32 protein-coding genes (1 of these 32 only partly in view) are annotated in these 44687 nt (G+C 73.1%); 18 read left to right on the top strand and 14 right to left on the bottom strand.

Going from position 1 to position 44687, the window contains the following annotated elements; genetic code table 11:
• Positions 1-214: 214 nt before the first annotated feature.
• The 3 genes from ACFW6B_RS09815 (at position 215) to ACFW6B_RS09805 (ending at position 5492) form a co-directional block, all read left to right on the top strand.
• Complete coding sequence (locus ACFW6B_RS09815; RefSeq protein ID WP_386593885.1) at positions 215-1660, top strand: FGGY family carbohydrate kinase; 1446 nt, start codon at positions 215-217, stop codon at positions 1658-1660.
• Positions 1661-1830: 170 nt separating this feature from the next.
• Positions 1831-3564, top strand: a complete 1734-nt coding sequence (locus ACFW6B_RS09810; protein WP_386593883.1) for an ABC transporter ATP-binding protein — start codon at positions 1831-1833, stop codon at positions 3562-3564.
• Complete coding sequence (locus ACFW6B_RS09805; protein WP_386593882.1) at positions 3564-5492, top strand: ABC transporter ATP-binding protein; 1929 nt, start codon at positions 3564-3566, stop codon at positions 5490-5492. The genes ACFW6B_RS09810 and ACFW6B_RS09805 overlap by 1 nt, the downstream gene beginning before the upstream one ends.
• A 144-nt stretch (positions 5493-5636) precedes the next feature.
• Here ACFW6B_RS09805 and ACFW6B_RS09800 read toward each other — a convergent pair whose 3' ends face one another.
• The 5 genes from ACFW6B_RS09800 to ACFW6B_RS09780 form a co-directional block, all read right to left on the bottom strand.
• Positions 5637-6974, bottom strand: a complete 1338-nt coding sequence (locus ACFW6B_RS09800) for an RNA polymerase sigma factor (protein ID WP_386593880.1) — start codon at positions 6972-6974, stop codon at positions 5637-5639.
• Positions 6975-7183: 209 nt separating this feature from the next.
• Positions 7184-9091 (bottom strand): DNA primase, encoded by a 1908-nt coding sequence (dnaG, locus tag ACFW6B_RS09795; protein WP_386593879.1) that lies wholly within the window; start codon positions 9089-9091, stop codon positions 7184-7186.
• Positions 9092-9259: 168 nt separating this feature from the next.
• Positions 9260-10525, bottom strand: a complete 1266-nt coding sequence (locus ACFW6B_RS09790; RefSeq protein WP_386593877.1) for an NAD(P)/FAD-dependent oxidoreductase — start codon at positions 10523-10525, stop codon at positions 9260-9262.
• A 93-nt stretch (positions 10526-10618) separates the two neighbouring features.
• Positions 10619-12055 carry a deoxyguanosinetriphosphate triphosphohydrolase gene (locus ACFW6B_RS09785; protein ID WP_386593874.1) on the bottom strand — a complete coding sequence of 479 codons (1437 nt, stop codon included), beginning with the start codon at positions 12053-12055 and terminating at the stop codon, positions 10619-10621.
• An 85-nt stretch (positions 12056-12140) separates the two neighbouring features.
• A complete protein-coding gene (locus tag ACFW6B_RS09780; protein ID WP_386593872.1) occupies positions 12141-13043 on the bottom strand; it encodes a sirohydrochlorin chelatase in 903 nt (300 codons plus the stop codon).
• A 209-nt stretch (positions 13044-13252) separates the two neighbouring features.
• On the opposite strand from ACFW6B_RS09780, the gene ACFW6B_RS09775 reads away from it, so the two are divergent.
• The 3 genes from ACFW6B_RS09775 (at position 13253) to ACFW6B_RS09765 (ending at position 16646) form a co-directional block, all read left to right on the top strand.
• Positions 13253-14005 carry a vancomycin high temperature exclusion protein gene (locus ACFW6B_RS09775; protein ID WP_386593870.1) on the top strand — a complete coding sequence of 251 codons (753 nt, stop codon included), beginning with the start codon at positions 13253-13255 and terminating at the stop codon, positions 14003-14005.
• A 134-nt stretch (positions 14006-14139) separates the two neighbouring features.
• Complete coding sequence (locus ACFW6B_RS09770; protein WP_386593868.1) at positions 14140-16311, top strand: molybdopterin oxidoreductase family protein; 2172 nt, start codon at positions 14140-14142, stop codon at positions 16309-16311.
• A 143-nt stretch (positions 16312-16454) separates the two neighbouring features.
• The gene (locus ACFW6B_RS09765) at positions 16455-16646 is read left to right on the top strand and encodes a twin-arginine translocation signal domain-containing protein (RefSeq protein ID WP_386593866.1); all 192 of its coding nucleotides are present in this window, start codon (positions 16455-16457) and stop codon (positions 16644-16646) included.
• Here ACFW6B_RS09765 and ACFW6B_RS09760 read toward each other — a convergent pair.
• A complete protein-coding gene (locus tag ACFW6B_RS09760; RefSeq protein ID WP_386593864.1) occupies positions 16631-17089 on the bottom strand; it encodes a gamma-glutamylcyclotransferase family protein in 459 nt (152 codons plus the stop codon). The genes ACFW6B_RS09765 and ACFW6B_RS09760 overlap by 16 nt on opposite strands.
• Entirely contained in the window at positions 17086-17412 is a 327-nt protein-coding gene (cutA, locus tag ACFW6B_RS09755) for a divalent-cation tolerance protein CutA (RefSeq protein WP_386593863.1), read from the bottom strand. The genes ACFW6B_RS09760 and cutA overlap by 4 nt, the downstream gene beginning before the upstream one ends.
• A gap of 735 nt (positions 17413-18147) precedes the next feature.
• Here cutA and ACFW6B_RS09750 point away from each other — a divergent pair.
• Positions 18148-18660 (top strand): hypothetical protein, encoded by a 513-nt coding sequence (locus ACFW6B_RS09750; RefSeq protein ID WP_386593862.1) that lies wholly within the window; start codon positions 18148-18150, stop codon positions 18658-18660.
• Positions 18661-18827: 167 nt separating this feature from the next.
• Positions 18828-19448 (top strand): class F sortase, encoded by a 621-nt coding sequence (locus tag ACFW6B_RS09745; RefSeq protein WP_386593860.1) that lies wholly within the window; start codon positions 18828-18830, stop codon positions 19446-19448.
• Between the two features lie 68 nt (positions 19449-19516).
• On the opposite strand, the gene ACFW6B_RS09740 is transcribed toward ACFW6B_RS09745, so the two are convergent.
• Positions 19517-20299 (bottom strand): sulfite exporter TauE/SafE family protein, encoded by a 783-nt coding sequence (locus ACFW6B_RS09740; protein WP_386593858.1) that lies wholly within the window; start codon positions 20297-20299, stop codon positions 19517-19519.
• Positions 20300-20493: 194 nt separating this feature from the next.
• Here ACFW6B_RS09740 and ACFW6B_RS09735 point away from each other — a divergent pair, with 194 nt between their 5' ends.
• Genes ACFW6B_RS09735 through nirD form a run of 3 tightly spaced genes read left to right on the top strand, consistent with a single transcriptional unit; the run spans position 20494 to position 24751 of the window.
• On the top strand, positions 20494-21756 hold the full coding sequence (locus ACFW6B_RS09735) for an NAD(P)/FAD-dependent oxidoreductase (RefSeq protein WP_386593856.1): 1263 nt from the start codon (positions 20494-20496) through the stop codon (positions 21754-21756).
• Positions 21756-24392, top strand: coding sequence for a nitrite reductase large subunit NirB (nirB, locus tag ACFW6B_RS09730; RefSeq protein WP_386593853.1), 2637 nt, complete (start codon positions 21756-21758; stop codon positions 24390-24392). Before ACFW6B_RS09735 ends, nirB begins: the two co-directional genes overlap by 1 nt.
• Positions 24389-24751, top strand: a complete 363-nt coding sequence (gene nirD / locus ACFW6B_RS09725) for a nitrite reductase small subunit NirD (RefSeq protein WP_386593852.1) — start codon at positions 24389-24391, stop codon at positions 24749-24751. The genes nirB and nirD overlap by 4 nt, the downstream gene beginning before the upstream one ends.
• Positions 24752-24889: 138 nt before the next feature.
• Here nirD and ACFW6B_RS09720 read toward each other — a convergent pair whose 3' ends face one another.
• The 4 genes from ACFW6B_RS09720 to ACFW6B_RS09705 form a co-directional block, all read right to left on the bottom strand.
• A complete protein-coding gene (locus ACFW6B_RS09720) occupies positions 24890-26569 on the bottom strand; it encodes an LCP family protein (RefSeq protein WP_386593850.1) in 1680 nt (559 codons plus the stop codon).
• A 298-nt stretch (positions 26570-26867) separates the two neighbouring features.
• Positions 26868-28328, bottom strand: coding sequence for a hypothetical protein (locus ACFW6B_RS09715; RefSeq protein ID WP_386593849.1), 1461 nt, complete (start codon positions 28326-28328; stop codon positions 26868-26870).
• Positions 28329-28592: 264 nt separating this feature from the next.
• A complete protein-coding gene (gene ppdK, locus ACFW6B_RS09710) occupies positions 28593-31334 on the bottom strand; it encodes a pyruvate, phosphate dikinase (RefSeq protein WP_386593847.1) in 2742 nt (913 codons plus the stop codon).
• A gap of 483 nt (positions 31335-31817) precedes the next feature.
• Positions 31818-33044: an ROK family protein gene (locus ACFW6B_RS09705; RefSeq protein ID WP_386593845.1), complete on the bottom strand. Its 1227-nt coding sequence runs from the start codon at positions 33042-33044 to the stop codon at positions 31818-31820.
• A gap of 119 nt (positions 33045-33163) precedes the next feature.
• Here ACFW6B_RS09705 and ACFW6B_RS09700 point away from each other — a divergent pair, with 119 nt between their 5' ends.
• Positions 33164-34786: a hypothetical protein gene (locus ACFW6B_RS09700; protein WP_386593844.1), complete on the top strand. Its 1623-nt coding sequence runs from the start codon at positions 33164-33166 to the stop codon at positions 34784-34786.
• On the top strand, positions 34783-36720 hold the full coding sequence (locus ACFW6B_RS09695; protein ID WP_386593842.1) for a glycogen debranching N-terminal domain-containing protein: 1938 nt from the start codon (positions 34783-34785) through the stop codon (positions 36718-36720). Before ACFW6B_RS09700 ends, ACFW6B_RS09695 begins: the two co-directional genes overlap by 4 nt.
• 138 nt (positions 36721-36858) lie before the next feature.
• On the opposite strand, the gene dusB is transcribed toward ACFW6B_RS09695, so the two are convergent.
• Positions 36859-38013 (bottom strand): tRNA dihydrouridine synthase DusB, encoded by a 1155-nt coding sequence (dusB, locus tag ACFW6B_RS09690; RefSeq protein WP_386593840.1) that lies wholly within the window; start codon positions 38011-38013, stop codon positions 36859-36861.
• A 96-nt stretch (positions 38014-38109) separates the two neighbouring features.
• Between dusB and ACFW6B_RS09685 the strand changes: the two genes are divergently transcribed.
• The gene (locus ACFW6B_RS09685) at positions 38110-39573 is read left to right on the top strand and encodes an MFS transporter (protein WP_386593838.1); all 1464 of its coding nucleotides are present in this window, start codon (positions 38110-38112) and stop codon (positions 39571-39573) included.
• A gap of 22 nt (positions 39574-39595) precedes the next feature.
• On the opposite strand, the gene ACFW6B_RS09680 is transcribed toward ACFW6B_RS09685, so the two are convergent.
• On the bottom strand, positions 39596-40576 hold the full coding sequence (locus tag ACFW6B_RS09680) for a helix-turn-helix transcriptional regulator (protein ID WP_386593836.1): 981 nt from the start codon (positions 40574-40576) through the stop codon (positions 39596-39598).
• Between the two features lie 101 nt (positions 40577-40677).
• On the opposite strand from ACFW6B_RS09680, the gene ACFW6B_RS09675 reads away from it, so the two are divergent.
• The 4 genes from ACFW6B_RS09675 to ACFW6B_RS09660 all read left to right on the top strand — a co-directional run.
• The gene (locus tag ACFW6B_RS09675; protein WP_386593834.1) at positions 40678-42108 is read left to right on the top strand and encodes an MFS transporter; all 1431 of its coding nucleotides are present in this window, start codon (positions 40678-40680) and stop codon (positions 42106-42108) included.
• 454 nt (positions 42109-42562) lie between these two features.
• Positions 42563-43837: a M14 family zinc carboxypeptidase gene (locus ACFW6B_RS09670; protein WP_386593919.1), complete on the top strand. Its 1275-nt coding sequence runs from the start codon at positions 42563-42565 to the stop codon at positions 43835-43837.
• Between the two features lie 148 nt (positions 43838-43985).
• Positions 43986-44192, top strand: a complete 207-nt coding sequence (locus tag ACFW6B_RS09665) for a hypothetical protein (protein WP_386593832.1) — start codon at positions 43986-43988, stop codon at positions 44190-44192.
• Between the two features lie 171 nt (positions 44193-44363).
• A protein-coding gene (locus tag ACFW6B_RS09660) for a hypothetical protein (protein WP_386593830.1) crosses the window boundary here: on the top strand, positions 44364-44687 show its start. 396 nt of this gene lie beyond the right edge of the window; only the first 324 of its 720 coding nucleotides appear in the window; it begins with the start codon at positions 44364-44366; its stop codon lies off the right edge, out of view.

The raw sequence follows: 44687 nt of genomic DNA, 5'->3' as shown, positions 1-44687 counted from the left end.
TGGGTCGTGTACTTTTTTTTAAACCACACTGTTACCCCCGGGGGCCGTCCGGGCACCGGGGGGGGGGGGGGCCCGGGCCCCCGCCCCCCCCCGGCCCGTTCCCCCGTACGGCGGAGCCCTGCTCACCGGCCCCGCGCCGCGCCCCTGCCGCACGGCGGAACCCCGTGTACCGGCCCGGCGTCACCGGCTCGCGCCGTACGGCAGAATTTCCGCCATGGGGATAGTCGCCGGGCTGGACAGTGCGCCCGATTTCACTCGCATCGTCGTCTGCGACACGGACACGGGTGCCGTGCTGAGGCAGGGATACGCGCCGCATCCGGTCGACGGCGCCGGCCGTTCCCCCGACGTGGACCCGCAGGCCTGGCTGCTGTCCCTGGGCGAGGCCGCCGGCGGCGGACTGCTCGAAGGCGTCCAGGCCATCGGCGTGTCGGCCCAGCAGAACGGGCTCGTCCCGCTGGACCCGCAGGGCGGCACCGTGCGCCCCGCGATGGTCGGCGGCGACAAGCGGGCGCAGGTCGCGGCGGCCGACCTGATCGACGCGCTCGGCGGGCGCGAGGCATGGGCGCAGGCGGTGGGCAGTGTCCCGGGAGCCGCGCAGCCGGTGACCAAGCTGCGCTGGCTGAACAAGACCGAGCCCGACGCCGCGCGGCGCACCAGCATGCTGCTGCAGGCCCACGACTGGCTGGTGTGGCAGCTCCTCGGGCGTCCCGTGCGCAGGACCACGGACCGCGGCGGCGCCTCGGCGACCGGGTACTGGTCGGCGGCGACCGGCGCGTACCGGCAGGACCTCGTCGAGCTGGCGCTCGGACACCAGGCCGGGCTGCCGGACGTGCTCGGCCCCTCCGAGGCCGCGGGGACCACCCCCGAGGGACTGCTGATATCCGCCGGGACCGGCGAGACCATGGCGGCGGCGTTCGGGCTCGGCATCGGGCTCGGCGACGCGGTGGTGTCGCTGGGCGCCTCCGGCTCCGTGATGGCCGTCCACCCCGAGGCGCTGGCGGACTCCACCGGCATGATCACCTCGCTGGCGGACGCGACCGGCATGCACCTGCCGGTCGTCACCACGCTCAACGCCGTACGGGCCCTGCGCGGGACGGCGGAACTGCTCGGCGTGCCCGACCTGGAGGGCCTGTCCGAGCTGGCGATGAAGTCGACGCCCGGCTCGCACGGACTCGTCCTGCTGCCGTACCTGGAGGGCGAGCGCACCCCGAACCTGCCGCACACGGCGGGGACGCTGGCCGGTCTGCGCCGGGAGTCGATGAAGCCCGAGCACCTGGCGCGGGCGGCCTTCGAGGGCATGCTGTGCGGGCTCGCGGACGCGCTGGACGTGCTGCGCGGCCGGGGTGTCGACGTACGCCGGATCTTCCTGCTCGGCCAGGCCGCCGAGCTGCCCGCCGTCCAGGCCGTGGCGCCCGCACTGTTCGGCGCGCAGGTCGTCGTGCCGCAGCCCGCGGACTACGCGGCGCTCGGCGCGGCCCGCCAAGCCGCCTGGGCCCTCGGTGTCGCGCAGGGCACGCTCGACCCGCGGACCCCGCCCCTGTGGCAGGGTCCCGTCGCCCAGGTCCTGGAGCCCGGCGAGGAGCTCGCCGTGGGCCAGGCCGTACGGCAGCAGTACGTCACCGTGCGCGAACAGACGCACCCCGGGGCGTACCGGGCGTAGCGCCCTCACGGACGTACGTCCGAAGACGGAGACGTGGTCCGTTCTTGGACCGCACTTGGGTTATTCGGTTGAGGTAACGCGGGGGGAGTGCCCGACGATAGGGGGTGGTGCGTGCATCATGCACAGCCTGTCGGTCACCCCCGCCGTCCACGATTCCGAGAGACCCCCGCGTGCTCATACGACTCCTGCGGACCCACCTCAGTCCGTACAAGAAACCCATAGCCCTGCTGGTGCTGCTGCAGTTCCTGCAGACCTGCGCCACGCTCTATCTGCCCACCCTCAACGCGCACATCATCGACAACGGTGTCGTGAAGGGTGACACGGGTTACATCCTGACCTTCGGCGCCCTGATGATCGGCATCTCGATGGCCCAGGTCGTCTGCAACATCGGGGCCGTCTACTACGGAGCCCGCACGGCGTCCGCGGTGGGCCGGGACGTCAGGGGCGCCGTCTTCGACCGCGTGCAGTCCTTCTCGGCGCGTGAGATGGGCCACTTCGGAGCGCCGTCGCTGATCACCCGCACCACCAACGACGTCCAGCAGGTGCAGATGCTCGCGCTGATGACGTTCACCCTGCTGGTGTCGGCGCCGATCATGTGTGTGGGCGGCATCGTCCTGGCCCTCGGCCTGGACGTTCCGCTGTCCGCGGTGCTCGTCGCCGTGGTGCCGACGCTCGGCGTCTGCGTGATGCTCATCGTGCGCCGGCTGCGCCCGCTGTTCCGCACCATGCAGGTGCGTCTGGACACCGTGAACCGGGTGCTGCGCGAGCAGATCACCGGCAACCGCGTGATCCGCGCGTTCGTGCGCGACGACTACGAGAAGGACCGCTTCAGGGCCGCCAACACCGACCTCACGGAGACGTCGCTGGCCACCGGCCGGATGCTGGCCCTGATGTTCCCGATCGTCATGACGGTGGTGAACCTGTCGTCCATCGCGGTGGTCTGGTTCGGCGCCCACCGCATCGACAGCGGCGGCATGCAGATCGGCGACCTGACCGCGTTCCTGGCCTATCTGATGCAGATCGTGATGTCGGTCATGATGGCCACCTTCATGTTCATGATGGTGCCGCGCGCGGAGGTCTGCGCCGAGCGCATCCAGGAGGTCCTGGACACCGAGAGCAGCGTGGTCCCGCCCGCCGCGCCGGTCGTGGAGCTGCGCCGGCACGGCCACCTGGAGATCCGTGGGGCCGGGTTCCGCTACCCGGGCGCCGAGGAGCCGGTCCTGAAGGCCGTCGACCTCCTCGCCCGCCCCGGTGAGGTCACCGCGGTCATCGGTTCGACGGGCAGCGGCAAGTCGACGCTGCTCGGCATGATCCCCCGCCTGTTCGACGCCACCGACGGCCAGGTGCTCGTCGACGGCGTGGACGTCGCGACCATCGACCCGAAGCTGCTGGCCAGGACGGTCGGGCTGGTCCCGCAGAAGCCCTACCTGTTCGCGGGTACGGTCGCCACGAACCTGCGGTACGGCAACCCGGAGGCGAGTGACGAGGAGCTGTGGCACGCGCTGGAGGTGGCGCAGGCCAAGGGCTTCGTGGAGCAGCTGGAGAACGGCCTCGACTCGCCGATCGCGCAGGGCGGGACGAACGTGTCCGGCGGCCAGCGCCAGCGCCTGGCGATCGCCCGCACCCTCGTGCAGCGCCCCGAGATCTACCTGTTCGACGACTCCTTCTCGGCCCTGGACTACGCGACCGACGCGGCGCTGCGCGCGGCGCTCACCGAGGAGACCGCGGAGGCGACCGTGGTGATCGTCGCCCAGCGGGTGTCGACCATCCGGGAGGCCGACCGGATCGTGGTCCTCGACGAGGGCCGGGTCGTCGGCACCGGACGGCACCACGAACTGATGGCGGACAACGAGACCTACCGGGAGATCGTGCTCTCCCAGCTGACGGAAGCGGAGGCCGCCTGATGGCCGGGCCCATGGGACGCATGATGGCCGGGGGCGGCCCCGACCAGCGCTCGATGGATTTCAAGGGGTCGAGCCGCCGGCTCCTCGCCCAGTTCAAGCCCGAGCGCGCCACGCTGTACGTGATGCTGGTCGCCGTCGTGCTGAGCGTGGGGCTCTCGGTGGTCGGTCCGAAGATCCTCGGCAGGGCCACCGACCTGGTCTTCGCGGGGATCGTCGGGCGGCAGATGCCGGACGGGGCCACCAAGGAGCAGGCCCTCGACTCGCTGCGCGCGAGCGGCAAGGGCGGCGTCGCCGACATGCTCTCGGGCACGGACTTCACCCCCGGTCAGGGCATCGACTTCGACGCCGTCGGGCAGGTCCTGCTGTTCGCGCTCGGTACGTTCCTGCTGGCCGGCCTGCTGATGGCGGTGGCGACGCGGCTCGTGAACCGGGCCGTCAACAACACCGTCTACCGCATGCGCGAGGACCTGCAGGCGAAGCTGTCGCGACTGCCGCTGTCGTACTTCGACAAGCGCCAGCGCGGTGAGGTGCTCAGCCGCGCGACGAACGACATGGACAACATCCAGCAGACCCTCCAGCAGTCGATGGGCCAGCTCGTCAACTCGCTGCTGACCATCGTGGGCGTGCTCGCGATGATGTTCTGGGTGTCGCCGCTGCTCGCGCTCGTCGCGCTGGTCACGGTGCCGCTGTCGTTCGTCGTGGCCACCCGGGTCGGCAAGCGCTCGCAGCCGCACTTCGTGCAGCAGTGGCGCACCACCGGCAAGCTCAACGCCCACATCGAGGAGATGTACACCGGCCACACCCTGGTGAAGGTGTTCGGGCGGGCGGACGAGTCGGCGGCGCAGTTCGCCGAGCAGAACGAGAAGCTGTACGAGGCCGGTTTCCGGGCGCAGTTCAACAGCGGCGTCATGCAGCCGCTGATGATGTTCGTGTCGAACCTGAACTACGTGCTGGTCGCGGTGGTCGGCGGTCTGCGGGTCGCCTCGGGCTCGCTGTCGATCGGTGACGTACAGGCCTTCATCCAGTACTCCCGCCAGTTCTCGATGCCGCTGACGCAGGTCGCCTCGATGGCGAACCTGGTGCAGTCGGGCGTCGCGTCGGCGGAGCGGGTCTTCGAGGTCCTGGACGCGGACGAGCAGGAGGCGGACCCGGCGGTGTCGGCCCGTCCCGAGGAGCTGCGCGGACGGGTCGCGCTGGAGAACGTCTCCTTCCGGTACGACCCGGAGAAGCCGCTCATCGAGGACCTCTCGCTGAAGGTGGAGCCGGGTCACACGGTGGCCATCGTCGGCCCGACCGGCGCCGGCAAGACGACCCTGGTGAACCTGCTCATGCGGTTCTACGACGTCACGGGCGGCCGGATCACCCTCGACGGGGTGGACGTGAAGTCCATGTCCCGTGACGAGCTGAGGTCGGGGATCGGCATGGTGCTCCAGGACACCTGGCTGTTCGGGGGCACGATCGCCGACAACATCGCGTACGGGGCCTCGCGGGAGGTCACGCGGGGGGACATCGAGGAGGCGGCGCGCGCGGCGCACGCCGACCGGTTCATCCGCACCCTGCCCGACGGCTACGACACGGTGATCGACGACGACGGGACGGGGGTCAGCGCGGGCGAGAAGCAGCTCATCACCATCGCGCGGGCGTTCCTGTCGGACCCGGTCATCCTGGTGCTCGACGAGGCGACCAGCTCCGTGGACACCCGTACCGAGGTGCTGATCCAGAAGGCGATGGCGAAGCTGGCGCACGGGCGGACGTCGTTCGTGATCGCCCACCGTCTGTCGACCATCCGGGACGCGGACACCATCCTCGTGATGGAGGACGGGTCCATCGTGGAACAGGGCGCCCACGCGGACCTGCTGGAGTCCGGCGGCGCCTACGCCCGCCTCTACCGGGCCCAGTTCGCCCAGGCGGTCGCCGAGGTCGACTGAGCCGCCCTCCCCGGCCCCCGCTGAGATCGCCCGAGGATTCAGCCCCTCCGGCGTTCGAGGAGCGGGGGTCCGGGGGCGGCGCCCCCGGGTACGGGAAGGGAAGGGGCGGAGGGGGCGAACAAAGGCCGTCGCCCACAGCGGACCTCAGTCGAGGTAACCCCGCAGCTGGTCGGCGAAGGCATGGTCCCGCAGCTTGTTGAGGGTCTTCGACTCGATCTGCCGGATGCGCTCCCGCGTGACCCCGAAGATCCGCCCGATCTCCTCCAGCGTCCGCGGACGCCCGTCCGCGAGCCCGTACCGCAGCTGGACGACCTTCCGCTCCCGCTCCCCGAGCGTGGACAGCACGGCCTCCAGATGCTGCCGGAGCAGCAGGAACGCGGCGGACTCCACCGGAGAGGTCGCGTCACCGTCCTCGATGAGGTCACCGAGGGCCACGTCGTCCTCCTCGCCCACGGGAGCGTGCAGCGACACCGGCTCCTGCGCCAGCCGCAGGACCTCGCTCACCCGCTCACCGGGCAGGTCGAGCTGCGCCGCGACCTCATCGGGCGTGGGCTCGTAGCCGCGCTCCTGGAGCATCCGCCGCTGGACGCGGACCACCCGGTTGATCAGCTCGACCACGTGCACGGGGACGCGGATGGTGCGCGCCTGGTCGGCGAGCGCCCGCGACATGGCCTGCCGGATCCACCAGGTGGCGTACGTGGAGAACTTGTAGCCGCGGGCGTAGTCGAACTTCTCGACGGCCCTGATCAGCCCGAGGTTGCCCTCCTGGACCAGGTCGAGCATGGTCAGGCCGCGGCCCACGTACCGCTTGGCCACGGAGACGACGAGCCGCAGGTTCGCCTCGATGAGCCGGCGCTTGGCCATCCGGCCCATGACGACGATCCTGTCCAGGTCCATGGCGAGCTGGCTGTCCAGGTCGGGGGTGAGCCGGAGCTTCTCCTCGGCGAACAGCCCGGCCTCGACACGGCGGGCGAGTTCGACCTCCTCGGCCGCCGTGAGCAGCGGGATCCGCCCGATCTCCCGCAGGTACTGGCGGAACAGGTCGGACGAGGGGCCGCCGGTGTCGGCGGCGCGGCTCCGGGCCGGCGGCGCGGGCTCGGGAGCCTCGGTCTCCACCTCGGCCTCCACCTCGGCCTCCGCCCCGGAAGCCTCTTCGACGGCTTCGGGAGGGCTCTTCGGCCCGCCCTCGGGGTGGTGCGCGGCGCGCCGCTGCGTGGGGACCGCCCCGACGACGCCGGGATCCGCGTCCGTGTCGGTGGTGTCGTCGGTCTGGCCGAGGGTCTGGGTCTGCACGGGGGCGACCTCCAGGGATGTCGCTGCTGAGGCGTGCGGCAGCGGTACGTCGGGGATGGGGTCGACGGTCTCGCCGCTGTCCATCCCGCAGTCGTTTGGCGGAACCGCGGGGATGGGGAACCCGTCGCGTGCGGGTCGGCCGCGCTCCGAGGACTCAGGTACCGGAACCCAGTGTGGAGTACGACACATCGCCGCCACGAGGGGCGTGCGGTGACTTTTTGCGTCCGGTCCGTGACCGCCCGGTTACCGCTTCGGACGAGTGCGCAGCTCAGCCGGGACGAAACCTCCGAAGGCGGATACCGGATTGGCATGTGCCGGGCCGCTTCGCCCGTCCGTCCCGCCCCGGCGGCCCCACGGGGCCACTCCCGGAACGTCCCCGAAGGGCCCGTCTCCGGTCCTCAGAGGGCTTCGGCGCCCCGCTCGCGCAGCGCCTGGCCGTACTGCTGGAGCACCCACAGCTCGTTCTGGACGGCGGCCAGCTGGGCCGGGTCGCCGCCCGTGCTGAGGCGGGACAGGGAGCCCTGGACCTCCCGGATGCGGCGGTCGACGGCGCGGCGGCGGACCATGACGAGCTGGTCGCCCGCGTAGGTCTCGTCGACGGTCTTGCGCATGATGGCCTCGACGGCCAGCTCGGTGACCATCGCGCGCACCGCGTCGTCCGGGGCCGCGTCGCGGACCCGGATCAGGTACTCCTGGGGATCCTGGACGCCGTACTCGGCGCCGCCCGCGTCCATGACGGCCTGGCGCACGGCGGCGTACGGCGGTGCGGTGAACTCGTCCATGCCGTAGGCGTCGAACGCCGGGGAGACCAACTCGGGCCGCTGGAGGGCGAGTTTGAGCAGTTCGCGCTCGGTGGCGAAGACGGGGTTGCGCAGGGTGAGGGCCGGGCCCGAGCCGGTGGGCGCCTGGGGGGCGGCCGCGTACGCCTGCTGGGGCCGGCCGGCCGTGGGCGCGGGGCCCGCGCCGCCGCGGTCCCGGGCCCAACGGGCCAGCTGGGCGACCCTCTTGACGACGAACTGGGTGTCGAGGATGCCGAGCATGCCGGCGAGCTGCACGGCGACCTCGTGCTGGGCGCCGCTGTTCTTGATGCGGGCGACGACCGGGGCCGCCTCGTCCAGGGCCGCCGCGCGTCCCGCCGGGGTCTCCAGGTCGTAGCGCAGGACGATCTGGCGCAGCGCGAACTCGAAGAGGGGGGTGCGGGGTTCGACCAGGTCGGCGACGGCCTCGTCGCCCTTGGCCAGGCGCAGCTCGCAGGGGTCCATGCCGTCGGGCGCGATGGCGATGTAGGTCTCGGCGGCGAACTTCTGGTCGTCCTCGAAGGCGCGCAGGGCGGCTTTCTGGCCGGCCGCGTCACCGTCGAAGGTGAAGATCACCCGGGCCGAGCCGTTGTCCATCAGCAGACGGCGGAGGATCTTGATGTGGTCGCCGCCGAACGCCGTGCCGCAGGTCGCGATGGCGGTGGTGATCCCGGCCAGGTGGCAGGCCATGACGTCGGTGTAGCCCTCGACGACGACCGCCCGGCTGGTCTTGGCGATCTCCTTCTTGGCGAGGTCGATGCCGTACAGGACCTGGGACTTCCTGTAGATCGCGGTGTCGGGCGTGTTCAGGTACTTCGGTCCGTTGTCGGACTCGTAGAGCTTGCGGGCGCCGAAGCCGACGACGTCGCCGCCGATGTCGCGGATCGGCCACATGAGGCGGCCGCGGAAGCGGTCGATGGGGCCGCGGCGGCCTTCCTGGGAGAGCCCGGAGAGGACCAGTTCCTTGTCGGTGAAGCCCTTGCCGCGCAGATGGCGGGTGAGGTGGTCCCAGCCCTGGGGGCTGTAGCCGACCCCGAAGTGGGCGGCGGCGGCCTGGTCGAAGCCGCGCTCGGCGAGGAACGCGCGGCCCGTGTCGGCCTCGGGACTGGTGTCGAGCTGCTCGGTGTAGAACCGGGCGGCCGCCTTGTGCGCCTCGACCAGCCGGATGCGTTCGCCGCGCTGGTGGGCGGGGTTGTACCCGCCCTCCTCGTAGCGCAGGGTGATGCCGGCCTGGGCGGCGAGGCGCTCGACCGACTCGGAGAAGGTGAGGTGGTCGACCTTCATCACGAACGTGATGGTGTCGCCGCCCTCCTGGCAGCCGAAGCAGTGGAAGAGGCCCTTGCTGGGGCTGACCTGGAACGACGGTGACTTCTCGTCGTGGAAGGGGCACAGGCCCTTGAGGTTGCCGCCGCCCGCGTTGCGCAGCTGGAGGTACTCGGACACCACGGCGTCGATCGGGACCGCGTCCCGAACCGCCTTCACGTCCTCGTCATTGATCCTGCCTGCCACGAGGTGATTCTAAAGGGCCGCGCCGACACTCCCGGGGCGGGAGGACGCCCCCGTGCCGGGGTCCGGGGCGAACCCCCGGGAATCCCCGGCACGGCGGACGGCGCGGGTGCCGGCCGGCGCCGCCGTCGTGGAAGCCGCCGGGCGGCGGCGCCGGACCGTCAGGGGCCGTCACGGGGCCAGGCTCTCCAGCGGGACGTGCGGGTCGGCGAGCGCTTCGGTGTCCACCCGGGCCCGGGAGCGGATGATCCGCTGGATCGGGTCCGTGACGTCCCACACGTTCACGTTCATCCCGGCGAGCAGCCTGCCGTCCTTCACCCAGAAGGCGATGAACTCGCGCTTGCCCGCGTCGCCGCGGATCACCACCTCGTCGTACGTGCCCGGGGGCGCCCAGCCCGAGTACTCCAGGCCCAGGTCGTACTGGTCGGAGAAGAAGTAGGGCACCCGGTCGTACGCCGCTCCGCGGCCCAGCATCGAGCGGGCGGCGGCCGGTCCGCCGTTGAGGGCGTTGGCCCAGTGCTCGACGCGCAGCCGGGTGTCGAAGAGGCCGTGGGGGAAGGAGGCGACGTCGCCGGCGGCGTACACGTCGGGGTCGGAGGTGCGCAGCTGCTCGTCGACCTCGATGCCGCCGCCGTGCGCGCGGTCGGCGATCGTGAGGCCGGCGGCCTCGGCGAGACCGGTGCGCGGGGCGGCGCCGATGGCCGCGAGGACGTCGTGGGCGGGGTGCTCCTCGCCGTCGTCGGTGCGGGCGGCCAGCACCATGCCGTCCTGGCCGACGATCTCGGTGAGCTGAGCGCCGAAGTGGAAGCGCACCCCGTGCTCGCGGTGCAGTTCGGCGAAGAGCTCGCCCAGCTCGGGGCCGAGCACGTTGTGCAGCGGGGTCGGCGCGGGTTCGACGACGGTGACCTCCGCGCCGTACTGGCGGGCCGCGGCGGCGACCTCCAGGCCGATCCAGCCGGCTCCGGCGATGACGAGGTGGCCGTTGTCCCGGCCCAGCGCGGAGAGGACGCCCTTGAGGCGCTCGGCGTGGGCGAGGCGGCGCAGGTGGTGGACGCCGGCGAGGCCGGTGCCCGGGATGTCGAGGCGGCGCGGCTCGGCGCCGGTCACGATGAGCAGCTTGTCGTAGTGGACGAGGGTGCCGTCGTCACCGAAGCGGACGGACTTGGCCTCGCGGTCGATCGCGACGACGCTCTGGCCGAGGTGCAGTTCGATGTCGTTCTGCGCGTACCACGCGGGTTCGTGCACGAAGACGCTGTCGCGCCCCTCCTTGCCGAGGAGGAAGCCCTTGGACAGCGGCGGGCGTTCGTAGGGGTGGTCGCGCTCGTCGCAGATCAGTATCACGCGGCCGGTGAAGCCCTCCGCTCGGAGCGTCTCGGCCGCCTTGGCGCCTGCCAGGCCTCCTCCGACGATGACGAATGTCTGATCCGCGTCGACCACTTGATGCCTCCTCGTAAGGATGTCGCCATATGCGAGCCTCCCGCACGGAGCGTGATGCGGGAAGGGGTAGTGGCCCGATCAGGCCACGCAGGGTCACACTTGCCCGCCTCCGGGGGAACGCGTGGTGAGCCCGAGGTGCAGGGAACGCGCCGAGGCGTCGGTGAGGGACGCGATCTGGTCGACGATCACGCGTTTGCGGGCACGGTCGTCGGCCGCCTGGTCGAACAGTGCCCGGAACTGCGGATCCAGTACTCCGGGGGCGCGGGCGGTGAGCGCCTCGGCCAGTTCGGCGACGACGATCCGCTGGTCGGCGCGGAGCCGTGCCTGTTCGGCGCGCTGCATCACGTACCGGTCGGCGACCGCCTTGAGGACGGCGCACTCCAGTCTGGCGGCGCGGGGAACGACCAGTTCCGCCACGTACCGGGTGAGGCGTCCGCTGCCGTACCGCGCGCGGGTGGCGCCCTCCGCGGCCAGGCAGAAACGGCCGATGAGCTGGCTGGTGGCGTCCTTCAGACGGGCCTGGGCGACGGCCGACCCGTCGTACCCGTGGGGCCACCACTCCTGGCCGAGGAGCCGGTCGAGGGCCTCGGCCAGCTCGGCCGGATCGGTGTCCTCCGGTACGTACCGGCCGACGGCCACGGCGAAGACCTCCGCGCGTTCCGGCCCGGCGTGCAGGCCGGCGGGGTCGATGTGGCCGGCGTGCAGGCCGTCCTCGATGTCGTGCACCGAGTACGCCACGTCGTCGGCCCAGTCCATCACCTGGGCCTCGAAGCAGGTGCGCGTGCCGGGGGCGCCCTTGCGGATCCAGTCGAACACCGGCCGGTCGTCCTCGTAGACCCCGAATTTCGGCGACTTCGGATCGGCCGGACGGGCGCCTCTCGGCCACGGGTACTTGGTGGCGGCGTCGAGGGCGGCGCGGGTGAGGTTGAGGCCGACGCTGACGAGGTCGCCGCCCGCGGCGGCGGAGGCCGGGGCCACCATGTCGCTGCGCACGAAGCGCTTGGGCTCGATCCGGGTGAGCAGGCGCAACGACTGGGCGTTGCCCTCGAATCCGCCGCAGTCCTCGGCGAACTCGTTGAGCGCCTGTTCGCCGTTGTGCCCGAAGGGCGGGTGGCCCAGGTCGTGCGAGAGGCAGGCCGCCTCGACCAGGTCCGGGTCGCAGCCGAGGGCGGCGCCCAGCTCGCGGCCCACCTGGGCGCACTCCAGGGAGTGGGTCAGCCGGGTCCGCGGACTGGCGTCCCACACCTGGACGGGCGCGCCGCCGGACCCGGCGGCGCCGAGCACCTGGGGAAGCGTTCCGGGCGTGACGACCTGGGTCTTGCCCGCGAGGCGGCGCAGGGCCGCGGAGTGCAGCACGCGGGCGCGGTCGCGCTGGAAGGCGGTGCGGCCGGGCCGTTTGTCGGGCTCGGCGGCCCAGCGCTCGACGGCCGACGGGTCGTAGGCGTCGTGGGCCGTGTGGTTCTCGTGGGCCGTGCGGTTCTCGTGCGTCTGCCGTGCGGTGTCTTCGGTCCTCGGTGCCATGCCTTCCATGCCCCGACAGTAGACGCAGGCGGTGACAATCGGGGCGGGAGCGCCGGTGGCGCGGCGCCGGGGGAGGCGGGAAGGGGCACCGGGTTCAGGCGGGGATCAGCGTGCGCTCCGGGGCGGTCTCGGGGGCCGCGGCGGCCTGGTCGTAGCGGTGCAGGACGAGGCGGGCCATCGCCGGGTGGTCGCCCAGCGGATCGGAACAGATCCAGGGGGCCTCCTCGGCGACCTGCGTGGCGAAGCGGCCGGGGGCGGTGAAGTACGAGGCGACGGCGATCCGGTGGCGGCCCCGGGCGGCCAGCGAGCGCACGGCGGCGGGGACGGTGGGCGCGGCGGCGGAGGCGTACGCCGGGACGACCGGGACGCCGAGGCGTTCGGCGAGCAGCTGGGCGGTGCGGCGGGTGTCGGCGGCGGAGTCCGGGGCGCGGGACCCGGCGGACGCGAGGACGACGGCGCTCGCGCGGCGGGCCGTGTCGCTCATCCGGGTGCGCCATCCGGCCTCGACGAGGCGGGCGTGGAGGGTTTCCACGAGCAGCGCGTGCGGGCCGAGCGGGGCGGCGACGCGGGCGTGCAGGCCGGGGACGGCGGCGGTCTCGGGGATGTCGCGCCGGACGTGGTAGCCGCGGCCGAGCAGCAGCGGGACGAGGACGGCGTCCTGCCGGCCGGCCAGGGAGGCGAGCGTGTCGCCGAGAAGGGGCTCGTTGAGCTCGATGTGGCCGAGGTGCACGGACAGGTGCGGGCGCAGCTCGCGGACGCGTTCGATCAGGGTGCGTACGGTGGCGAGCGCGCGCGGGTCGCGGCTGCCGTGGGCGACCAGGACGAGGGCGGGCGGTGCCGGGCGGCGGGTGCCGTCGGGCGCGACGAGGGCGAGCCGGCTGCCGAGCTGGCCGGCGATCCGGTCCATGAGCTGTGCCGTGCTGCCCAGGTGGCCTTCGAGGTGGGCGCCGCGGGGCGGCGGGGGGAACGCGTCGCGAGCGGGGTTCGGGGCCGTCATGGGTCGATCCTGGCGGCAGGAGGTTGCCGGGCCGTTGCACGGGCATGTCGGACGTTTTCCAGTGGTTCACCGGATGGTGGTGGCCCGGTGTGAGGGCTTGACGCCTGCGGCTCCTCCCCGCCGGACGGCACGGGCGGGGCCGTCCGGGTGAACCGAACGGCCTTGCGACGCGTCTTCGTCCGCGTGACGATCTCCAGGGGGCCCCGACCATGCCGCGCCTGAAGCGACCGGGCCGGCGCGGACCGGGCCCGCTCCGTCCGCCGCGGCTGCTCCGTCCGCCGCGTCCGCTGTTCCGGCTGCCTCGGCTGCCGCGCACGCGCCGGGGGCAGCGGCGGGCCGTGCAGGCGCTGATGCTCCTGTGCGTGCTGGCGCTGTCCCCGATGACCTGGCTGTACGTGTCGACGGGCGACCGGCTGCGGACGACGGCGGACGCCCCGCGCACCGAGGTCGCGATCGTCTTCGGCGCGGGGCTGTGGGACGGCGAGCCGTCCCCGTACCTCGCCCACCGGCTGGACGCGGCCGCGAAGCTGTACCGGGCCGGCCGGATCGAGGTGGTCCTCGTCACCGGCGACAACAGCCGCGAGGACTACGACGAGCCGGACGCGATGCGCTCCTATCTCATCGAGCACGGCGTGCCCGACCGGCGGATCGTCAGCGACTACGCCGGCTTCGACACCTGGGACTCCTGCGTCCGCGCCCGGAAGATCTTCGGCGTCCACGAGGCCGTCCTGATCAGCCAGGGCTTCCACATCCGCCGTGCCGTCGCCCTGTGCCGGGCGGCGGGGGTGGGCTCGTACGGCATCGGCGTGGACGCCAAGCACGACGTCACCTGGTACTACGGCGGCACCCGGGAGGTCTTCGCGGCGGGCAAGGCCGTGCTGGACGCGGTGTTCGAGCCGGACCCGCGTTTCCTGGGCCGCGAGGAGAACGGGGTGACCCGGGCACTGGCGGCGGCCCGCTGACACCGGGGAGCCGGGCCCGGGGCCGGGGAACCGGGAAGACCTCACCGCGTGCCCGGCACCGGCGGGAGGTCTCCGCACCGGCCGTGTAACGCCTGCCGCCCCGGCGCGTAACACGCCCGCCGCAGGCTGGGGCCATGACGGCCTCCGTGACGCCCACCCACTGCCCGTACTGCGCCCTGCAGTGCGGGATGAACCTGACGCCCGCCCCGGGCGGCGGCGTCGAGGTGACCGAGCGCCCGGACTTCCCGGTCAACCGGGGCGCGCTGTGCGGCAAGGGGCGCACGGCGCCCGCGCTGCTGTCGTCCCGGGTACGGCTCACCTCGCCGCTCGTCCGCACCGGGGGCGTCCTGAGGCCCGCCGGCTGGGACGAGGCCCTGTCCCGGATCGCCGAGGGGCTCGCCCGCACGCGCGCGGACCACGGGCCGGACGCCTGCGGGGTGTTCGGCGGCGGCGGGCTGACGAACGAGAAGGCGTACGCCCTCGGGAAGTTCGCCCGTGTCGTCCTTCGCACCTCGCAGATCGACTACAACGGCCGCTTCTGCATGTCGTCCGCGGCGGCGGCCGGTGTCAGGGCGTTCGGTCTCGACCGGGGGCTGCCCTTTCCGCTGGAGGACGTCCCGCGGACCGGCTGTGTGATCCTCGTCGGCTCCAACCTCGCCGAGACGATGCCGCCCGCGCTGCGGTTCGTCACCGAGCTGAAGGAGAACGGCGGCACCCTGGTCGTCATCGACCCGCGCCGCACCCGCACGGCCGAACAGGCCGACCTGCACCTGGCGCCGCGTCCGGGGACGGATCTGGCGCTGGCGCTCGGGATGCTGCACCTGATCGTCGCCGAGGGGCGTACGGACGAGGAGTACATCCGGGACCGTACGAGCGGCTGGGAGGAGGCGCGGGCGGCGGCGATGGCGCACTGGCCGGAGTACGTGGAACGGATCACGGGGGTGTCCGTTCCCGAACTCCGCGCCGCCGTGCGGATGTTCTGCGAGCCGGAGAACGCGATGGTGCTGACCGCGCGCGGACCCGAGCAGCAGTCCAAGGGCACCGACACCGTGGGCGCCTGGATCAACCTGTGCCTGGCCACCGGGCGTCCGGGCCGGCCGCTGTCCGGATACGGCTGCCTGACCGGGCAGGGCAACGGGCAGGGCGGGCGCGAACACGGCCAGAAGGCCGACCAGTTGCCCGGGTACCGCAAGCTCACCGACCCGGCGGCGCGGCGGCACGTGGCCGAGGTGTGGGGCGTCGACCCCGCCTCCCTGCCGGGCCCCGGGCGCAGCGCGTACGAGCTCCTGGACGCGATGGGGACGGACATCCGCTCCCTGCTGCTGATGGGGTCGAACCCGGTGGTGTCCGCACCCCGCGCAGCCCACGTCGAAAAGCGCCTGAGGTCGCTGGACTTCCTCGCGGTCGCCGATGTCGTCCTCTCCGAGACCGCCGCCCTCGCGGACGTCGTCCTGCCGGTCGCCCAGTGGGCGGAGGAGACGGGCACGACGACGAACCTGGAGGGCCGCGTGCTGCTGCGCCGGCGCGCGCTCACCCCTCCCGAGGGGGTGCGCAGCGACCTGGAGGTGCTGCACGGGCTCGCGGCCCTGCTCGGTGTGGAGAAGGGTTTCCCCACCGATCCCGAGGAGGTCTTCGAGGAGTTGCGCCGGGCGAGCGCGGGCGGCCCGGCGGACTACTCGGGGATCACCTACCGCCGGCTGGCGGAGGAGAACGGGGTGTACTGGCCCTGCCCGGCCGAGGAGGGCCCGGGCAGGACCGGGGAGGACCCGGAAACCCCGGACGCTGGTCCGGCGGGCACGGACACCGCGGCGGGCGGCGACGGCTCCGGCGGCGGGCCCCACCCGGGCACGCCCCGCCTCTTCCTCGACCGGTTCGCCACCGAGGACGGCCGGGCGCGGTTCGTACCCGTGTCGCACCGGCCCGTCGCCGAGGAGCCGGACGACGAGTACCCGGTGCTGCTGACCACCGGGCGGGTGGTGGCCCAGTACCAGTCGGGGGCGCAGACCCGCCGCGTCGACGAGCTGAACGCCGCCGCGCCCGGCCCGTTCGTGGAGATGCACCCGCGGCTGGCCGAACGGCTCGGCGCGGCGGACGGGGACGCCGTGGCGGTGGTGTCGCGGCGCGGGAGGGCCGTCGCACCGGCGCGGCTCACGACCGCCATCCGCCCCGACACCGTGTTCATGCCCTTCCACTGGCCCGGGGAGGGACGCACCAACACGCTCACCAACCCGGCCCTGGACCCGGTCTCCCGGATGCCGGAGTTCAAGGCGTGCGCGGTACGGGTGGAGGCGGCGCGCGAGGACTGAGACCGCGCCCGGGGCGGACGCGCCGCCGTTCCCCGGCCGTGCCGGGGTGCGCCCGTGCGGGTGCGTGCCCGGGTGCGCCCGTGCGGGTGGCCGTTCCGTGCGCCCCCGGAACCGCGGCCGTTCCCGCGCCTAGGGTTCCGGCCATGGCCGACCGCGACTTGACCAGACGACGTGTCCTCGCGCTCAGCGGGGCGGCCGCCGGCGCCGCCCTGGGCATCGGGATCAGCTCCTGCTCGGCGCGGGACCCCGAGCCGGACGGGCACCCCGGCCCGGGCTCACCGGAAGCGCCCGGGACGGCCGGGCGGTCCGGTCCCGGGGGTCAGGACGACCGCTGACGGCGCCAGTCGCCGTTCTCGATCGGCTCGCCGGCGCACCGCAGGCGGGCCGCCACCGCGGGCGCGGCCACGTACACCCAGGCCCGTACGACCGTGACGCCGTCCGCGGCCACGGCGTCCCGCGCGACCCGCTCGTACAGGCTGCGCGCGTCGCCCGGCACGTACTCCTCCAACTCGTCCAGTTCCGCGAGGAGTCGCCCGTACGCCTCGGGACGGGCGGTGACGATCTCGCCGTGCACCGAGCCTCCGGGCTCGTCGACTGCGTACGGGTATCCGGGCCCCTCGTACAGCGCGAGGCCGCGCATCCGCCCCGGCTCCTCGGAGCTGGTACGGCCGCGCAGGAACAGGTCGTGGTTGTGCTCGCCGGGCCGCAGGGTGCCGTAGACGAAGAAGGGCAGCTCCGCCCCGCCGGGGGGATCGGCCGGGACCGGGACCGGGCTCAAGGGGCCGTCTCCTCCCCGATCCAGCGCAGGTAGTCCGCGCTCCCCGCCACGACCGGGGTGGCGATGATCTCGGGCGTGTCGTAGTCGTGGGCGTCCAGGAGGTACGCCTCCAGCGCCGGATAGCGCGCCGCGGTCGTCTTCAACTGGATCCGCCACTCGGAGGCCGTCTCCACGGCGCCCTCCCAGCGGTAGACGGAGGTGACCGGCCCCGAGACCTGGGCGCAGGCCGCGACCCGGGCCTCCACCGCTCCCCGGGCCAGCGCTTCGGCTTTGTCCGCCGCGTCCGTCGTGGTCAGGACGGCCAGGCAGGCCGGCAGTTCCATGATCGCCTCCATGCGTGAGGGGTGCGGAGACGATTCTCGCCCCATTCCGCCCGCGCCCCCGCGCCCCCGCGCCCCGGGTTCACGCTCCCCCGCTCCCCCGCTCCCCCGCGTCCCCGAACCCCAGCGCCCCCGGGGACGTCACGCGCCGTTCCGGCCGGGAAGGTCCCCGGCCGCGCGGCTCCCCGGTGCCGGAGGGTTTCCGCTTCCGGGGGGGTTCCGCTTCCGGGGGCCGGCAGGCCGCCGCGGGCAGGCGCCGTCAGGTCCGCCTGCCCGCGGCCTGCCGTGAGCATGTCCGTCTCCGGCGCCTCCTAGTCCTCCCGCGCCGGCCTGTGCGCGTTCACGCCGGAGGACCGGCGGGCCGTCCGGGAGCCGTCGCGCCTTCCTGGTGCCCTGATGTGACGCGCCACCACCCCGGCACGCCTTCCGGCCGGCGGGCCGGGGTCGCCCGCGGGCCGGGACCACCGGCGGGCCGGCCCGGTCACCCGTTCACACCCTCGCCCCGGCCTCCGTCGGATTCCCGTGCGCGGTACACCAGGTCCACACCGGTGACCTGCCGGAATACCGGGGGTCCCGCGCCTTCCGGCGTCCCGCCCGACACCCGTTCACATCATTTCTGACGATTCGTCAGAGAGCGCCCGCGGCCATGTGCCCGTTACCTCGGAAGGGCAGGGGCGCGACCGACGCTGCGGCACTTGGGGGTGCCGCGGGCCGCGCCCCCTCGGAGGAGCTGGCCCGATGCGACGCACCGCCCGACTGCTGACCGGTACCGCGCTCGCCGTCGCCGTCGCGGGGCCGGCCGCCGCGCCCGTGTACGCCGGGGACACCGGGAGTCTGGAGGTGTCCCCCGCCGGTGTCGCCCCCGGCTCCGACGTCACCGTCGGCACGGCCGCGTGCGGCCCGGACGGCACCGCGAGCGGGAACACCGGCGCCGCGGGCGGCGGTTCCTTCACGCTCGCCGCCGGCGCGCACGGGCCGACCGGCCGGTTCCGGGTGCCGCCGAGCGCCCTGCCGGGAACGTACGAGATCGTCGTGACGTGCTCGAACGGCCGTCGCGTCACCGGCGACCTCCTGGTGACCCTCGCCGCCACGCGCGAGCAGGTCCGCCCGCACGGGCACGTGGACACGGGTGTCGGCGGCGCGCTGGGCCCCGACCCCGTACAGACCGCGGCGGGAGTGGCGGCGCTGGCCGTCGCCGCCGCGGGCGGTACCTGGCTCCTGCATCGCCGGGCGAGAGGCGACGGGATCTGACGGACACCCTCCGCTGTCCGTCCGCCGGTACCGCCGTCCCTCCCCCTCCGTGGCCCGACGCCCCTCGCGGCCCGGAGGGGGAAGGGACCGGCCCCATCAGCACACCCCCGGCCGTCGCGGGCGCCGGCCGGTCCCGCCCCCGGAAGGGAACCCTTGAGGAGGCTCGCGTGCGCCGGGTCAGCAACGCCTTCATAGCGTCGGTCACGGCCGCCGCCCTCTGTTCGGGTGCCTGGCTGCTGGACCGCGGCGCCGGGTCGCACCCGCCTCCCCAGCCGTCCGCGGCGCAGGCGGCGGCCGCCGGGGACCGGGCGCGGTCCGCGGCCCCCGCGCTGCCGCACTCCCCACCGGACCGCATCCGCATCCCCGCGATCGGCGTGGACGCCCCCCTGACCGGCCTCGGCCTCACCCCGCAGGGCAGCCTGGACGTGCCGCCCGCGCGGAAGAAGAACCTGGCGGGCTGGTACGAGGCGGGGACCAGCCCCGGCGAGCGCGGCACGGCGATCGTGGCCGGGCACGTCGACAACGCGGAGGGCCCCGCCGTCTTCTACGACCTGGGCTCGCTCCGCAAGGGCAGCACGGTCGAGGTCGACCGGCGCGACGGCAGGACGGCCGTCTTCACCGTCGACGCCGTCGAGGTGTACGACGCCCGGTCCTTCCCCGACGCGAAGGTGTACGGCGCCGCGGACCGGCCCGAACTGCGGGTCATCACCTGCGGCGGCGGCTACTCACGGACGACGGGCTACCGGGGGAACGTGGTCGTCTTCGCCCGTCTCACCGGCGGCCGGTAGCCGGGCGCGGACCGGGGACCACGACCGCGAACCGGTCACCGCCGGCCGCCGCGGGCCCGGGCAGGGGTTCAGGAGTGCCACTGCTGGTACGCCATGTTCGCCACCAGGGCGAACACCACCGTCAGCAGCACCGCCCGGACGAACCCGCTGCCCTGCTTGAGCGCGGTCCGCGCCCCGAGCATGCCGCCCGCCAGATTGAACACGGCCATCAGGGCCGCCAGTTGCCAGAACACCGTGCCCTTCCAGGCGAAGGTCGCGAGGGCGCCCGCGTTGGTGCAGCAGTTGACGATCTTGGCGGTGGCGGAGGCGTTCACCAGGTCGAGGTGGAGCAGGGCGGTGAGGGCGAGCACGAGGAACGTGCCCGTGCCGGGGCCGATCAGCCCGTCGTAGAAGCCGATACCGAGGCCGGCCAGGCCGATCGCGGCGAGGACGCGGCGCGCGCCGACCGGCGTGGACGGCGGTGCCGTGCCGAAGGCGGGCCGCAGGATCACGAAGGTGCCGACGGCGAGCAGGACGACCATGACGACCGGCTTGAGCACGTCGGTGCTCAGCCCGGCCGCGACGAACGCGCCCGCCGTCGAACCGGCGAGGGCCGCGAGGCCGATCCGGACGGCCAGCCGCACGTCCACGGGTGTCTTGCGCGCGTACGTGACGGCGGCGCCCGTGGTGCCGACGATCGCGACCGCCTTGTTCGTGCCGAGCGCGTACGCGCCCGGCGTTCCGGCGGGCAGCCCGAGCAGCATGGCGGGCAGCAGGAGCAGCCCTCCGCCGCCGACCACGGCGTCGACCCAGCCGGCGGCCAGGGCGGCGGCACAGAGCACGAGAATCATGGTCAGCGGTATGTCGGGCATGATCGCGACCCTATGGGACGGATGCATGCGTACTGCACGGACCCCGGGAAGCTTGAGCGGTTCCTGAGGTTCGCCCCGCCCTCTCCCGCCCTCCCCGGCCCTCACACCGCCGCCCCTCCCCCGCTGAGGGCAGCGTTCCTCCCGGGAAACAGAGGTGATGCCACCGGGTAACACCGGCACCGCACGGTGTGTCCATGACCTCGAATACGCGTGTGGTGGTGATCGGCGCCGGCCTCGCGGGCGTCCGGCTCGCCCGGCGGCTCGGCGAGCTCGGCCGGTCCGCGCTGGTCGTCGGCGAGGAGGAGCACCGGCCCTACAACCGGGTGCTGCTCGCCGAGGTGCTGGCCGGGCGCTACCAGCCGGAGGTGATCTCGCTCCCGGCCCCGCCGGAGCTGGTCCGCGCCAAGGTCACCGGCATCGACCGCCTCGCGCGGACCGTGCGCTGCGCGGACGGTACGGAGATCGCGTACGACACGCTGGTCCTGGCCACCGGCTCCAACCCGGTGCTGCCGCCGCTGCGCGGTCTGTTCGCCCCCGACCACGAACTGCCCGAGGGCGTCCACGCGTTCCGCACCATGGACGACTGCCTGGGCCTGTCGAAGGCGCTGCGGCCCGGGGTGCGGGCGGTCGTCGTCGGCGGTGGCCTGCTGGGCGTCTCCGCGGCCCGCGCGCTCGCGGTGCGCGGCGCCCAGGTGGTCCTCGCCCAGCAGGCGGAGCGGCTCATGGAGCGCCAGCTCGACCCCAGCGCCTCGAAGCTGGTGCTGCGGCACCTGAAGGACCTCGGCGTCGAGGTGCACACCGAGTGCCGGGTGCGGGACGTGCGCTGCCTGGGCGGCGCGGTCCGCTCGGTGGAGATGGCCGACGGCTACGCGCTCGACGCCGACCTGGTGGTGCTGGCCTGCGGGGTGCGCCCGCGCGCGGGTCTGGCCAAGGAGGCCGGGCTCGCCGTCCACAAGGGCGTCCTCGTCGACGACGAACTGCGCACGTCCGACCCGCACATCCGCGCCGTCGGCGACTGCGCCCAGCACGACGGCACCCTCTACGGCCTCGCCGCACCCGCCCTCGAACAGGCCGACGTGCTGGCCGAGTTGCTCGCGGGGAACGCGAACACCCGCTACACCGGCACCCGTTCGCTGACCCGGCTCACCCTGACCGGACGGGACGCCCCCTCCGGTCCCGCTCCCGCCGGTCCCGCCCGCTCCGGGCTCGCGCCCTTCGACCTCGCCGCGTTCGGCGAGACCGAGCCGCGCCCCGGCGACGACGTCGTCCAGCTCACGGACGCCACCCGCGGCACGTACCGCAAGGTCGTCGTCCGCGACGACCGCCTGGTCGGCGGGGTTCTCGTCGGCGAACTCGGCACCGTCGGCGCGCTCGCCCGCGCCTGGGAGGGAGCGGAGCCGCTCCCCGCCGACGGCGCCCCCCTGCTCCACCTGCTCACCAACGACGGAGGCTCCTGATGACTGCCACCCCGGGGGCCATCCCCACGATCGTGCTCGTCGGCCACGGCATGGTCGGCCAGCGTTTCCTCGAAGCGCTCGCCGAACGCGGGCTGACCGCCACGCACCGCGTGGTCGTGCTGTGCGAGGAGCCGCGCCCCGCCTACGACCGCGTGGCCCTGACCTCGTACTTCTCGGGGAAGACCCCCGAGGACCTCTCCATGACCGACATGGCGTTCATCCGCGAGCACGGCATCGAGCTGCACGTCGGCGACCCGGCCGAGTCGGTCGACCGCGCCGCGCGCACCGTGACGGCCAGGTCCGGTCTGACGGTCGGCTACGACACCCTCGTGCTGGCCACCGGCTCCTTCCCCTTCGTCCCCCCGGTCCCCGGCAAGGACGCCGAGGGCTGTTTCGTCTACCGCACGATCGACGACCTGCTCGCCATCGAGGCGTACGCGAAGTCGCGGGCGACGACCGGGGCCGTCGTCGGCGGCGGTCTGCTGGGCCTGGAGGCCGCGGGCGCGCTCAAGGGCCTCGGACTCACCAGCCACATCGTGGAGTTCGCGCCCCGGCTGATGCCGGTGCAGGTCGACGAGGGCGGCGGGGCCGCGCTCCTGCGCACGATCGAGGACATGGGCCTGAGCGTCCACACGGGCGTGGGCACGCAGGAGATCGTGGTCGGCGAGGACGGCGCGGTCACCGGCATGAAGCTCTCCGACGGCTCCGAACTCGCCACCGACCTGGTGGTGTTCTCCGCCGGTGTCCGCCCCCGCGACCAGCTGGCCCGCGACTGCGGTCTGACGGTCGGCGAGCGCGGCGGCATCAGCGTCGACGAGCAGTGCCGTACGGTCGCCGACCCGCGCGTGTTCGCGATCGGCGAGTGCGCGCTGGCGGCGGACGGCCGGGTGTACGGCCTGGTGGCGCCCGGCTACGAGCAGGCGGAGACGGCCGCGGCGACCATCGCCGAGCAGGAGAAGGCGTTCACGGGCGCGGACCTGTCCACCAAGCTCAAGCTGCTGGGCGTCGACGTGGCGTCCTTCGGCGACGCCCACGGTGCCACGGAGGACTGCCTCGACGTCGTCTACTCCGACTCCCGCGCCGGCCTGTACAAGAAGCTGGTCATCGGGCGGGACGGCACGCTGCTCGGCGGCATCCTGGTCGGTGACGCGGAGGCGTACGGCACGCTGCGCGCGTTCACCGGCTCGGTCCCGCCGGTCTCCCCCGAGTCCCTGGTCCTGCCGGCGGGGGCGGGCGCCCCGGCGCAGCTCGGCCCCTCCGCGCTGCCGGACGAGGCGGTGATCTGCTCCTGCCACAACGTCACCAAGGGCACGATCCGCGGCGCGGTCACCGAGCACTCCTGCACGACGGTTCCCGAGGTCAAGAAGTGCACCAAGGCCGGTACGGGATGCGGGAGTTGCGTCAAGGTGCTCGGCCAGCTCGTCACCGCGGAGCTGGAGGCGAGCGGCGTCGAGGTCGACAAGGGCCTGTGCGGCTGCTTCGGGCAGACCCGCGAGGAGCTGTACGAGATCGTCCTGGCACTCAGGATCACCTCGTACCGGACGCTGCTGGACCGGTACGGCCGCGAGGACGCCCGGGGCGGTGACGGCTGCGAGGTCTGCAAGCCCACCGTCGGCTCGATCATCGCCTCGCTCGCGCCCACGATCGGCGCCGACGGCTACGTCCTGGACGGCGAACAGGCCGCGCTCCAGGACACCAACGACCACTTCCTCGCCAACCTCCAGAAGAACGGCTCGTACTCGATCGTGCCGCGCATCCCCGGCGGCGAGATCACTCCCGAGAAGCTCATCGTGATCGGCGAGGTGGCCCGGGACTTCGGGCTCTACACGAAGATCACCGGCGGTCAGCGGATCGACCTGTTCGGCGCCCGGGTGGAGCAGCTGCCGCTGATCTGGGCGCGGCTGGTGGACGCCGGCTTCGAGTCCGGGCACGCGTACGGCAAGTCGCTGCGGACGGTGAAGTCCTGCGTCGGGCAGACCTGGTGCCGCTACGGCGTGCAGGACTCGGTCCGGATGGCGATCGACCTGGAGCTGCGCTACCGGGGTCTGCGGTCCCCGCACAAGCTGAAGTCGGCGGTGTCGGGCTGCGCCCGCGAGTGCGCGGAGGCCCAGTCGAAGGACTTCGGCATCATCGCCACCTCCAACGGCTGGAACCTGTACGTCGGCGGCAACGGCGGCGCGACCCCGCGCCACGCGGACCTGCTGGCGCAGGACCTGGGCGACGCCGAACTGGTCCGGCTCATCGACCGCTTCCTGATGTTCTACATCCGCACCGCGGACCGCCTGGAGCGCACCTCGACCTGGCTGGAGCGGATTCCCGGCGGCCTGGACCACGTCCGCGAGGTGGTCGTGGAGGACTCGCTCGGCATCTGCGAGGAGCTGGAGTCGCTGATGACCGCGCACGTCGCGAACTACCGGGACGAGTGGGCCGAGACCATCAACGACCCGGAGAAGCTGAGCCGGTTCGTGTCCTTCGTGAACGCCCCCGACACCCCGGACCCGGTCGTCGGCTTCGTCCCCGAGCGCGACCAGATCAAGCCCGACCTGCCCCTGCTGACCATCGGCACCCATCCCCAAGCTCTCGGCTCCGCTCGAGCAGGGGAGACCCCATTCCTGGAAGGAAGTACCCCGCGATGACCCTGGCACCCGAGACCACCCGGCCGGCGACGGCTCTCACGCTCCAACTCCTGCTGGAGGAGGGCTGGTTCCCGGTCTGCGAGCTGTCCCTGCTGACGCCGGGGCGGGGCGTGGCCGCCCTCCTCCCGGACGGCCGCCAGGTCGCCCTGTTCACCGACCGGTCGGGGCAGGCGTACGCCATCGACAACCGTGACCCGTTCACCGGGGCCGCGGTGCTCTCCCGCGGCCTGACCGGCACCCGCCAGGGCCGCCCGTTCGTCGCCTCGCCGCTGCTCAAGCAGCGCTTCGACCTGGAGTCCGGCCGGTGCCTGGACGACGAGGAGGTGCGGGTGGCGACGTACGAGGTACGGGCCGCCTGAGTCCGTCGGCCCGACGGGGCCGGGCCGACGGGGGTGAGCTGTGCGGGGGCGGGCCGGCGGGGGCGGCCCGCCCCCGCACGTGCTCCTCCGGTCCCGTGCCGCGCGGCAGGCCCTCGTCGGCCGACGCACTCGTTCTCGTCAGCCGACGCACTCGTTCTTGTCGGCCTGCGCCCGCGGGATGTCGGCCGGGGGCTCGGACCGGCCGGTGAGGGGCGCTCCGGGGCCCTTGAAGTCGCGTCCGAGGGTGAGGGTCATGTCGGTGCCGGCCCGTGAGCCGTCCGTGCCGGGGTGGAGCGCCGAGGCGGACAGGCCCATCATCGCGGCGAGGGCCCGGGCCTGGTCGGCCTGGTCGGGAGCGTAGGCCAGGGCCGTACGGTCCTGCTGCCCCCCTGGGGCGTTGCCGCCGTTGGTGGAGCGGGGGACGCCCTTGGTGTTCTGCAGCCACTGGAGGGTGGTCTGCGCCGAGCCCTGGGGGCCGCCGCCGTTGTAGACGGTGACCCGCACCTGTGACGGGTCCGCCTTGGGGCCCTTGAGCTTGGCGTCGGAGGCCGTCGGCTTCTTCGCGACCTCGGTCAGCGACACGTCGTTCTTGAGCGCCCTGAAGAGCGCGGGCGCCCTGGTCTCGTCGACCACGACGGTCCTGTGGTTCTTCCCCTCGGCCGGGTTGTCGACGACCGGCAGCGTCGTGAAGGTGATGTGCTCGGGATCGACCCGGTTGAGGTCCTTGGCGAGGGCGGTGAGCTTGTCGACACCGCCGATGCCGGTGTCGACCGTGAGCGACTTGGTGGCCGCGTTCGCCAGTTTGTAGAGCTTCCTGGGATCGGTGAGGGTGTGGCCGGACTTCATCTGCCGGATCATCGAACCCAGGAACTGCTTCTGCAGGTCGATGCGGTCCAGGTCGCTGCCGTTCTTCAGCGAGTGACGGGTCCTGACGAACTGCAGGGCCTGTTCGCCCTGGACCGTGTGCGGGCCGGTGGCCAGGCGCAGATGGGAGCCCTGACCCCGCTCGTCCGTGTCGTCGATGTCGTGGGTGAGGCAGATCGGTACGCCTCCGACGGCCGTGGAGAGGGTCTTCACGGCCTCGAAGTTGACCAGGATGAAGTGGTCGACCGGCAGGCCGGTGAGCGCGGTGACGGTCCGCATGGTGCAGCCCGGGTCGCGGCCCGCCTGCCCGAGGCTCTCGTTGAAGCGCGGGCTGTACGTCGCCTCGGGCGTCCCCTTGATCGTCCTGGTGGAGCCGTCCTTCTGCTTGGTCGGGCAGTCCGGGATGCCGGTGACCATGTCGCGCGGAATGCTCACCGCCGTCGCGTTCGACCGGTCCTTCGCCACGTGGAAGAGGATCGTGGTGTCGGCGTGGCCCACGCTCCCGGCGTCCCCGTACTTCCCGCCCAGACCTATGCGGCTGTCGGTGCCGATGACCAGGATGTTCACCGCGTCCTTGCTGGTCGCGTTCCTGCTGCCCGCCGTGCCTACGTCCACCGTGCTGATGTTGCCGTTGAGGTGCCGGTACAGCAGGTAGCCCCCGACGCCGCCCGCCAGCAGCACGAAACCCAGCGTCCCCGCGGTCCACGTGAGGACCTTCCGCTTCGTGGACCGCCCGGCCCTCCGGGACCTCGCCGCGCCGTGGCGGCGCGTGCCCTCGCCCGGTCCCGGGACGGGCCGCCGCTCCCCCTCGCGACGCGCGCGCCTCCCGCCCTGCGCCGGCACCGTGGCGGCCGGCGCGTCACCGGCTCCCGTCCGCGGCCGGCGGTCACCGGTCTCCGAGTCGCGGACCCGCGGGTCCTCGCGGTCGATGTTCCTGCCGCCTCGCGTGTCCACGGTCCTCCGTCTGCGCTGTGCCGCCCCTCACGGGCTCCTGTTCGGGCACCCGTTCAGACATTCGAACGCGACGGATGGTTGCGTCCGGGCGACACGCAACAGCCCTGCCACGCAAGGAACATGGGGGAACCGAGGCGTTCAGCGGGCCCACACCCGGGGCCCGCTCCTCCCGCCGGCCCACCCCTGCCCCACGAGGGCCGCGCCTCCCGGCACATCTCCCGGGCCGCGAACGCCACAGGGTGCAAGACCGATCCCCTGACCCGTCCGGGGGCCTCTCCGGCCCCCCCCGGACGACGTGTCAGTTCCCGCCGCGGAACCGTCGGGAGAGCGCTACGGCCGCACCACCGGCCAGCAACAGCGCGCCGGCCGCCCAGGCGGTCCAGCCGCCGAATCCGATGTCGGCCAGCGGTCCGGACCCGCCCTGCTCCAGCCGCAGGGTCAGCGCCGCGCTGTCGTTGGAGGCGTCGGGGTCGAACCCCTCGAAGAACTCCTGTGTCTGGACCTGGCCCGTGGAGACGGCCGGGGTACGGGGGCCGATGGCGACGGTGAACGACAGGGCGTGTCTGTCTCCCGGGGCGGGGTCGCGGAAGTCGCACTCGTAGGTGGTCCAGCCCAACCGGGGGCCGCGGTAGGACCCGTCCGTGCCCGGCACGTGGCAGTAGTCCGGGATCTTCGTGGCCTTCGTGCCGGGCGGCAGCTTGACGGTGACCGAGAGGGCGACGTCGTCGTCGAGGAGGTCCTGCACCACCGCCGGCCCCCGGTCGACCACCGTGACGTGCAGCGTGGCGTGACCGCCGGGCCGCCCGGTGACGGTGTCCCCGGTGACGGCGAAGTCGGCGTGGTTGACGCTGTCGACGTAGGTGGTGAAGGACGGCTCGTGGTTCCCGTCGGACGGCGTCGCGCCGTCGGGGACCAGGGTCAGCGGGGTCCCGGGGCCGTTCGCCGGGGCGGCGTCGGCCAGCGGGGTGAACGCGTAGATGATCTTGTCGTGCAGTGCCTCGTCGCCGACCTCGACCCGCAGCGGCGACGACAACGCGTACCGTCGGCCGGGCTCCACCGGGGTGGGGAAGTCGCACAGGGTCTCGTGCACGATGTGCCCCCCGCGGCCGCTCGCGGACACGTCGCGGCAGTTGGCCCAGGAGCCCTGGAGGTGCAGCCCGGCGGTGGTGTCGATCCGCAGCCGCACCCCCTTGGCCGCCGGGAGTTGCCCGGTGTTCCACACGTTGAGCGGAAAGGTCAGCATGTCGCCCGGCACGTGGTCCGACTCATCGGCGAACGCGCTCACATTCAGGTCCGTCCTGCCGTTGGTCAGGGTGACGTGGTCACCCGTGACGGTGGCGTCCGACGCCGTGCCGGAGACGGTCATGGTGCCGCTGCTGCCGATGGTCGCACCGGGCTTCGGCACCAGCGTGATGGCGTGGTAGTCCGAGGTGGCGGACGCCAGGTCCAGCGTGCAGAGGTTGCCGTCGCAGTGCTCCGACGGTGCCGGCTCGGCGAAGTCGGCCACTCCGGACAGGTCGACGGTCAGATGGACGTGGTGTACCGCGCCCTCGCCGGCCACCTTCCACCGATAGGCCACGAACGCGTTCGGCGGCTCCGACCCGATGAAGAGCTCGTGCTCGACGAACTTGACCGTCATCCCTCGTGCGCCGTCCGCCGCGTCGGCGCGGGCCGGACCCGTGCCGAACAGCCCCGCCATCAGCGCCAGCGCGCCCGCCGCCGCTGTCGCGACCGCGCGCACCCATGATCTTCGTGCCATCCGCCCCGGACCTTCCCGTACACCGGGAGGGTCCCGGCCTGCCGTGCTGCACAGGAGTGACCCGCGAGGTGCGGAAATGGTTGCGGCCGACCGGGCTCAGGTGTCCGCGCTGCCGGGCACGATGCCGCGATTCTCATCGCCTCATGCCCGAAAGGGCGACACCCCCGCACAGGGTGTCGCCCTTCCTCGTGGGCCGGAGCCGCCGCCCATCGGTGTTGAGGGTCGGGGACGGACGGCGGCTCCGGGGTCTTGTCGCCGTCCGGGCTAGCGGTGGTCGCTGCCCTTCGAGCTGGAGGCCGCGCGGCCCGCTTCCAGGCGGGCGACCGGGATGCGGAACGGGGAGCAGGAGACGTAGTCGAGTCCCACCTCGTGGAAGAAGTGGACCGACTCCGGGTCGCCGCCGTGCTCGCCGCAGACGCCGAGCTTGATGTCGGGACGGGTCTCGCGGCCCGCCTTCGCCGCGGCGGCGACCAGCGCGCCGACGCCGTCCTTGTCGATGGTCTCGAACGGGCTGACGCCGAAGATGCCCTTCTCCAGGTACGCCGTGAAGAACGAGGCCTCCACGTCGTCGCGGGAGAAGCCCCACACCGTCTGGGTCAGGTCGTTGGTGCCGAAGGAGAAGAACTCGGCGGCCTCGGCGATCTGGCCCGCGGTCACCGCGGCGCGCGGCAGCTCGATCATCGTGCCGATCGACAGCTTGAGCTCGGTGCCGGTGGCGGCCTCGACCTCGGCGATGACCTGGTCGGCCTCCTCGCGGACGAACTCCAGCTCCTGGACGGTGCCGACGAGCGGGATCATGATCTCCGCGCGCGGGTCGCCCTTGGCGCCCTTGCGTTCGGCGGCCGCCTCGGCGATCGCGCGGACCTGCATGGTGAACAGGCCGGGGATGACCAGGCCGAGGCGTACGCCGCGCAGACCCAGCATCGGGTTCTGCTCGTGCAGCCGGTGCACGGCCTGGAGCAGACGCAGGTCGTTCTCGTGCGGCTCCTGGCGGGACTCGGCGAGGGCGACCCGCACCGACAGCTCGGTGATGTCGGGCAGGAACTCGTGCAGCGGCGGGTCGAGCAGCCGGACGGTGACGGGCAGGCCGTCCATCGCGGAGAACAGCTCCACGAAGTCCTTCTTCTGCAGTGGCAGCAGCGCCCGCAGGGACTCCTCGCGCTCCTCCTCGGTGTCGGCGAGGATCAGCCGCTCGACCAGCTCGCGCCGGTCGCCGAGGAACATGTGCTCGGTGCGGCACAGGCCGATGCCCTGGGCACCGAACCGGCGGGCGCGCAGCGCGTCCTCGGCGTTGTCGGCGTTGGCGCGTACGCGCAGGCTGCGCTTGCGGTCGGCGAAGGCCATGATCCGGTGGACGGCCTCGACCAGCTCGTCGGCGTCGTCGGCGCCGGCGTGCATGCGGCCCTCGAAGTACTCCACGACCGGGGAGGGGACCACCGGGACCTCGCCCAGGTAGACCTTGCCGGAGGAGCCGTCGATGGAGATCAGGTCGCCCTCCTCGACGACGTGACCGCCCGGTACCGTCATCCGGCGGCGCTTGGTGTCGACCTCCAGCTCCTCGGCGCCGCAGACGCAGGTCTTGCCCATGCCGCGCGCGACGACGGCCGCGTGGGAGGTCTTGCCGCCGCGCGAGGTGAGGATGCCCTCGGCCGCGATCATGCCGTCGAGGTCGTCGGGGTTGGTCTCACGGCGGACGAGGATGACCTTCTCGCCGGAGCGGGACCACTTCACGGCGGTGTAGGAGTCGAAGACCGCCTTGCCGACCGCGGCGCCCGGGGAGGCCGCGATGCCGCGGCCGACCTGCTCGACCTTCGCCTTCTCGTCGAAGCGGGGGAACATCAGCTGGGCGAGCTGGGCGCCAGTGACGCGCTGGAGCGCCTCGGCCTCGTCGATCAGGCCCTGGTCCACGAGCTGCGTGGCGATGCGGAAGGCCGCGCCCGCCGTGCGCTTGCCGACGCGCGTCTGGAGCATCCAGAGCTGGCCGCGCTCGATGGTGAACTCGATGTCGCAGAGATCCTTGTAGTGGTTCTCCAGGGTCTCCATGATCCCCATGAGCTGGTCGTACGACTTCTTGTCGATCGACTCCAGCTCCGCGAGCGGGACCGTGTTGCGGATGCCGGCGACGACGTCCTCGCCCTGGGCGTTCTGGAGGTAGTCGCCGTAGACGCCCTGGTGGCCGGAGGCGGGGTCGCGGGTGAAGGCGACGCCGGTGCCGGAGTCGGGGCCGAGGTTGCCGAAGACCATCGAGCAGACGTTGACGGCCGTGCCGAGGTCGTGCGGGATGCGCTCCTGGCGGCGGTACAGCTTCGCCCGGTCGCCGTTCCAGGAGTCGAAGACCGCCTTGATGGCGAGGTCCATCTGCTCGCGCGGGTCCTGCGGGAAGTCCCGGCCGGCCTCGGCCTTGACGATCCTCTTGAACTTGGTGACGAGCTTCTTGAGGTCGGCCGCCTCCAGGTCCGTGTCGACGGTGACCTTCTTGAGGTCCTTCGCCGCGTCCAGGGCCTCCTCGAAGAGCTCGCCGTCCACGCCGAGGACCGTCTTGCCGAACATCTGGATCAGACGGCGGTAGGAGTCCCACGCGAAGCGGTCGTCGCCCGACTGCTTGGAGAGCCCGAGGACGGACTTGTCGGAGAGTCCGATGTTCAGGACGGTGTCCATCATGCCGGGCATGGAGAACTTGGCGCCGGAACGGACGGAGACGAGCAGGGGGTCGTCGGCCTGGCCGAGCTTCTTGCCCATCTTGGCCTCGAGGGCCTCGAGGTGCGCACTCACCTCGTCACGCAGTGCCGCCGGCTCCTCGCCACTGTCGAGGTAGGTCTTGCACGCCTCGGTGGTGATGGTGAAACCGGGCGGGACGGGGAGACCCAGGTTGGTCATTTCGGCGAGGTTGGCACCCTTGCCCCCGAGCAGGTCCTTGAGGTCCCTGTTGCCCTCGGTGAAGTCATAAACGAACTTCGCTCCACCAACGCCGCTTTCGGCTACGTGGGGATCTTTGTTTTCCGACACGAGTCTCGACTCCTCGACGTCGCGGTGGCTGCCCTGACGACGGGGAACATACCCAGATCGAAGGCACCTGGGTACGTCCACTTGCGCGTCATGTGCCTGTAACCACCCGTCCGCCACCAGATCCAAAGTCAAGGGTTGGCAAGCCCTCGGGTGCCGATGTTTTCACTTCTTGAACGCATCGCGGCACACAGAACGCTCCATACGCTCAAATGAGCACTGTTCAACACGTCTGAGTTTAATCGATGAACGATCAGCGGGTGGCACTGAGTGCCACCCCTTAGGGAAGTGCAACCGCCCAAGATCCGCTCATCTGAGCGCAACCCTTATCAAGGGTGGCGAGAATCACGCCGCCGGGAGGGGCCAGATTTCACCATGCGGACCTGGATCCGGGCACGACACACGGAGATACGGGCACGACACACGGATGTCTCACACGGATGCCCCACACGGACGCCTCACCACGGACGCCTCACCACGGACCCCTCACACCCCGAGGGCCGCCAGCCGCTCCTCCGCCCGCTCCGGGGCGTACAGGTGCTCCACGACCAGCGCGCCCGCGCCCACGAGCCCGGCCCGCTCGCCGAGACGGGAGGTCACCACGTCCAGGTGGGCGGTGGAACGGGGCAGCGCCCTCTGGTACAGCAGCTCGCGGACGCCCGTGAGGAAGGGGGTCCCGGCCAGATCCCCGGCGATCATCAGCACGCCCGGGTTGAGCAGGGTCACCACGGTGGCCAGGACGTCCCCGACCCGCCGGCCCGCCTCCCGCGCGAGCGCCGTCGCCTCGGGGTGCCCGGCCGCCAGCAGCTCGCGCACGTCCGAGCCGGACGCGGCCGGGACCCCCGACTCCGCGAGCCTGCGGGCCACCGCGCCGCCACTGGCGACGGCCGCCAGACAGCCGTACGAGCCGCACCGGCACAGCGCGTCGGCGCCCACCCGGATGTGCCCGATGTCCCCGGCGCCGCCGTCGACACCCCGGTAGACGCTGCCGCCGACGACCATCCCCGCGCCGATACCGGTGGAGACCTTGACCAGGGCGAACGCCGAACAGTCCGGATAGCCGGCGCGCCGCTCCCCGTACGCCATGAGGTTGGCGTCGTTGTCGACGAGGACGGGGACGCGGGCGGCGCCCGCGCCCGCGTGCTCGGCGAAGGCCCGGCCCAGCCGGCCCCGTATGTCGTAGCCGTCCCAGCCCGGCATGATCGGCGGCTGGACCACGCGGCCGGTCTCGCTGTCGACGGGACCCGGCACCGCGAGCCCGATGCCGCAGACGGCGTCGGCGCTCCGGCCGGACTTCACGACCAGTTCGGCGAACCAGCGCCCGAGCTCCCCGAGGACCGCCTCCGGGCCGTCGTCGATCACCAGCGGGCCCGCGTGCTCGGCGAGGATCTCGCCCGTCAGGGTGAGGACGGCGGCGCGGGCGTGGCGGGTGTCGAGGTCGGCGGCGAGGACGACGGCGTGCTCGTCGTCGAACTCCAGGGTGATGGAGGGGCGTCCGCCGAGCGGCGAGTCGACGGGACCGCCCGCGCCCTCGCGCAGCCAGCCCGCGCGGAACAGCCGGTCCAGACGCTGGCCGACCGTGGCGCGCGACAGACCGGTGGCCCGCTGGAGCGCTCCGCGCGTGGTGGCCCGGCCGCTGCGCACCAGTTCGAGCAGTTCTCCCGCGCTTGCCTGGTTCCCGGTCTTCACGGTCACTCCCCGCCTTTCCGTCATGCGCACCCTCTTGCGTTCCCCAACTCTGCATTACATATTGAGTTTTGCGTGTTAAATAGACGTAACCCTACGGCAGATAGTGCCGAACCGGCCGGCCGGACGTCTTCGGGGAGACCTGAGTGGACAGCACGACCCAGCTCACCACCCTGCACAGGGGACCCGTCGGCCCCGTGCGCACCTGCGGCACTCCGGCGCACGCCTCCGGGCCGCCCTCGCCGCCCCGCCCGGACGGGACCGTCCGGAGCGGACCACTCGTATACGAACCCGGCGAACCGTCAGGATCGCTGCACCTCAGGGCCTCCCGGGTCCTCGACGACAACTGGACCGGCACGTCCACGGTGCCCTCGCGCGGTCTGTACCCGCACCAGTGGTCCTGGGACTCCGCGTTCATCGCGATCGGCCTGCGCCACGTCTCCCCGCTGCGGGCGCAGACGGAGCTGGAGACCCTCTTCGGCGCGCAGTGGGCCGACGGGCGCGTTCCGCACATCGTGTTCAACCCCTCCGTCCCCCTCGACGCGTACTTCCCGAGCCCCGACTTCTGGCGCTCCTCCACCGCCGGACGCGCCGCGGGTGCCCCGCGCACGGTACAGACGTCGGGAATCGTGCAGCCACCGGTGCACGCGCTCGCGGTGTGGCTGGTGCACCGGGCGGACCCGGGGCTGTCCAGGGCCCGCTCGTTCCTCTCCCGGATGTATCCCCGTCTGGCGGCCTGGCACCGCTATCTCCTGCACCGCCGGGACCTGGGCGGCGGAGGCCTGGCCAGTGTGGTCCACCCCTGGGAGCAGGGCATGGACAACAGTCCCTGCTGGGACGCCCCGCTCGGCCGGGTCGCCCCGGCGCCGGCCCGCTCCTTCCGGCGCGCCGACCTCGACCACGGCGCCCCCGAGGACCGGCCGACGGACCTCGACTACGGGAGGTACGTGCGGCTGGCCGCGGACTACCGGGACCGGGGGTACGCCGACGGGGGCGGCGAGTTCGCCGTCGAGGACCCGCTGTTCAACGCCCTGCTGATCGCCTCGGAACACGCGCTGGCCCAGATCGCGCGGGAGCTGGGGGCGACGGGAACGGCCCGCCACGCGCGCGCGGAGCGGCTGACGGCGGCGCTGGTGGAGCGGCTGTGGGACCCGGCGGAGGGCATGTTCCTCTGCCGCGACGAGCGGGGCGGCGGGGCCGGAGGAAGCGGGAACGGCGGGCGGCGGGGTGCGCTGATCCGCGAGCGCAGTGTCGCCGGGCTGCTGCCGCTCGTCCTGCCCGCGCTGCCGCGCGACATCGCCGCCGCGCTCGTACGGACCGCGTGCGGGCCGCGCTTCGGCCTGGGCGGGGCGGCCCGGCTCGTGCCGAGCTACGACCTGACCGGCGAGGCGTTCGATCCGCACCGCTACTGGCGGGGGCCCGCCTGGTTCAACACCAACTGGCTGCTGGAGCGCGGGCTGCGGCTGCACGGGGAGCACGGACGGGCGGACGCGCTGCGGGCCGCCCTGCTGGACACCGCCGGGAGGTCCGGGTTCGCGGAGTACGTGGACCCCTTCACCGGCGAGGCCTGCGGAGCGCTCGGTTTCAGCTGGACGGCGGCGCTGACGCTCGACCTGCTGCACGAGCCCTCCGGGGCGGCACCGATCGTGTCCCCGCAGGGGCGCGATGCGTTGACCGACACGGCACCCGGCGCCGACGCCGGCACCGGCGGTGCGGGACAGCGCGCATTCGAGTTCGGAACGGACGCCAAGGGAGGGGACCGGGGATGACGGACCGGCATCATCTGCTCGTGCACGGTGGGACGTTCGCCGCCGTGGGCGACGGCGGGGACATCAGCGGGGTGCGGGGCAACAGCTCTCCGGACGGGCTGTTCGTACGGGACGCCCGGCACCTCAGCCGCTGGCAGCTCACGGTGGACGGCGCGGTGCCCGAGGCACTGACACCCGTCGCGGCCGGCGACACGGCGCGCTGCGTCCTGGTGCCGCGCGGCGGCCGCAACGAACCGCCCGCCTACACGCTCTTCCGCGAACAGGCCGTCGCCGAGGGCTCGTTCGTGGAGGCGCTGCGCGTCACCAGCAACCGTCCGACGGCCACCACGGTCCGGATCGCGGTCACCGCGGACGCCGACTTCACCGACCAGTTCGAACTGCGCTCCGACCACCGCACGTACGCCAAGACGGGTGTCGTCCGCCAGCGGCAGGTCCTGGACGACGGGGTGGAGTTCAGCTACCGGCGCGGGGAGTGGCGGTCCCGTACGACGGTCACCTCCGAGCCCGCGCCGGACGGGGTGGAGGAGACGGGCACGGGCGCGCGGCGGCTCGTGTGGACCCTCGACCTCGAACCGCACGGCTCGGCGGAGCTGGCGCTGCGCGTCGCGGCGCGTCCGCACGGCTCCGCGCACGAGCCGCGCGTTCCCGCCTCGCCCGCCGCGGCCGGTGAGCGGCTCCTCGCCCTGGAGGACGAGTTCGCGCAGGACGTGCCGTTCCCGACCGGCTGGCCGGAGCTGGCCGCGGCCTGTGCGCGCGGCCTGGCCGATCTGGCCGTCCTCCAGGTGCCGGCGACGGGCCTGGACGGCGAGGAGCTGCGGGTGCCCGCGGCCGGAGTCCCCTGGTTCCTCACCCTGCTGGGCCGCGACGCCCTGATCACCTCGCTCTTCGCGCTGCCCTACCGGCCGCAGCTCGCCGCCGCCACGCTCCCCGCGCTGGCCGCCACGCAGGCGGTCGAGGTGGGGGCGGGCGCGGTCGCCCAGCCCGGCAAGATCGTGCACGAGGTGCGGCACGGCGAGCTGGCGCACTTCGGGCAGGTGCCGTACGGGCGTTACTACGGTTCGGTGGACGCGACGCCGCTCTTCCTGGTGCTGCTCGGCGCCTACACCGAGCAGACCGGGGACGTGGCCCTGGCCCGTCGGCTGGAGCCCAACGCGCGTGCGGCGATCGGCTGGATGCTGGACCACGGCGGGCTGACCTCGCGCGGCTACCTCGTCTACCGCGCGGACGGCGGCGGTCTCGCGAACCAGAACTGGAAGGACTCCCCGGGCGCCATCTGTTCGGCCGACGGCAGCCGCCCCACCGGCCCGGTGATGGCGGCGGGCGCGCAGGGATACGCGTACGACGCGCTGCGCCGCACCGCGCACCTGGCCCGCACGGTCTGGGAGGACGAGGTCTACGCGGCGCTCCTGGAGCAGGCCGCGGCCGACCTGCGCGACCGTTTCCAGCGGGACTTCTGGATGGGCGAACACGCCTTCCCCGCCCTGGCACTGGACGGTGACGGCCGGCACGTCGACGCGCTCGCCTCGGACGCGGGTCATCTGCTGTGGTCCGGGCTGCTGGACAAGGAGTACGGCGAACTGGTCGGCCGGCGGCTCCTCGAACCGGACTTCTTCTCCGGCTGGGGTGTGCGCACGCTCGCCGCGGGCCAGCCCGCGTACCACCCGATGTCGTACCACCGCGGTTCCGTCTGGCCGCACGACAACGCCCTGATCACCCTGGGGCTGGCGCGGTACGGACTGCACGACGAGGCCCGTACGGTGGCGCACGCGCTGGTGGACGCGGCCACGGCCGCGGGGCACCGCCTCCCCGAGGTCATCGCGGGGTACGGCCGTGACACCCATGCCCAGCCGGTGCCCTACCCGCACGCGTGCGTACGGGAGTCCCGTTCGGCGGCGGCCCCGCTGGCCCTGCTCGCGGCGGTGGGCGGGGCGTAGGACCACCCCGGAACCGGGCGGCGTGGGGGCGGCGCCCGGGTCGTCCGGCGCGCGCGTGGGCGGCGCGCGTGCCGGACGGCCGGCGGGTCGCCCGCAGGAGGTGGTCCGGGGCGCCCTCAGGTTCAGGCGGTGCCCGGGTCAGCCGCCGGAGGTGTCCAGTTCGGCGTCCTCGGACACGCCCGCGCAGTCGTAGGGGTCCTTCAGCCAGCCGTCCGGCAGCACGACCCGGTTGTTGCCGGAGGTGCGGCCGCGCGGCCCGTCGGCGCCCGTCGGCCAGGGCTGGTCCTGGTCCAGCTCGGCCAGCCCGTCGGAGAGTTCGGCGAGCGAGGAGGTGATCGCGAGCCGCTTGCGCATCTCGGAGCCGACCGAGAAGCCCTTGAGGTACCAGGCGACGTGCTTGCGGAAGTCGATGACGCCCCGCGTCTCGTCGCCGATCCACTCGCCGAGGAGCGTGGCGTGGCGGACCATGACGGCCGCGACCTCGCGCAGCGTCGGCCGCGCGTAGTCCTCGGGGCGGCCCTCGAAGGCGGCCACCAGGTCGCCGAACAGCCACGGCCGGCCGAGGCAGCCGCGCCCGACGACGACGCCGTCGCACCCGGTCTCGCGCACCATCCTGAGCGCGTCGTCCGCCGACCAGATGTCGCCGTTGCCGAGGACGGGGATCTCCGGCACGTGCTCCTTGAGCCGGGCGATGGCGTCCCAGTCGGCGGTGCCGCCGTAGTGCTGGGCGGCGGTGCGGCCGTGCAGCGCGATGGCCGTCACGCCCTCCTCGACCGCGATCCGTCCCGCGTCCAGGTAGGTGATGTGGTCGTCGTCGATGCCCTTGCGCATCTTCATGGTGACGGGGAGGTCCCCGGCGCCGCTGACGGCCTCGTTCAGGATCGCCCGCAGCAGGTTGCGCTTGTACGGGAGGGCGGAGCCGCCTCCCTTGCGGGTGACCTTGGGGACCGGGCAGCCGAAGTTGAGGTCGATGTGGTCGGCGAGGCCCTCTTCCGCGATCATGCGGACGGCCTTGCCGACGGTGGCCGGGTCGACCCCGTAGAGCTGGATCGAGCGCGGCTTCTCGGTCGCGTCGAAGTGGATGAGCTGCATGGTCTTCTCGTTGCGCTCGACCAGCGCCCGCGTGGTGATCATCTCGCTGACGAACAGGCCCTTGCCCCCGCTGAACTCCCGGCACAGCGTGCGGAACGGCGCGTTCGTGATCCCGGCCATGGGGGCCAGGACGACGGGCGGCCGCGCCGTGTGGGGGCCGATCGAGAGCGAGGTGTTCACGGTGGACGTGGGCGTGGGCATTCCCCCATTGTGGCGCACGGGGCCGGATGCTCGCGCGAAAGATCATGTAGCGGTCATTAGTTAGACACACTATTGAAAGCGACGTACGCTGGCGGCATGACTGAGCTCGGCCCCCGCCGCCGGATGCTGGTGCTCGCGATCTGCTGCATGAGCCTGCTGATCGTGAGCCTCGACGTCACGATCCTGAACGTCGCCCTGCCCTCGATGCAGCAGGACCTGCACGCGAGCGTCGCGGGCATGCAGTGGACCCTCGACGCGTACACCCTGGTGCTGGCCTCCCTGCTGATGCTCGCGGGCTCCACCGCCGACCGCGTCGGACGGCGCAGGGTGTTCATGACGGGCCTGGTCCTGTTCACCGTCGGCTCGGTGCTCTGCTCCCTCGCCCCGGACCTCGACACCCTCGTCGTCTTCCGGATGGTCCAGGCCGTCGGCGGCTCGATGCTGAACCCGGTGGCGATGTCGATCATCACCAACACCTTCACGGACCCGCGCGAGCGGGCCCGGGCGATCGGCGTCTGGGGTGCCGTGGTCGGCATCTCCATGGCCGCCGGACCGCTGGTGGGCGGACTGCTCGTCGACACCGTGGGCTGGCGGTCCATCTTCTGGATCAACCTCCCCGTCGGCCTCGCCGCGCTCCTGCTGACCCTGCGCTTCGTCCCCGAGTCCCGCGCCCCGAAGGCCCGCCGCCCCGACCCGGTCGGCCAGCTCCTCGTCATCGCCCTGCTCGGCTCCCTGACGTACGCGATCATCGAGGCGCCCACCTCGGGGCTCGCCCACACCCTGTCCTTCGGCGCGATCGCCCTCGCCGCGCTGCTCGGCCTGCTGTGGTACGAGCCCCGGCGCGACGAACCCCTCATCGACCTGCGCTTCTTCCGCTCGGTGCCGTTCAGCATGGCCACCGTCATCGCGGTGAGCGCGTTCGCCGCCCTCAGCGGTTTCCTGTTCCTGTCGACGCTGTACCTGCAGAACGTGCGGGGTCTGGACGCCCTGCACGCGGGGCTGTGGATGCTGCCCATGGCGGCCATGTGCTTCGTCTGCGCGCCCGTGTCGGGACGCCTGGTCGCCAATCACGGTCCCCGGCCGTCGCTGCTGATCGCCGGTGCCACGATCACCGTGAGCGGTGCGCTGTTCGCGGCGTTCGAGGCGGAGACGTCGAACGTCACGCTCGTGATCGGCTACGTCTTCTTCGGCATCGGCTTCGGCTTCGTGAACGCGCCCCTCACCAACACCGCCGTCTCCGGCATGCCCCGCGCGCAGGCGGGCGTCGCCGCCGCCGTCGCCTCCACCAGCCGGCAGACCGGCGGCACCCTCGGGGTCGCCGTCATCGGCGCGGTCCTCGCCTCCGGCATCCACGCCTCCGCCTACCGGGACGCCTTCGTCGCGGCCTCCCGCCCCGGCTGGTGGATCATCACCGTCTGCGGTGCCGCCGTCCTCGTCCTCGGCTGGCTCGGCAGCGGCCGCCGGGCCCGGGCGTCGGCGGAGCGCACGGCCCGTCTGCTGGAGTCCCCGGAGATCCGGGAGGCGGCGGGCGTACGCGCCCAGGACGCCTCCGCCGCCTGAGGGAACGGCGGCGGGACCGGCCTCACCCTTGTTCCCGGCCCCCGGCCTCCGCCTCGGCCTCGGCCTCCAGGGCGATGGCGTGCAGCCTCTCCAGCCGGGCGCGGCTCTCCTCGTCGTGGGGCGCGTACGTCACCATGCGGGCGCCCAGCTCGGGGGCGAGCCACAGGTCGGTGTGGTCGACGGTGACGAGACCGACGTACGGGTTCACGAACTGCTTGGTCTTGCCCCGGGCGGCGGCCACCTCGTAGCGGTCCCAGTTCTCGCGGAACTCGGCCGACTCGGCCCGCAGCCGTTTCAGCAGCGTCTTCCAGGCGGGCTCCCCGAGGTGCCCGGCCATCGACGCGCGCAGCCTCGCGGCCATCAGCCGCATGGTCTCGTCGAGCAGGACGATGGACTCGCGCCACTCCGGGTGGGTGTAGGCGAGGAGCACGCAGTTGCGGTCGGCGGGCGGGACCGTGCCGAGGTCGCGCATCATCAGCCGGGCGTAGGTGCGGTTGTACGCCAGGATGTCGTACCGGCTGTTCTGGATGCAGGCCGGAACCGGCTCCAACTGGGTCAGGATCTGGCGCAGCGCCGGGGGGATCACCGCGCACCGCGCGGCGGGCGTGGGGTCGACCGCTCCGGCGAGCTGGAAGAGGTGGGCCCGCTCACTGGCGTCGAGCAGCAGGGTGCGGGCCAGCGCGTCGAGGACCTGTTCGGAGACCTGGATGTCACGCGCCTGCTCCAACCACGTGTACCACGTGACCCCCACGGCGGAGAGCTGCGCGACCTCCTCGCGGCGCAGACCCGGCGTGCGGCGCCGACGGCCTCGGGGAAGCCCGACCTGCTCGGGCGCGATGCGTTCACGGCGGCTGCGCAGGAAGGCGGCCAGCTCGTGCCGCCGGATCTCACCCGCCCGGGACTCCCCCCGTTCCGGGGCCGGGGGCGTCTCCCACGACGCCGGGGCGAGGGGTGTCTCCCGTGGCCCCGGGGCGAGGGGTGTCTCCCGTGTCATCGTCGTCATGCCTCCAGCCTGTCGTCCGCCTCAGCCTGTTTCCAGGTAGTGCTTGTACCAGGATAAGAAGACTCTGGTACCAGTCTCGGGCCGGGAGAATCCTTGAGGGCGTGACCGAAACCGGAACCCTCACGACCACCGTCCGCGCCCCCGCCGCGCCACCCTCCCTCGGCGGCCTCGGACTCTTCACGGTGCTGCTCGGCGCGGCACTGCCCCTGATCGACTTCTTCATCGTCAACGTGGCCCTTCCGACCATCGGGCAGGACCTGCACGCGAGCGAGTCCGTCCTCGAACTCGTCGTCGCCGGCTACGGGGTCGCGTACGCCGTCCTGCTCGTCCTCGGCGGACGCCTCGGCGACCTGTTCGGGCGCCGGCGGCTCTTCCTCGGCGGCATGGCGGCCTTCGGCCTGACCTCGCTCGCCTGCGGCCTCGCGCCCACCGCGTGGACCCTGGTGGCGGCGCGGGTCGCCCAGGGCGCGGCCTCCGCGGCGATGCTGCCGCAGGTCCTCGCCACCATCCAGTCGGCGACCTCCGGGTCCCGCCGCGCCAGGGCGATGGGCCTGTACGGCGCCACGGCCGGGCTGTCCATGGTGGCCGGGCAGGTCCTCGGCGGCCTGCTGGTCGCGGCCGACATCGCGGGCACCGGCTGGCGCTCGGTGTTCCTCGTGAACGTGCCCGTCGTCGTCCTCGGCCTGTTCCTGGCCCGCCGGGTCGTCCCCGAGACCCGCTCGCAGCGCCCGGAGCCCGTCGACGCCCCCGGCACGGTCCTGCTCGCCGTCGCCCTGCTGGCCCTGCTCGCCCCGCTCACCGAGGGCCGGGCGGCGGGCTGGCCCCTGTGGACCTGGGTGTCGCTCGCCCTGTTCCCGCTCGCGGCCACCGCCTTCTACCTGGTCGAACGCCGCGCGGACCGCGCCGGCCGCACCCCTCTGGTCCCGCCGAGCCTGTTCGAACTGGCCTCGCTGCGCCGGGGCCTGATCATGATCGTGCCGTTCTCCATCGGCTTCAGCGGCTTCATGTTCGTGATCGCGGTGGCGCTCCAGCGCGGCGCGGGCCTCGGCCCCGTCCCGGCGGGGCTGGCCCTCGCGCCCATGGCGGTGGTCTTCTTCGTCACCTCGCTGTGCGGGCCCCGGCTGATCGCCCGCTTCGGGACGCGGGTGGTCACCGCGGGCGGACTGGTCCAGGCGGTGGGCCTGGCCCTGATCACGCTGGCCGCCTGGCGCTCCTGGCCGGACCTCGGGGTGGTGGAACTGCTGCCCGGAGCGGCCGTCGCCGGCGCGGGCCAGGCGCTCCAGCTCCCCGTCCTCATCCGGATCGTCCTCTCCGAGGTGCCGCCCGCCCGGGCCGGTGTGGGCAGCGGCGTGATGGCCACCACCCAGCAGGCGGCGCTCGCCGTCGGGGTGGCCACCCTCGGCACCCTGTTCCTGTCCCTCGCCTCGTCCCACGGCATGCGGGACGCCCTGGTGACGACCCTCCTGGTCCAGTTGGCCGGCGTGGCCCTGACCACCGCGCTGAGCCTGCGGCTGCCGCGCACGGTCCGCTGAGGCCACGGGCCTCGGGCCTTCACCCGTGCTCACCGGCGGCCCCGTCCCGAGCCGGGCTGGGCCCAGCCGGACCGGCCCGCGCCGGACCGGCCCGCGCCGGTGCTCACCGGTGAGCGCCGATCCGCCCCCGGCCGGTCCCACCGGGCTCGCACCGGGTCGGGGCCGGTCCCCCGGGCCCCGCCGGACTCGTCCGCGCCGGTGCCGGCCGATGGTCACCGGCATATGCCCTGGCCATGAGCCTGCCGCCTTCCCCCCAGGGGCTGTTGACACCAGTGGTGCGTCATGTCGTACTGAGTCGAACCGAAGTCGAACGGAGCGTGCCCGGCGATGGCCCGGCGCGTCCCGTCCGGCCGACCCGCGATCCACGACCCGCGATCCGAGGAGACTCCGTGGCCGAGATCAAGATCCGCGCGCTGGACCGGGGAGAGATCCGGGACGACAGCGGTTCCGGACACTGAGCTATCCCACACCCGCCGACGTCACCCGCACCGCCGAGGCCCTGACCGCCCGGTATCCCGGCCTGTGCCGGCTGAGCACGATCGGCCACTCCCGGCGCGGCCTCCCGCTGCGGATGCTGAGCGTCGGGAAGGGGTCACGGCACGCCCTCGTGGTCGCGGGCGCCCACCCCAACGAATACGTCGGCGGGGGCACCCTCGTGGCGCTGGCCCACCGGGCACTGGGCGGCGAACGGCCCGGCACCGTATGGCACCTGGTGCTGTGCCTCGACCCGGACGGAGCGAGCCTCAACGACGGCGGGCACCGGGCCGACACCCTCTTCGGCCACTACCGGTCCTTCTTCCGCCCCACCGCCGACGAACAGCCCGAATGGGCGCCCGCCCTTCCCCGCCCGCGGTTCCTGCCGGAGAGCCGCGCACTGCTCGACGTCATCCACCGGCTTCGGCCCTACATCCAGATCTCCCTGCACGGCACGGACATCGGCGGCACCTTCGCCCAGCTCACCCGGGACGTCCCCGGCCTCGACCGGACCCTCGCCGCCTCCGCCGAACGGCTCGGCATCCCGGTCGAGAGGGCCCCGCTGGACGCCCTGCACTGGCCCACGAGCGCGCCCGGCGTCTTCGTCCTGCCGCCGCCCGGAGCGCCCGAACGCCCCACCGCCTTCCCGGAGAACGCCCACCGCTCCACCTGGCTCGCCCCGCACGCCCACGGCGGCGTCACCGCGGTCCTGGAAGTGCCGGTCTGGGCCGCCGCCGGGTTCGCCGACCTCGCGCCCCACCCCGCTCCCGAACAACGGCTGCGGCACTGGGCGGAACGGCTGCGGGAGTACACCCGCACGGTCCGCGGCCACTACGAACGGGCCCGCCCCCACCTCCCGGCCCCCGGCCCCGACCCCGGCTTCAGCATGCGCAGGGCGGTGGCCGAAACCCTGCGCGTGTGCGGGCCGTTGGCCGACGGCTGGGACCCCGCGCACCCCTCGTTCACCCCGCTCCCCGGTCTCACCCGCGCCCGCACGGCCAGCATCGAGGGCTTCGCCCGGCGGACCCCGCTACGGGCGGCCGCCATGCTGCTGCGCCTCCTGGAGGAGTACGCGCCCGCCCCGGGGACCGCGTCCCAGCGCGCCGAGCTGGAAGCCCTCGTGGCGCGCTGGTGCGCCGCGTACTCGGCGAGTTTCACGGCGACCTGGGTACCGGTGGACCGGCAGATAGAACACCAGGTCAACGTCACCACGGCCGCCGTCGAGGCCGCCGAGGGCCACCTCGCCCCGTCCTGACGGCGACCGCACCCGTGCCGCACGCGCCGAACTCACCGCCGAAGAAGCCCCGTTGATCTTCGCCATGCTGCACACTCCTTGCTGCACGCCCCTTGCTGCGCCGCACACTCCTCGCTGCGCGGACGAAGCGGGAGAACCAGGAGGTGTCATGGTTCAGCTCAACACGAGCAAGGTGAGCCGCCGGGACCGGCACGGCCGCGAGCACACCGTCCACGTGCGACGGGCGGGGGTCCAGCGCACCGTCCACTGCGAGACGTGCGGCTGGCGCATGAGCACCCAGTTCCTCCCCTGGCTGAAGGCGGAGGAGCACCTGGCCGAGGAGCACCAGGCGACGGTCGACCCGAAGGAGTCCTGAAGTACTTGGCCCTATCGGGGACTTAGGGGTCGCGTGCGAAGAACGGGCCCCGGAAAACCGTTCGCCGGATCCCGCCCGCCGGAACCAGACTGAGGGCTTTGCCGCGAACGAGAAGAGACGAGCCCGGCGCTGACGTACAACCGAGACACCCTGCCCTTCCCCGACAACCTCGTGCCCCGCGTCTCCTTCGAGGCCACGCTGGACTGGAACAGCCTCGATCCGGCCCGGCACCCCTTCGTCTGGGACGAGGAGGAGGAGACCCGGCTCCTGGCGCTGATCCGCCCGTGGGTGCCACCCGTGCTCTCCAGGTCGGCGGGCTGGTGGCAGTGCGAGCGGTGGTGCGAGAACCAGGTGGACGCCGTCATCCGGGAGCGCTACGGCAGTTGGGCCTTCGCGTGGCGGTGGGACCTCGGGTTCGGCGGGCACGTCGACTGCTGGGGCGGCCACTACGCCGTCACGACGCCCGACGAGACGGCGGCCCGCGCGTCGGCCGCG

The organism is Streptomyces sp. NPDC058751 (genome assembly GCF_042746485.1).
In the GTDB taxonomy this organism is placed as follows: domain Bacteria; phylum Actinomycetota; class Actinomycetes; order Streptomycetales; family Streptomycetaceae; genus Streptomyces.
This window is presented reverse-complemented; position numbering and strand designations above follow the sequence as displayed.

Coding starts and splice junctions, on each gene's coding strand:
- ACFW6B_RS09815 (WP_386593885.1), top strand. CDS start 215: ATGGGGATAGTCGCCGGGCTGGACAGTGCGCCCGATTTCACTCGCATC.
- ACFW6B_RS09805 (WP_386593882.1), top strand. CDS start 3,564: ATGGCCGGGCCCATGGGACGCATGATGGCCGGGGGCGGCCCCGACCAG.
- ACFW6B_RS09800 (WP_386593880.1), bottom strand. CDS start 6,974: ATGTGTCGTACTCCACACTGGGTTCCGGTACCTGAGTCCTCGGAGCGC.
- ACFW6B_RS09785 (WP_386593874.1), bottom strand. CDS start 12,055: ATGGAAGGCATGGCACCGAGGACCGAAGACACCGCACGGCAGACGCAC.
- ACFW6B_RS09780 (WP_386593872.1), bottom strand. CDS start 13,043: ATGACGGCCCCGAACCCCGCTCGCGACGCGTTCCCCCCGCCGCCCCGC.
- ACFW6B_RS09775 (WP_386593870.1), top strand. CDS start 13,253: ATGCCGCGCCTGAAGCGACCGGGCCGGCGCGGACCGGGCCCGCTCCGT.
- ACFW6B_RS09770 (WP_386593868.1), top strand. CDS start 14,140: ATGACGGCCTCCGTGACGCCCACCCACTGCCCGTACTGCGCCCTGCAG.
- ACFW6B_RS09765 (WP_386593866.1), top strand. CDS start 16,455: ATGGCCGACCGCGACTTGACCAGACGACGTGTCCTCGCGCTCAGCGGG.
- cutA (WP_386593863.1), bottom strand. CDS start 17,412: ATGGAACTGCCGGCCTGCCTGGCCGTCCTGACCACGACGGACGCGGCG.
- ACFW6B_RS09750 (WP_386593862.1), top strand. CDS start 18,148: ATGCGACGCACCGCCCGACTGCTGACCGGTACCGCGCTCGCCGTCGCC.
- ACFW6B_RS09740 (WP_386593858.1), bottom strand. CDS start 20,299: ATGCCCGACATACCGCTGACCATGATTCTCGTGCTCTGTGCCGCCGCC.
- ACFW6B_RS09735 (WP_386593856.1), top strand. CDS start 20,494: ATGACCTCGAATACGCGTGTGGTGGTGATCGGCGCCGGCCTCGCGGGC.
- nirB (WP_386593853.1), top strand. CDS start 21,756: ATGACTGCCACCCCGGGGGCCATCCCCACGATCGTGCTCGTCGGCCAC.
- nirD (WP_386593852.1), top strand. CDS start 24,389: ATGACCCTGGCACCCGAGACCACCCGGCCGGCGACGGCTCTCACGCTC.
- ACFW6B_RS09715 (WP_386593849.1), bottom strand. CDS start 28,328: ATGGCACGAAGATCATGGGTGCGCGCGGTCGCGACAGCGGCGGCGGGC.
- ACFW6B_RS09705 (WP_386593845.1), bottom strand. CDS start 33,044: ATGACGGAAAGGCGGGGAGTGACCGTGAAGACCGGGAACCAGGCAAGC.
- ACFW6B_RS09695 (WP_386593842.1), top strand. CDS start 34,783: ATGACGGACCGGCATCATCTGCTCGTGCACGGTGGGACGTTCGCCGCC.
- dusB (WP_386593840.1), bottom strand. CDS start 38,013: ATGCCCACGCCCACGTCCACCGTGAACACCTCGCTCTCGATCGGCCCC.
- ACFW6B_RS09685 (WP_386593838.1), top strand. CDS start 38,110: ATGACTGAGCTCGGCCCCCGCCGCCGGATGCTGGTGCTCGCGATCTGC.
- ACFW6B_RS09680 (WP_386593836.1), bottom strand. CDS start 40,576: ATGACGACGATGACACGGGAGACACCCCTCGCCCCGGGGCCACGGGAG.
- ACFW6B_RS09665 (WP_386593832.1), top strand. CDS start 43,986: ATGGTTCAGCTCAACACGAGCAAGGTGAGCCGCCGGGACCGGCACGGC.